The sequence below is a fragment of the Mesorhizobium sp. WSM4823 genome (genome assembly GCF_055811195.1).
In genome coordinates, this window is sequence record NZ_JBVVQL010000011.1 from 114406 (window position 1) to 171327 (window position 56922).

The following is a 56922-nucleotide window of genomic DNA, read 5'->3' on the forward strand; positions in this document are numbered from 1 at the left end:
TACCGATGATCCGCCGCCGCCGGTGGATGTCGTGGCGGTCGGCGACTTGTTTTACGGGCAAGACCTCGCGGACCGGGTCATCCCCTTCCTCGACCGCTGCCTGGCCGCCGGCATCGATGTGCTGATCGGCGACCCGGGCCGCGCCTACCTGCCCCGCTCGCGACTTCGCCTGTTGGCCGAATACCGCGTGCGGGATGTCGGCGAAGTCGGCGACGCCGGGATGAAGCTGAGCGGCGTCTTCTCGTTCGATCCGGCGCTGCCCGGAGACGAGCTTTAAGTCTTCGTTTTATGCATGTCGTTGCCCCAAAACCGCTGCGCACTTTTGGGCGACATGCATTAGATCGCCTCTCTGACCCTCGCCGAAAGAAAGGCGGGCAGATCGGCAACGGAATCCAGAATAACGTCGGCGACCGGCGAAAGCGATTGGCGCGTGCCGGTGCCGGAGAGCACGCCGATAGCCAGCCCGCAGCCGCCGACCCGCGCCATCTCCAGATCGTGACGGCTATCGCCGATCATCGCGATCGCGGACGGCTTCAGGCCGGTCAGGTCACAAAAGGCGAGAACCGTATCTGGCGCCGGTTTCGGATTGGCTACCGCGTCGTAGCCATAGGCGGCGTCGAACAGCTGCGCGACGCCTAGCGTCGACAATGTCTTTTCCGCGCCGCTGGTCGAATCGTTGGTGGCCACGCCAAGGCGGTAGGATTTCCTGTGAAGAACACCAAGCGTCTCGACGATGCCAGGCAGCGCCACCGCCATCGCCGACCCCTGAGCCGACGTGATCTCGTTGAACCGGGCGACGGCGAGCATCTGGTCTTCGTCGGACAGACGCGGAAACCAAAGCTCGACGACATCCATGTTGGAGCCGGAGGCAAAGATGGAATCAGGCTTGAAGCGCTTGGTGGCGAAATCGAAGCCCGCCGCGGCAAGCAGCCTGTCGGCCTTCCAGCGGTCGCCCTCCGACGCATCCATCGCCATGAAATCGGCAACACCAAGCCATGTTGCATTGAAGTCGACAAGCGTGCCGTCCTTGTCGAACAATATTCCCTTGATCTCGGCCAAGCCGGTTACTCCGATCCGCGCAGTCGGTGGATGTGTCCCACCAGTCCAGCGGTCGACGCATCCCGCGTTGCGGCATTCTCCTTGCCTTCCACGACAGGCAGCAGCCCGGTCGCCAGTTCCTTGCCAAGCTCGACGCCCCACTGGTCGAAGGAATTGATGTTGAAGAGCGTGCCCTCGACGAAGACGCGGTGCTCATAGAGCGCGATCAGCCGCCCGAATGTATGCGGGTCGAGTTGTCTGTAGAGGATCGTCACCGATGGCCGGTTGCCGGAGAAGACGCGGTGCGGCGCGATCCTGTCGACATCGGCTGATTTCATGCCTTTTGCCAGCATCTGCGCGCGCGCTTCCTCCAGCGTGCGACCCTTCATGAAGGCCTCCGACTGCGCCAGGCAGTTGGCGAGCAACAGATCGTGATGATGCTTGAGATCCGGCTCATGGCCGATTGCCGCGGCTAGGAATTCGACCGGGATGAAATCGGTGCCTTGATGCAGCAGCTGGAAGAAGGCGTGCTGGCCATTGGTGCCGGGCTCACCCCAGACCAGCGGGCCGGTCGGCGTGGTGACGGCGTCGCCGTCGAGGGTGACGCTCTTGCCGTTCGATTCCATGTCGAGCTGCTGCAGATAGGCCGGCAGCCTCGACAAGCGCTGGTCGTAGGGAATGACGGCGCGGGCAGGGTATTTGCAGATCACCCGATGCCACCAGCCGATCAGCCCCATCAGCGCCGGCAGGTTCCTGGCCAGAGGCGCCGTCTGGAAATGTTCGTCCATCGCATGCGCGCCATCAAGAAAGGCGCGAAAATTCTTCGGGCCGACGGCGATCATCACCGGCAGACCAATCGCGCCCCAGACGGAATAGCGTCCGCCCACCCAATCCCAGAAGCCGAAGACGCGGTCGGAAGCGATGCCGAATTTGGCCACCAGGTCCAGCGCCGTCGAGACGGCGGCGAAATGCTTGCCGACCGCTTCCTTGCCGAGCGCCTTCTGCACCCATTCGCGCGCCGTCTCGGCATTGGTCATCGTCTCGACCGTGGTGAAGGTCTTCGAAGCGATGATGAACAGCGTGGTTTCCGGGGAAAGGCCCTTCAGCGTGTCGTGGATGTGGGCGCCGTCGATGTTGGACACGTAATGCGTGCGCGGCCCGTCATGATAGGGCGCCAGCGCCAGCGTCGCCATCGCCGGGCCCAGGTCGGACCCGCCGATCCCGATATTGACGATGTCGGTGATCTTCTTGCCGGTCGCGCCAGCCGCCTTGCCGGAGCGCACGGCATCGGCGAAGGCGCCCATCGCGTCGAGCACCGCGACAACCTCCGCCTTCACATCCTGGCCGTCGAGCACGATACCGTTGCCGTTCAGGTTGCGCAGCGCGGTGTGCAGCACGGCGCGGCCTTCGGTGACGTTGATCTTCTTGCCCGAGAACATCGCGGCGCGCCGACCTTCGAGATCGGCGGCTTCCGCCAGCTTCTCCAGCAGATGCATCGTCTGCGCATCGACCGCGCATTTCGACCAGTCGAGCAGCAGGTCGCCGTCGGTGGCGGAGAATTTTTCGAAGCGCTGCGGATCAGCGGCGAAAGCCTCGCGCATGCTGCCCGATTTGGCCGCTTGGTGATCGCGCAGCGCGTCGAGCTGTTTTTGAAAGGACGATTGATCCACTGCCTCACTCCGAAGTCTCTGTTGCCACCATATCAGACCGGATGTTTCCGGCGCGTGTCGTCGCGGCAAACTATCTAGCCGAAATCCACTGGTTTCAATGCGCGGGGATGACGCACGGCGTCACGCCGCGATGACGCCTGCGTCACGCCAGGGACGACGCGCTGCGTCACCCGGGGATGCTGCAGTGCAGCGAAGGATCACTGGCATAAATCCCAACGATCAGAAAAATTGATTGGCGCAACACCTTGTGCCACCGATACATTCGACTGGTCCAGCCAAGTGAAAAAGGCTGGCCATCGAGGAAGATTTCCCATGCCACAGCGAAACGACACGGCCATATGGTCCGGCTTGTTCCGGATTTCGGCGGACTCCGGCCAGACACTGCAAGCGCAGATCCGTCAGGCCATCGTCGCCGCCATCCTCGACCGACAGATCGCCGCCTCGATGCCGCTTCCGTCCTGCCGCATCCTGGCCGAGAAACTCGGCGTGGCGCGCGGCACCGTGGTGCTGGCCTTCCAGCAGCTCGTCGACCAGGGTTTCCTGGTGGCGCGCGAACGGCGCGGCCATTTCGTCAATCCCGACGTGCTGGCGACCCCGGCGCGGCCTCATCAGAAGGCGCCCGATCAGGCCAACGAGATCGACTGGAAGGCGCGTCGGCAGATCGCGGCCAGCGACATGCCGCCGCCGGCCAAGCACGACAACTGGATCAAGTCGTCCTACCCCTTCGTCTATGGCCAGTTCGATCCGGCACTGTTCCCGACTGCCGAGTGGCGCGAGTGCAACCGCATGGCGCTCGCCGTGCTCGAGATCCGCAACTGGGCGTCCGACATGGTCGACCGCGACGATCCGCTCTTGATCGAGCAGATCCAGGCGCGGCTGTTGCCGCGGCGCGGCATCTTCGCCAATCCCGACGAGATCATCGTCACGCTCGGCGCGCAGAACGCGCTCTATATGCTGGCGACGCTGCTAATGACCAAGGGCTCCAAGGTGGCCATGGAAGACCCCGGCTATCCCGACGCACGCTCGATCTTCCGGCTGGCGGGCGCCGACGTCACACCGGTCCCGGTCGACCATTCCGGCATCGTAACCGCTTCCATTCCCAGCGATTCCGGCTTCGTCTTCGTGACGCCCAGCCACCATTGCCCGACCATGGTGCCGCTGTCTGCGGAGCGCCGGCAGGACCTTTTGGCGCGGGCCAATCGCCACAACCAGATCATCATCGAGGACGGCTATGACAGCCAGCTTTTGGACGAAGCGCCGCAGCAGGCGCTGAAGAGCCTCGATCGTTCCGGCCGCGTCGTCTATGTCGGCTCGATGTCGAAGACGTTGGCTCCGGGTCTGCGGCTCGGCTACATCGTTGCCTCGGCCGGGTTGATCTCCGAGCTTCGCGCGCTGCGCCGTTTCATGCTGCGCCATCCGCCGGCCAACAACCAGCGCGCGGTCGCGCTGTTCCTGTCGCTTGGCCACCACGAGGCGCTGGTGCGGCGGCTGTCGAGCGCTTTCGACGAACGGCGCAAGCGTCTGATCCATGCGATTACCGCCTTCCTGCCGGAGTGGCGCTCTACCGATTCGGCCGGCGGCGCGTCGCTCTGGCTCGAGGGGCCACGCGGCACCGATTCACGCGGCCTGGCAGAGGCCGCTGCCTCGCGCAGCGTCATCATCGAGCCCGGCGACCGCTTCTTCGACCGCACTGAAAAGCCGTCGCGCTTCATGCGGCTTGGCATCTCCTCGATCGCGCTGCAGCACATCGAACCCGGCATCCGCGAACTGGCAACGGCGGCCGGACGCAGACCGGCGGCGGCTTGAAGCCTCGTCCGAGCTGGGACCGGGAGCAGCCGCCGTTCTTTAGCGCTCTGGCATATGCGACGGGACCGTCTGGCTCATAGGCTGTGCCAATGCCGACGGCATAGTTCGAGGCATAAGGGGACGAAGCAGGCCGATGGTGGACCAATCGCCGCCGCCAGCTTCGCAGCTAAAGGTGGAGTGCCTCCATGTCAGTGGCTGTTGAGAAGCCGGATTTGCCCTCGGACCAACGTTCGCGGCGTTCCGGCGGGCGCGAAGCGCGCCGCGCCATGCGCGCAGCACCCCTTGCCGACGATATCAAGCCGGTGCGCGCCGGCCTCGAAGGCGGAAGCTACGGGCCGCTCAGCGAGAACGATCGGGAGCGCATCCACGAAGCGGTGCTGACGCTGCTTGAAACGGTCGGCTTCGCCAACGCCATCCCATCTTGCATCGAGGCGTTGACCAAGGCCGGCGCCACTCTCGGCGAGGACGGGCGAATTCGCTTTCCCCGCGCGCTTGTCCTCGACACCATCAAGAAGGCCGCGCGCCACTTCACCCTGCATGGCCAGGATCCCAAGCACGACATGCTGATCCAGGGCAAGCGCGTGCATTACGGCACAGCGGGTGCCGCCGTGCATCTGGTCGATGTCGAGAAGCGCGAATACCGCGAGTCGCTGCTGCAGGACATCTATGACGCCGCCCGGATCGTCGAGGGGCTCGATAACATCCACTTCTTCCAGCGGCCGATGGTGCCGCGCGACATTCCCGATCCGCTCGACATGGATTTCAACACGCTTTACGCCTGCGTGATGGGCACGTCGAAGCATGTCGGCACGTCCTTCACGGTGCGCGAGAACGTCAAGCCGGCGCTCGACATGCTCTATGCGATTGCCGGCGGCGAAGAGAATTTTCGCGCGCGGCCTTTCGTCTCCAATTCGAACTGTTTTGTCGTACCGCCGATGAAGTTTGCCGAGGACGCCTGCGGCGTGCTCGAGGCCTGCGTCGAAGGCGGCATTCCGATCCTGCTGCTGTCCGCCGGCCAGGCAGGCGCTACGGCGCCGGCGGCGATTGCCGGGGCGGTGGTGCAAGCGGTGGCCGAGGTGCTCGCCGGTCTCGTCTATGTCAACACCATCAAACCGGGGCATCCGGCGATCTTCGGCACCTGGCCGTTCGTCTCGGATCTCAGGACCGGCGCCATGTCCGGCGGCTCGGCCGAGCAAGCGGTGCTGACGGCTGCCTGCGCTCAGATGGCGCAATTCTACGACCTGCCGGGCGGTTCGGCCGCCGGCATGACGGATTCGAAATTGCCCGACATTCAGTCCGGTTACGAAAAGGGCATCACGGATGTGATGGCCGGCCTTGCCGGCCTCAACCTCGTCTACGAATCGGCCGGCATGCATGCCTCGCTGCTCGGCTTCTGCTTGGAAAGCCTGATCATCGACAACGACATGCTCGGTCATTGCCTGCGCTGCGTGCGCGGCATCGAGGTGACCGACGAGTCGCTGTCGATAGACACCATCGCCGACGTATGCCTGAAGGGGCCAGGTCACTATCTCGGCAACGAGCAGACGCTGCGGCTGATGCAGACCGAATATTTCTACCCGGCGGTCGGCGATCGCTTTTCGCCGAAGGAGTGGAACGAGAAAGGCAGGCCCGACATCTTGCAGCGGGCGATCATCGAAAAGAAACGCATCCTCGCCGAGCGCTTCCCGCGCCATGTGCCGAAGCCGGTCGACGACAAATTGCGCGCCCGCTTCGGCAATCTGATCCATCTGCCGCGCAGCGGCATGGGTGGCTGAAGACGTTTCCCGTCAAGAACTGTCAGTCGGCGCTCAAACCGTAGCGCTCGACGACTTCGCCACTGATCAGCTTGGCATGCAGCGCCATCAGAATGATTTGCGCATCGAAGCTGTCGCCAGCCTCAAGGGCTGTCTCGAGCCGGCGCTCCGCATCCAGCCGATGTTGAAGGCCGTTGGATCGCTCGAACGCTTCCGGCCCGGCAATACAATAGCCAAATAGCTGCGCCACCGACGGGTAGGCTTGCGGTGGCGGCTCGTCGGGCCAGTGATCCTTCATCAGATTGACGATGGTGAGCTTTGCTGCTTCCGGCACAAGGGCGGGATGAAGGTCGACACCGCGCAACGCGGCGTCGAGTTGCCTGAGGTCGCCTGAACGGCCGAACATGCCAAGGAAGCCTAGGGAAGAACGTCGTCTCGCCATGATAATTCCGCGCGCCTATCCGCTGACTGCCAGCAACAAAACACCGGCAAGGGCCGACCCCGCAAGCGTCGGCAGCATGCCGATCTTCAGCTTCAGAATGGCGACCATCGCCGCGGCGGACAGCAGCGCCGCACTCCAGTCGATCGATGAGAGCGCCGGCACGTCCATTCCAAGCCCGATGTTGCGCACCTCGCCGAAAATGACGTGCAAGCCGAACCACAGAGCGAGATTCATGATGACGCCGACGACGGCGGCGGTGATCGCGGTCAGCGCCGCCGACAGTGCCTTGTTGCCGCGCAGGGCTTCGATGTAGGGCGCACCGAGGAATATCCAGAAGAAGCAAGGCGTGAACGTCGCCCACAGGGTGAGCATCGCCCCTAGCGATCCGGCAAGCAGTGGGTTCAGTGATCCGGATTGGCGGAACGCGGCAAGAAAACCGACGAACTGCAGGACGAGAATGAGCGGGCCCGGCGTGGTTTCGGCGAGCCCAAGGCCATCCAGCATTTCACCGGGTGCGAGCCAGCCGAAGGACTCGACCGCTGCCTGCGCGACATAGGCGAGGACCGCGTAGGCGCCGCCGAAGGTGACGACCGCCATGACGCTGAAGAAGCCACCGATCTCAGTCCACACGCTGGCGGATCCGGTCAAAGCCCAGACCAGAAGCACAGGCCCGAGCCAGATCGGTACCCAGATCGCAATGGTGCGCGGCGCATGCCACCGCGTCGGCCTGGTATGGGCCAGTTCGCCGCGTTCGAACATCAGGTCGACCGCGCCCTTGATGTCTGGAACTGCGTCTTTGCCGTGCGCCGACCCGGAAAAAAGGGCCGGCGCAATATGGTTGCCGATCCAGCCCGTCAGTCCCGCAAGCACGATGATGAGCGGAAACGGCACGTTCAGTGCATAGATGGCGACGAAGGCGGCAAGCGCGATCGACACCATGACCCGATTTTTAAGGGCACGTCGTCCGATCCGGATCATCGCCTCGATCACGATGGCAAGGACAGCCGCTTTCACCCCGAAAAACAGCGCCTCGACGAGAGGAGCGTCGCCATACAGCGCATAGAGGATGCTCAAGGCGAGCATCACAAGCGCGCCCGGCGCAACGAAGAGGATGCCGGCGACCAGGCCGCCGATCGTCCGGTGCAGCAGCCAGCCGATATAGATGGCGAGTTGCTGGGCTTCAGGGCCGGGCAGCAGCATGCAGTAGTTCAACGCATGCAGGAAACGTTGCTCGCCGATCCAACGCCGCTCCTCGACCAGCTCCCTATGCATGAGCGCGATCTGCCCGGCCGGCCCGCCGAAGCTGAGCAGGCCGATTTTCGCCCAGAGCATTACGCCTTCGCGGAAGGTTGGCGCTGCCGGCGATTCGACGATCTCGCCCGTTTTCTCCGAAGCCCCCGTTTTGTCAGAGGCCCCCGTTTTGTCAGAAGGGGCGCTCATGATGGCTTGCTCGCGCTTGGCCAGTTGTGCATCTCCTCGGTGGCGTCGCGACACCATCGGTAAAACGCATCGTAGAGCAGCATGCCTGCCTCCAGCTGTTCCAGATCGTCGCGGAACATCCGCGACAGGCCGAGCGAGGCGGCCAGGAATCCGGCTGCCTGGGGAACCAGGTCCAGGCTTGCGGTATCGGCTGCGCGCACGATCATGGCGAGGCGGTCGAGCGCTTCGGATTCGAGCTCGAACTCTTCGATCATCGTGTCGAAGGTGCAGCGTTCGCGGCGGTGTGACCAGAACACATTGTCGATGTCGAAAGGCACGGCCTGAAAACGATCCGCAACGGCCGGCACTTCGGCCGCCTCGACAAAGAGGAAGACCGCGCTCGGATCGATGAAGCGCCGGATCAACCAGGGGCAGGCGATGCGATCGACCTTCGGGCGGGTCCGCGTCACCCATACGGTGCGGCCCTTTTCATCGCGGGGCGGCATCTTGTCGGCGTCAATCAGAAGCCCCTTGGCATCGCGCCAGGCCTCGAACCCGCCTTCAAGGGATTCGGCACTAACTCCCTCATAACGCAGCCATGCGGCCACGCCTTGCGAGAGCTTTTGTCCCCTCTGGCAGACGACCGCCACTCGGCTGCCGACGAATTCGGATGCCCAGGTCGAGACGGTCCTGAAATCACGCCGGGTTGAGGCCGGCAGCAGACGCGGATCGGCATTGTAATCATCTTCGATGCGAACATCGATGATGGTTGGCGCGCCGGGCAGACCAACCAGACGGGACAGTTGTGATACGGTGATAGCGGTTGTTGACGGCATGGCGTCCACCTCCTTGAAAGAGAAGCTTGGACGCGAACGTTGGGCTGACGCCTCACGGGGTCGTCGCGATGCACCCCTTGGCATGATCGTGGATTTGTAGTGCCCACTTGTCAAGCGTCATCCCTGGCGCAAAGGATGCTCTGGCTCCGACGGATGGTTTGGCGGGGCCAGAACATTTCTGGGAGGAAACCATGAAAAAGACCTATCACGGCAGTTGCCATTGCGGCGCCGTGCGTTTCGAAGCCGATATCGACCTCGCCGAAGGCATCCGCAAATGCAATTGCAGCTTCTGCTGGAAGCTCGGCTACCGGAAATCCTTCGCAGCCTATGAGGCCGTGCGGGTGACGGATGGCCGCGACCGGATGCGGGAGTACAAGGCGACGCCGTCGAACTGGCCGGAAGGCGACATCAATCACTATATGTGCCCGAACTGCGGCGCGAATTTTCTCTCCCGCGGCTATCTCGACTTCATGGGCGGGAATTTCTGGGCGGTGAACGTCGCCTGTCTCGACGACGCCACCGAAGAGGAACTCGCCGCAGCACCGATCGTCTATGAGGATGGCAAGCGCGACAGGCAGATGGAAGCGCCCGAGGTCACCAGCTATCTATAGGCGCTGCTTGGGCGGCTCTCCCTCTCCCACAAGGGATCCCTTGTGGGAGAGGGAAAGAAGAGGCGTTCAGTGATTGTCCCGCGGCACGCCGCGGGTATGCGCCACGTCCTGGTATTTCACCGCCGGCTTCAGCACCATTCCTTCGGAAAACTGGTCGACCATGCCGCGCTGGATCTCCTGCCATGGTGTCTGGTGCTTGGGGTAGTGATAGCCGCCATTGTTCTGCAGCTCGGCGCGACGGCGCGTGATCTCTTCGTCGGTGACGAGGATGTCGGCGGTGCCCTTGCGCAAATCGATGCGGACGCGGTCTCCGGTCTTCAACAGCGCCAGCCCGCCGCCTATGGCGGCTTCGGGCGAGGCGTTGAGGATCGAGGGCGAGCCCGACGTTCCCGACTGGCGGCCGTCGCCGATGCAGGCCAGCGCATGGATGCCCTTTTTGATGAGATGGGCCGGCGGCTGCATGTTGACGACTTCGGCGCCGCCGGGATAGCCGATCGGGCCGGCGCCGCGCATGAACAGGATGGTGTGTTCATCGATGCCTTGCGCCGGATCGTCGATGCGGGCGTGATAGTCCTCCGGTCCGTCGAAGACCATGGCGTTGCCCTCGAAGGCCTCGGGGTCCCTAGGATTCGACAGATAGCGTTCGCGGAATTCGGGCGAGATGCCGCTGGTCTTCATGATCGCCGAATCGAACAGATTGCCTTTGAGATTGATGAAACCGGCATTGACCTTCAGCGGCTCTGCGACGGTGCGGATGACATCGAGATTCTCGTTGACGGCCGCGCTGCAATTGTCGCCGATCGTCTTGCCGTTGACGGTCATGGCATTGGGATGGGGCAATAGCCCGGCCTTCATCAGTTCGGCCACCACCGCCGGCACGCCACCGGCATGGTGGTAATCCTCGCCGAGATATTCGCCCGACGGCTGCAGGTTGACGATGAGCGGTATGTTGAGGCCGACCTTCTGCCAATCGTCATTGTCGAGCGGCACGCCGAGATGGCGGGCAATCGCATTGAGATGAATCGGTGCATTGGTCGAGCCGCCGATGGCCGAATTGACGACGATGGCATTCTCGAAGGCCTGCCGGGTCATGATGTCGGACGGCTTCAGGTCCTCATGCACCATGTCGACGATACGCTTGCCCGTCTCATATGCGATCTGGCCGCGCTCGCGATAGGGCGCCGGAATCGCGGCTGAGCCCGGCAACTGCATGCCAAGCGCCTCGGCCAACGAATTCATGGTGGTGGCGGTGCCCATGGTGTTGCAATAGCCGGTGGACGGCGCCGAGGAGGCGACGATGTCCATGAACTCGTCATAGTCGATCTCGCCGGCCGACAGACGCTGGCGCGATTCCCAGACGATCGTACCCGAGCCGGTGCGCTTGCCCTTGTGCCAACCGTTGAGCATCGGGCCGACCGACAGCGCGATGGCCGGGATGTTGACGGTGGCCGCCGCCATCAGCAGGGCCGGCGTGGTTTTGTCGCAGCCGATGGTGAGCACGACGCCGTCGAGCGGATAACCGTAAAGCACCTCGACCAGGCCGAGATAGGCAAGGTTGCGGTCGAGTGCTGCGGTCGGGCGCTTGCCCGTCTCCTGGATCGGATGGCACGGGAACTCGAAAGGAATGCCGCCCATCGAGACGATGCCTTCGCGTACGCGCTTGGCCAGCTCGATATGATGGCGATTGCAGGGTGACAGATCCGAGCCGGTCTGGGCGATGCCGATCAGCGGCTTGCCCGACATCAGTTCGGCGCGCGTCAGCCCGTAGTTCAGGTAGCGCTCGAGGTAAAGCGCCGTCATCCCCGGATTGTCGGGATTGTCGAACCACTCCTGCGAGCGAAATTTCTTGTTCTGTTTTGGGGCGCCGGCCATCATGGTCTCCGTATTTGTATGACAAATCGATATGACAACGCGCGAGAGCAGGCAAGAGGCACGCGCCATCCGAATCCGGACTTTGGTGCGATAGACATACATCTGGCCCCACGCTAGACGGGATCGGAGTTTGTCGATCTGTTATCCGGGAGATTTTGATGGCTTTGGTGATCGAAGGCGAGGAACGCATCGCCGCACCCCTGCAAAAGGTGTGGGAAGCGCTGAACGACCCGGACGTTCTGAGGCAGACCATTCCGGGCTGCCAAAGCCTTGAAAAGACGTCGGACACCGAGATGGCGGCGACCGTCGTGCTCAAGATCGGGCCGATCAAGGCAACCTTCGACGGCGAGGTGACGCTGAAGAACCTTAACCCGCCGCATTCCTACACCATCCAGGGCGAAGGCAAAGGGGGCATCGCCGGCTTCGCTAAGGGCGGCGCCGACGTGACGCTGACATCAGACGGGCCGGAGACGACGATCCTGAAATATGCGGCCAAGGCCGATGTCGGCGGCAAGATCGCCCAGCTCGGCAGCCGGCTGATCGAATCGACGTCGAAGAAACTGGCGGGGCAGTTTTTTTCGAGTTTTGGCGAGAAGGTTGGCGGCTGAGCCCCTCCCCCTTGAGGAGAGGGTGCCGCGCGAAGCGCGGCGGGTGGGATCGCCGCAACTGCCTCAACCTATATTTGACCAAGAAAGGTAGAGCGCGTCGCCACCGACCCCACCCGGCCCTTCGGGCCACCCTCCCCTCAAGGGGGAGGGGTTATTCAAACACGATGCTCGGCACTGCCGCTTCGGCCGCACCGCGTTCTTCGTTGACCCTGCCCCAGACCTTCGCGGCGATGTCGCGGTAGATCTTCGCCTCGGCGCTATCGGGCTTCGAGACCACCACCGGCGTACCAGCATCCGAGCTTTCGCGGATGCCCATTTCGAGCGGCACTTCGCCGAGGAAGGTGACGCCGAGACGATCGGCCTCGCGCCGCGCGCCGCCATGGCCGAAAATGTCGTAGCGCTTGCCGGTGTCGGGGGCGAGGAAGTAGCTCATATTCTCGACGATGCCCAACAGCGGCACGTCGACCTTCTTGAACATGTTGAGGCCTTTTCGCGCATCGATCAGGGCCAAATCCTGCGGCGTCGAGACGATGACGGCGCCGGCCAGCGGCACCTGCTGGGCCATGGTCAGCTGCGCGTCGCCGGTGCCGGGCGGCATGTCGACGACGAGCACGTCGAGCGGACCCCATTCGACCTCGCGCAGCATCTGCGTCAGCGCCGACATCACCATCGGCCCGCGCCAGATCATCGGCGTCTCCTCGTCGACGAGGAAGCCCATCGACATGACCTTCAGGCCGTAATTCTCCATCGGCTTCAGCACCTTGCCGTCGACGGTCTGCGGCCGGCCATGGATGTTGAGCAGCCGCGGCATGGACGGGCCGTAGATGTCGGCGTCGAGCACGCCGACCCTCAGGCCGTTGGCGGCGAGGCCAAGCGCGATGTTGACGGCGGTGGTCGACTTGCCGACACCGCCCTTGCCGGAAGCGACCGCGATGATCGCCTCGATGCCGGGCACACCGCGCTTGCCCTGGCTGTGCGAGGCTGGAGCATGCGGAGCCCGGCGTGGCGCGGCAGCGGGTGCTGACGGCGGCGCGGGCCTCGGGGCTGGTCTTTGCGAAACCGGAGCTTCCATGCCGCCACCCTTCTTTTCCGCCGTCAGCGCAACCACGGCGCCGGCGACACCGGGGATCGCCTTGACGACCCGTTCGGCGGCGGCGCGCAACGGCTCCATCTCCTGAGCCCGGGCAGCCGGCACGGTGATCGAAAAGAACACCTTGGCATCGGCAATGAAAATCTCGGAAACCATGCCGAGGTCGACGATGTTGCCGGTGAAGTCTGGTCCGTTGACCGTCTTCAGGCGTTCGATGACGGTTTCCTTGGTGACGTTTTCCTGGACGGCGGGCATCAGCTTTTTCCTCTGCTTTTGCGCATGAGATAATGCAGTTCCCGGGCAGAACCAAGCGGCGGAACGACACGCCGGTGGCATGCGCCCAAAAACCTGCATTGACTTGTAGGGTTTTGCGAAAGCCGAACGTCCTTAGGAAAGATGCACGCCGATCGTGCAAGCAGCGGTCGCCTGAAGACGAAGCGGCCCTATTTCTTGCATGGCTTTCGATGTGCCCCCAGCAAGGAAAGGAGAACTGTCATGCTCGCAAACAGCAACGCAACAGCCAATCTCGCGGTGAAGGATCTGACGAAGGCCAAGGCTTTCTACGAGGGAACGCTCGGCCTGACTGAGGTCCACAACGAGGGCGACGAACTGATCGTCTATAAAAGCGGCGACACCAGCATCAATGTGTACCGTTCGGAATTCGCAGGCACGAACAAGGCGACGGCAGTGACCTGGATGGTCGGCGACGAGATCGACAATATCGTCAAGACGCTGAAATCGAAGGGTGTTGTTTTCGAGCACTATGAGATGCCAGGCCTGACGATGGAAGGCGATATCCATGTCGGCTACGGCATGAAGGTCGCATGGTTCAAGGACCCGGACGGCAACATCCTGAACCTAGTGGACAGGTAGTTCGGCGTTCGGCTGGCGATCGCTAACAGCGTCAACTTGCGAGGCTGACCGCCAGGTAGGTGAGTGCCGAAATCGCGGCGGTGGCAGGCAAAGTCACGATCCAGGCGATGACGATGTTGCCGGCGATGCCCCAGCGCACGGCCGAGACGCGGCGGGCGGCGCCGACACCGATGATGGCGCCGGTGATCGTATGCGTCGTCGACACCGGAATGCCGAGCCAGGTGGCGGCGAACAGGGTGATCGCGCCGCCGGTCTCGGCACAGAAGCCTTGCATCGGGTTCAGCCGGGTGATCTTCGAGCCCATCGTGTGGACGATGCGCCAGCCGCCGAACAGCGTGCCCAGCGCCAGCGCCGCCTGGCAAGTGATGACGATCCATAGCGGCACGTAGAAATTCTCTCCGAGAATGCCTTGCGAATAGAGCAGCACGGCAATGATACCCATGGTTTTCTGTGCGTCGTTGCCGCCATGGCCGAGCGAATAGAGCGAGGCGGAAACGAACTGCATGACGCGGAACGTGCTATCCACGGCGAACGGGGTCTGGCGCACGAACGCCCAGGAAACCGTAAGGATCAAGACAAGCGCCAGCAGGAATCCGGTCGCAGGCGACAGGACGATCGCCGCAATTGTCTTGCCAAGCCCGGCCCAGACGATGGCGCCGCCGCCTGCCTTTGCAACGCCGGCGCCGACCAATCCGCCGATCAGCGCATGCGAACTGCTGGAGGGAATGCCGGCGAGCCAGGTGACGATATTCCAGACAATGGCACCGACAAGAGCGGCGAAGATCACCGCAGGGGTGACGATGCTGGCGTCGATAATCCCCGTTCCCAGGGTCTCGGCAACATGAAGACCGAAGAACAGGAAGGCGATGAAATTGAAGAAGGCCGCCCATAGCACCGCATAGTGCGGCCTCAGCACACGCGTGGAGACGATGGTGGCGATGGAGTTGGCGGCATCGTGCAGGCCGTTGAGAAAATCGAAGAACAGCGCAACGGCAATGAGTCCGATCAACACGGGAAAGGCGATGGCGGCTTCCATTGGCTAAACGTTCTCGATGACGATGCCGCTGATCTCGTTGGCAACGTCCTCGAAACGGTCGACCACTTTTTCCAGCTCGCCATAGATCTCGCTGCCGATCAGGTAGGCCATCGCGTCGCTGCGGCCGTGCCTCTTGAACAGGTCCTTCAGGCCCTGCTCGTGCAGATCGTCGGCCCGGCCTTCCGCGCGCATGACCTCCTCGGCGATCGCATTGAGGCGTACGCTGTGGGCGCCGACCTTGCTGAGCAATGGGATGGCCTCGGCGACCAGCTTGGCTGCAATGACGATGATGCCGCCCATTTCCTGCATCAGCGGGTCGAATTCCTTCTTCTCGAACAGCTTCACCGTCTTGACGGTCTTGTGCATCATGTCGATGGCGTCATCCATCGACTGGATCAGATCCTTGATGTCCCCGCGATCGAAAGGCGTGATGAACGAGCGCCGCACGGAAAGCAGGACTTCCGCGGTGATGTGATCGGCCTGGTCTTCAAGATCGACGATCTTTTGGCACCAGCGATCGATGTCCTTGCCCTGGAGAAGCTGCTCGAGCGCCTCGGCACCATCGACCACGGTACGGGAGTGTTGCTCGAAGAGATCGAAGAAGCGATCTTCGCGCGGCAGCAGCTTGCGGAACCAGCTCAGCATGTTCGATCTCCGTGCCCCACGACCTCGCCTCATCCACATAGCGCCGCACACCGCTGCGGGAAATAGTAAGCCGGCTGAAAGATGTGGACGCTGCCGATTGCACATGCAGCTTGCGGCGGAATGCAATTTCCCCGACTTTGGCACTGGACCCACCGGACAGATGGCATGATCGACAAGCTGGAATTCTTCATCGCGCTGGCCAGGGAAGAGCATTTCGGCCGGGCGGCGGAGGTGTGCGGCGTCACCCAGCCGACGCTTTCGGCAGGGATCAAGCAGTTGGAGGGCCAGCTCGGCGTGATGCTGGTTCTGCGTGGATCGCGCTTTCAGGGGCTGACGCCGGAGGGCGAACAGGTGCTGGTGTGGGCGCGCCGCATCGTCGGCGATAGCAGGACCATGCGCGAGGAGATGCGGGCGGCGCGTCACGGACTTTCGGGACGCATCCGCATCGCCGCCATCCCAACGGCGCTGGCCATGGTAGCGCGGCTGACGACGCCCTTTCGGGCAAAACATCCCGGCGTCACCTTCTCGGTACTGTCGCGCACCTCGATCGAGGTGCTGTCGCTGCTCGGCAATTTCGACATCGACGCCGGCATCACCTATCTCGACAACGAGCCGCTGGGGCGGGTGACCAGCGTGCCGCTTTATGACGAGCGCTACCAACTGATCACCGCGGTCGGAAACCCCTATTCCGACCGCGACAAAGTGACATGGGCGGAGCTCAGCCAGCTGCCGCTCTGCCTGCTGACGCCGGACATGCAGAACCGCCGTATCATCGACCAGCATTTGGCCGAGGCTGGCACGCAGGTGCGGCCGACGCTCGAATCCAATTCGATGATCGTGCTGTTCTCCCATATCCGTACCGGCAAATGGTCGTCGATCATGCCGCTCAACCTCTCGGAAACGTTCGGCTTTTCCGAGCCCATCCGGGCCATTCCCATCGTCGAGCCGGATGCCAGCCACACCGTCGGGCTGGTGGCGACGCCGCGCGAGCCACACACGCCGTTGGTCTCGGCGTTGCTGGACGAGGCGATGGCGCTGGCAGACGATTTCCGCTCCCGCAATTGAGCTAGAGATTGCAGGCTGAACGACGTCGATAGAAAATTCCTATCGAGCAACGGATCAGCTTTATTGATCTGGCGGGTTTCCTCTGATTTCCTAAATACTTAGCGGAAGATCGCTACGACACCAGGGAGGGCGCTGCATGACGATGCAGCCTGCAAGTACCGAGATCGCGTCGCGCACGGCGGCGATCGTCCAGGAGTTGAAGGGCCTCGAAGGCCCGCTGCTGCCGATCCTCCATGGCATCCAGGAAGAGTTCGGCCACGTGCCGCAGGACGCGCTGCCGGTAATCGCCGAGGCGCTGAACATCACCAAGGCGGAGGTGCATGGCGTCGTCAGCTTCTATCATGACTACCGCAGCCACCCGGCTGGCCGGCACGTACTCAAAGTCTGCCAGGCGGAAGCCTGTCAGTCGATGGGCTCGGATTTGATCGCCGCCAAGCTCAAGCAATTGCTGGGCATCGGTTTTCACGAGACAACCCGCGACGGCTCGGTGACGCTGGAACCGGTCTATTGCCTCGGCCTTTGCGCCTGCGCGCCATCGGCGATGCTGGACGGCGAGGTGATCGGCCGGCTCAACGACGAAAAACTCGACGAGATCGTTGCCGAGGTGCGTTCATGATCCCGCGCATCTACATTCCCGGCGATTCCGGCGCACTGGCGCTCGGTGCGGAAAAGGTCGCGAAGGCGATTGAGAAGGAATTGGCCGATCGCGGCATCGAGGCCAAGATCGTGCGCAATGGTTCGCGCGGCGCCTATTTTCTCGAGCCGATGGTCGAAGTGGCAACAGCAGACAAGGGCCGCGTCGCCTATGGGCCGGTGAAGCCGTCCGACGTCAAAGGCCTGTTCGACAGCGGCTTTCTCACCGGCGGCCACCACAAGCGCTGGCTGGGCGCGCCCGACAAGATCCCGTTCCTGGCCAAACAGACGCGGCTGACCTTTGCGCGTTGCGGTGTCATCAACCCGCTGTCGCTCGATCACTACAAGGCGCATGGCGGGCTGAGGGGCTTGCAGAACGCCGTGGCACTAACGCCCGCCGACGTCGTCAAGCAGGTTACGGAATCGGGCCTACGCGGGCGCGGCGGCGCCGGTTTTCCGACCGGCATCAAATGGAAGACGGTGCTCGATACCACGGCCGACCGCAAATACATCGTCTGCAATGCCGACGAGGGCGATTCGGGCACGTTCGCCGACCGTATGATCATGGAAGGCGACCCGTTCGTGCTGATCGAAGGCATGACCATCGCCGGCATCGCAACGGGCGCCAGCAAGGGCTTCATCTATATACGCTCGGAATATCCACACGCAGTAGCGGTCATGCAGAAAGCCGTCGAGATCGCCCGCAAGGCCGGCGTGCTCGGCGTCAACGTGCTGGGCTCGCCCAACGCCTTCGACATGGAAGTCCGCGTCGGCGCCGGCGCTTATGTCTGCGGCGAGGAGACCTCGCTGCTCGACAGCCTCGAAGGCAAGCGCGGGCAAGTGCGGGCCAAGCCGCCGCTGCCGGCGCACAAGGGCCTGTTCGGCAAACCGACGGTGATCAACAACGTCATCTCGCTGGCTTCGGTGCCTGTCATCATGGATAGGGGTGCTGCCTTCTACAAGGATTTCGGCATGGGCCGTTCGCGCGGCACCATCCCGATCCAGATCGCCGGCAACGTCAGATATCCCGGTCTCTATGAGGCTGCGTTCGGCATGACGCTGGGCGAGATCGTCGACGAGATCGGCGGCGGCACCGCGACAGGACGTCCGGTCAAGGCCGTGCAGGTCGGCGGCCCCCTCGGCGCATATTTCCCGCGCACGCTATTCGATACACCGTTCGACTACGAGGCGTTTGCCGCCAAGGATGGCTTGATCGGCCATGCCGGTATCGTCGTTTTCGACGACAGCGCCGACATGCTGAAGCAGGCGCGCTTCGCCATGGAATTCTGCAGCATCGAAAGCTGCGGCAAGTGCACGCCCTGCCGCATCGGCTCGACGCGCGGCGTCGAGGTGCTGGACCGGCTCGCCCAGAACATCGAACCCGAGAAGCAGATTGCCCTGGTCACCGACCTCTGTAACACGATGAAGTTCGGCTCCCTTTGCGCTCTGGGCGGCTTCACCCCATATCCAGTAATGAGTGCACTCAACCATTTCCCCGACGACTTTCGGCCGACGCCGGTCGCCGAAGCAGCGGAATAGGAGCGGACAGCCATGAACGCGGCATTCGACATCAAATCGCTGGTCCAGGAAATCGACTACGGAACGCCCGCTTCGGAAGCGGAACAGCAGGTGACGCTGACGGTCGACGGTAAGTCCGTGACCGTTCCGGCAGGTACCTCTATCATGCGCGCTTCGATGGAAGCAGGGGTCGAAATCCCGAAACTCTGCGCAACCGACATGCTGGACTCGTTCGGCTCCTGCCGGATCTGCCTGGTCGAGATCGATGGACGCGGCGGCACGCCAGCCTCCTGCACGACACCTGTCGGCGAAGGCATGGTCGTGCACACGCAGACCGACCGCCTCAACGCCATCCGCCGCGGCGTGATGGAACTCTATGTCTCCGACCACCCGATCGGCTGGAACGAGAAGGCCGGCACAGGCGCCAGCGAGTTCGACAAGGTCGCCAACACGGTCGGGCTGACCGAGAACCGCTATGGCGTGGACGGCCGCAACCACGTCAAGCAGGAGAATGGGGTCGCGCCCGGCCATGGTTCGCTGGCTGTCGATTACATCGCCCGCGATGAATCCAATCCCTATTTCACCTATGATCCCGCGCAATGCATCGTCTGCTCGCGTTGCGTGCGGGCTTGCGAGGAGGTGCAAGGCACCTTCGCGTTGACCATCGAGGGCCGCGGTTTCGAATCGCGCATGGTCGCCGGCATGCACGAGGAATTCATCGCCTCCGAATGCGTATCCTGCGGCGCCTGCGTGCAGGCCTGTCCGACCGATGCGCTGCGCGAGAAATCGGTACTTGCCAAGGGCCTGCCAGAGCGTTCGGCTGTCACCACCTGCGCTTATTGCGGCGTCGGTTGCTCGTTCAAGGCCGAGGTCAAGGGCGACGAGGTCATTCGCATGCTGCCCTACAAGGAGGGCAAGGCGAACCACGGCCACTCCTGCGTCAAAGGCCGTTTCGCCTATGGCTACGCCACCCACAAGGACCGCATCCTGTCGCCAATGATCCGGGAAAAGATCACCGATCCCTGGCGCGAGGTGAGCTGGGAAGAGGCGATTGCCCATACGGCCAAGGAGTTCCGCCGGATCCAATATCAGTATGGACGCACCGCGATCGGCGGCATCACTTCCTCGCGCTGCACGAACGAGGAGACCTATCTCGTCCAGAAGCTGGTGCGGCAAGGCTTCCGCAACAACAATGTCGACACTTGTGCGCGCGTCTGCCATTCGCCGACCGGCTACGGGCTCGGTCAGACCTATGGCACCTCGGCCGGCACGCAGGATTTCGACTCCGTCGAATTCACCGATGTCGCCGTGGTCATTGGCGCCAATCCGGTTTCGGCCCATCCGGTGTTCGCCTCGCGGCTGAAGAAGCGGCTGCGGCAGGGTGCCAAGCTGATCGTGCTCGATCCGCGTCGCACCGAGATGGTCAAGTCGGCGCATGTCGAAGCGGCCTATCACCTGCCGCTGAAGCCCGGCACCAATGTGGCGGTGCTGACGGCGCTGGCGCATGTCGTCGTCACCGAAGGTCTTTTCGACGAAGCCTTCATCCGCGAACGTTGCGACTGGGCGGAGTTCCAGGACTGGGCTTCTTTCGTCGTCTTGCCGGAAAACAGCCCCGAAACCGTCGGCAAACTGTGCGGCGTCGATCCCGAACTGATCCGGGGTGCTGCGCGTCTCTACGCCACCGGCGGCAACGGCGCGATCTACTACGGCCTCGGCGTCACGGAACACAGCCAGGGTTCAACCACTGTCATGGCGATCGCCAACCTCGCCATGGCCACCGGCAATATCGGCCGGCCGGGCGTCGGCGTGAACCCGCTGCGCGGGCAGAACAATGTGCAGGGCTCGTGCGACATGGGCTCTTTCCCACACGAGCTGCCCGGTTATCGCCATATCTCCGGCGAAGCCGTGCGCGACATCTATGAAAGCCTGTGGGGCGTGAAGCTGGACGACGAACCAGGCCTGCGCATTCCCAACATGCTGGATGCCGCCGTCGACGGTAGCTTCAAGGGCATCTACATCCAGGGCGAGGACATCCTGCAGTCCGATCCCGACACCAAGCATGTCGCCGCCGGCCTCGCCGCGATGGAATGCGTCGTCGTGCACGACCTTTTCCTCAACGAGACCGCGAACTACGCGCATGTTTTCCTGCCGGGCTCGACCTTCCTCGAGAAGGACGGCACTTTCACCAATGCCGAGCGCCGCATCAACATGGTGCGCAAGGTGCTGGAGCCGAAGGCGCGCTTCGCCGATTGGGAGGCGACGCAGGAGCTTGCCCGTGCGGTCGGGCTGGACTGGAACTATCAGCATCCCTCCGAGATCATGGACGAAATCGCCAAGACGACGCCGAGCTTCGCCGGTGTCTCCTTCGAGCTGCTCGACCGTGTCGGATCCGTACAATGGCCATGCAACGAGACGGCGCCGCTTGGCACCCCGATCATGCATATCGATGGTTTCGTGCGCGGCAAGGGCAAGTTCATCCGCACCGAATATGTGGCGACGGACGAAAGGACCGGGCCGCGCTTCCCGCTGCTGCTCACCACCGGCCGGATTCTGTCGCAGTACAATGTCGGGGCGCAGACCAGGCGTACCGAAAATGTGATGTGGCATGCCGAAGACCGGTTGGAAATCCATCCGCACGATGCCGAGAACCGCGGCATACGCGACGGCGACTGGGTGCGGATGGCGAGCCGTTCCGGCGAGACGACGCTACGCGCGCTGATCACCGACCGGGTGTCGCCGGGCGTCGTCTACACGACCTTCCACCACCCCGACACGCAGGCCAACGTGATCACCACCGACTTCTCGGACTGGGCGACCAATTGTCCGGAATACAAAGTCACCGCCGTGCAGGTGGCGCCGTCCAACGGCCCGACCGAGTGGCAGAGGGATTATAACGAGCAGGCTCGCCAGAGCCGGCGCATCGCCCCGCTGGAAGCGGCGGAGTAGTCTTGGCCGCGCGCCGCAAAGCGACGACGCAGATATCGCGGCTAGCGCATCGCGCCAGCGGCACCACGGCGGCGAACCGCATGGTGCCGGAGGAGACCCCGGTGGCGTTCTCCTTCGCCGGAACCACCCATGCGGTGATGATGGCGAGCCCCGCCGATTTCGAGGACTTCGCACTCGGCTTCTCGCTGACCGAAGGCATCATTGCCGCACCCGAGGAGATCGAGGCCATCGAAGTCGAAAATCTCGGCGCGGGTATCGACATACAGATCCGGCTGAGGGACCAGGCCAATACCCGCTTCCAGGCGCGGCGGCGCAGACTTGCCGGTCCGGTCGGCTGCGGGCTGTGTGGCATCGAGTCGATCGAGGAAGCGATGCGGTCGGTGGATGCGGTTGGTTCGTCGAAGCTCACACTTGATGCCGACGACATCGTCCGCTCGGTCAAGCTCTTGTCGAAGGTGCAACCGCTGCACGCCGAGACCGGGGCGGTTCATGCCGCGGGTTTTTATGTGCCGGGCAAGGGCATCGTCATGGCGCGCGAGGATGTCGGCCGCCACAATGCGCTGGACAAGCTGGCCGGCGCGCTGGCCAAGGCCGGTATAAACGGCGCCGCCGGCGCTGTCGTGGTGACGTCGCGCGTTTCGGTCGAGATGGTGCAGAAGACGGCGGCGATCGGCGCGGCGTTCATCATCGCCGTCTCGGCGCCGACCGCGCTAGCCATCCGCACAGCGGAAGCCGCCGGGATGACGCTGGTGGCGCTGGTTCGCGGCGACGATTTTGATATTTTCACCCACCCTGACCGGGTGGCTGCTGGAGTTGCCAAGCATGTCGCATGACGAAGAACACATCATGAGCACCGGGGAAAAGCTGGTGCGTATGGCCAACCAGATCGCCGATTTTTTCCATTCCAAGCCGCGCGACGAAGGTATTGCCGGCGTTGCCGAGCACATCAACAAGTTCTGGGAGCCGAGGATGCGGCGGCAGCTGTTCGAGATGCTAGACGGCGGCGGTGGGGGCTTCAACGAACTCGTCGTGGCTGCCTCCGCCAAGATCAAGCGGCCCAAGACGCCAGAACAGTCCGATATGAGCATCGGTTACACCGGGCGTGGAGCTGCGGAGGCCGAGAGCGCCGCTCCGCAGAAATAGCCCGACAACCGCCTCCCCAGAGGTAAGAAGCGCTAGCCGTGTGCCACCATCACATGCCGCACGGCGGTATAATCCTCCAGGGCATAGAGCGACATGTCCTTGCCGTAGCCGGACTGTTTCAGCCCGCCATGCGGCATCTCGTTGGTCAGCATGAAATGGGTGTTGATCCAGGTGCAGCCATATTGCAACCGAGCGGCTGTCGCCATGGCGCGCGAGACATCCTTGGTCCACACAGAGGACGCGAGGCCATAGTCGCTGTCATTGGCCCAGTTCACCGCCTCGTCCACCTCGGAAAAGCGAGTGACCGAGACGACCGGCCCGAACACTTCGCGGCGCACGATCTCGTCTTCCTGCAAGGCGCCGGCGACAACCGTCGGCTGATAGAAGAAGCCGGAGCCCTCGCCTGGCTTGCCACCGGTGGTGATCTCGATGTGCTTCAGCTCCGAGGCGCGTTCGACGAAGCTCGAAACGCGGTCGCGCTGGCGGCGTGAGATGAGCGGCCCGATCTCGTTTTCCGTGTCGTCGGGGCGGTCGTATTTGATGGTCGAGACGGCCGAGGAAAGGTCGGCGACAAGCTTGTCGTAGATCTTCCTGCCGGCATAGATGCGACAGGCGGCTGTGCAATCCTGGCCGGCATTGTAGTAGCCGAAGGCGCGCAGGCCGTTGATCACCGCGCCGAGGTCGGCATCGTCGAAGACGATGACCGGCGCCTTGCCGCCGAGTTCGAGATGCGTGCGCTTGACCGACTTGGCGGCCGCCTGCAGCACCTTCTTGCCGGTGGCGACGTCGCCGGTGATTGAGATCATATTGATTTTCGGGTGGTTGATCAGCGTGTTGCCAACGCTGTCGCCGCGGCCGAGCACGACATTGACGACGCCTTCCGGCAGGATCTCGGCAAGGATCTTCGCCAGTTTCAACGCGGTCAGCGGCGTCTGCTCCGACGGCTTGAAGACCACCGTGTTGCCGCCGGCAATCGCCGGGGCCAGCTTCCAGGCCATCATCATCAGCGGATAGTTCCACGGCGCAATCGAGGCGACGACGCCGATGGCATCGCGCCGGACCATCGAAGTGTGACCAGGAATATATTCGCCGGCGACCTGACCGGGCATTGACCGAACAGCACCGGCGAAGAAGCGGTAGCAATCGACGATCGCCGGGATTTCGTCGTTGAGCACGGCATTGATCGGCTTGCCGCAATTGAGCGCCTCGAGGTCGGCGAAATCCTTCGCATCGGCTTCGATGCGGTCGGCGATCTTCAAGAGATAGCTCGCGCGCTGCGCCGGCGTGGTGCGCGACCACGTGATGAAGGCCTTTTCGGCCGCAAGCACCGCCGCCTCGATCTGCGCCTGGCTGGCTTCAGGCAGGTTGAGAATGGTCGCCCCGGTCTTCGGATTGAGGATCGGCTCCTCGGTTTCGGTGCCCTTCTCGAATTTCGAGCCGATCAGCATCTTTGTGTCCATGGAAGTCTCTCCCTTATGGATTCTTGACGTCATTTGCCCGAACCGGCGATCTGGTCGCCGTCGCGGGTCAGGTAGTAGGCGGCGAGGATGGGCAGCAGCGTCACCAGCACGACGACCATGGCCACGACATTGGTGACCGGGCGCTGGCGCGGACGGATCAGTTCCTCCAGCATCCAGATCGGCAGCGTCTGCTGTTGGCCGGCGGTGAAGGTGGTTACGATGACCTCGTCGAACGACAGCGCGAAAGCCAGCATGCCGCCGGCGAGCAAGGCGGTGGCGATGTTGGGCAGCACGACATGGCGAAACGTCTGGAAGCCGTCAGCACCAAGGTCCATCGATGCCTCGATCATCGAGCCGGGGGTGCGGCGGAAGCGGGCGACGGCGTTGTTGTAAACGACGACGACGCAGAAAGTGGCGTGGCCGAGCACGATCGTCCAGAACGAGAACGGAATCTCGGCCAGCGAAAAAGCCGAACGCAGCGCGATGCCGGTGATGATGCCGGGCAGCGCTATCGGCAGGATGACCAGCAGCGAGATGGTTTCGCGGCCAAAGAACCGTGTTCGCGACACGGCCGCGGCGCACAGTGTGCCGAGGACCAGCGCGACGACGGTCGAGATGGCAGCGACCCGGACCGACAGCGACAGCGCTTGCCAAACGTCCGGGCGGTTCCAGGTGACGGCGAACCACTGCGTCGTCACCCCCGGCGGCGGCCAGACGAAGCTCTTTTCCTCGGTCGTGAAGGCATAGATAAAGATCAGGAAGATCGGCAGATGCAGGAACAGCAGACCGCAGGCGGCGGCGATCTTCAGGCCGAGAGGCGCGGGCTGTGAGCCATCAGAGCGCATCGAAAGCTCCCATGCGCTTGGCGCCCCAGAGGTAGAAGCCCATGATAACGATGGGCACCACGGTGAAGGCGGCGGCAAGCGGGATGTTGCCGGCGGTGCCTTGCTGCGAGTAGACGGCCTGCCCAATGAACAGCCGCGAGGTGCCGATGATCTGCGGGATGATGTAATCGCCCAATGTCAGCGAGAAGGTGAAGATCGAGCCGGCGACGATGCCCGGCAGCGCCAGCGGGAACAGCACGTTGCGGAAGGTCTGGCCTGGCGAGGCGCCAAGATCGGACGAGGCTTCGACCAGATTGCCCGGCACGCGTTCGAGTGCCGCCTGCACCGGCAGGATCATGAAGGGCAGCCAGACGTAAACGAAGACGATGAAGGTGCCGGTGGATGACACCGACAGAGAATTGCCACCGACGATCGGCAGCGACAGCCAGCCATCAACAAGCCATAGAAGATGCAGCTTGGCGAGCAGCCAGGTCAGGATGCCTTCCTTGGCGAGGATGAGCTTCCAGGCATAGATCTTGACCAGATAGCTCGACCACAGCGGCAGCATGACGCCGAGATAGAACAGCGCCTTCCAGCGGCCGCGCGCATAGCGCGCCGCGTAATAAGCGATGGGGAAGGCGATCACCGCGGAGGCGAGCGTGACCAGGGCTGCCATCGTCACCGTGCGCAGGATGATGTCGAGATTTGCGGCCTGCAACAGGTCGCCATAGGTCTTCAGCGTGAATTCACGGTTGATGAGGCCGGAAAACTCGTCGATCGAGAAAAAGCTCTGCAAGAGGAGCGCGAACAGCGAACCGATATAGACGATGCCGAGCCACAGCACCGGCGGCAGCAGCATCAAGAGCAGCAGGAGCTTCGGCTTGTGCCAGAAGACATCCGACAGCGCGCCGCGCAAGCCGCCGCCGCGGGGGAGGACGGCTGGGGCGGCATTGGAGTTGAGCGCGGCGGTCATCATGACGCCGCCCTGTCTTGACCGAGGTTGTATGAGAGGCCGTGATCCTTCGCGCCCCCCTCTGTCCTGCCGGACATCTCCCCCTCATGGGGGGAGATCAGCCGTCCCTTCCGGTTTCGCCAATCTCCAATGTGGCAGAATTGCCGAGGCCGAGAAGCTGCCAATCTCCCCCCTTGAGGGGGAGATGTCCGGCAGGACAGAGGGGGGTGCCGCGCGCAAACCATCCTCATGCCGGCTCGTCCATCAAATGCAAATGCTCGCGGTTGAAGGTGAGCATGACCGCCTCGCCTTCCCTGGGCAATTTCGCACCCGCCGGCACGATAGCGTGCAGCCTCAGCCCGTCGGCATCGAGCGCCAGTCTTGTCGTGGCGCCGAGATAGTTGGTCGAAACGAGGCGTGCGGCAACGCCGTCGCCCTTGGCGGCTCGACCGATGCGAATGGATTCAGGACGCAGGCTGCCCCAGCGATGCTGGCCGGAATAACGCTGGACGAAATCAGGCGGCAGAACATTGGACGAGCCGACGAAATCGGCGACGAAGCGGGTCTTCGGGCGCTGGTAGATATCCTCCGGTGTGCCGATCTGCATGACCTTGCCGTCGTTGAAGACGGCGACGCGGTCCGCCATCGAAAGGGCCTCGCCCTGGTCGTGGGTGACGAAGACGAAGGTGATGCCGAGCGCCTTCTGCAGCGACTTCAGCTCCTCCTGCATGTTCTCGCGCAGCTTGAGGTCGAGCGCGCCAAGCGGCTCGTCGAGCAGAAGCACCTTGGGCTGGTTGACCAGGGCGCGGGCAAGCGCAACGCGCTGGCGCTGGCCGCCGGAAAGCTGGCCGGGGCGACGGGCGCCGTAGCCCGGAAGACGCACCAACGACAGCGCCTCTTCCGCCGCCTTCTGTCGCTCCGGCTTGCCGACGCCCTTGACCATCAGCCCATAGGCGACATTGTCGAGCACGTTGAGATGCGGGAACAGCGCGTAATCCTGAAACACGGTGTTGACGTTGCGGCGATAGGGCGGAACGCCTTCGGCACGTTCGCCGAAGATGGAGATCGAGCCCGATGTCGGCTGCTCAAAGCCGGCGATCAGGCGCAGGCAGGTCGTCTTGCCGGAGCCGGAAGGTCCAAGCATGGCAAAGAACTCGCCCGGCACGATATCGAGATCAACCATATCGACGGCGCGCACGCTGCCGAAATGGCGAGAGACTTTGGCGAACGAAACGGCGGAGGTCATGGGCTGTCCCAGGCTGATCAAATTCAGACGACGGCGCTGCCCCTCATCGGCCTGCCGGCGCCTTCTCCCCGTATAGTGACAGGGAGAAGGGGCTTACCGAAACGCCGCGTCCTCCCGCTCCCGTCGGGGAGAGGGCAGTGATACGCTCTCAGAACGAGTGAGACGAACTCACCGCCCGCCGATGACGCCGATATAGTCCGACACCCAGCGATAGTAAGGCACGCACTGGTCGTTCTGGGTGGCGCATTTCGACACCGGCGTCTTCCAGAACTTGATCTTTTCGAAATTGTCGTAGCCGTTGGTCTTGCAGCCTTCCTCGCCGAGCAGTTCGTTGCCCTTGCAGGCAGCCGGCACCACTGGCAGCGAACCGAACCAGGCGGAAATGTCGCCCTGCACTTTCGGTGACAGCGAATGCTCCAGCCACATATAGGCGCAGTTCGGGTGGGCCGCGTCGGCCTCTATCATGGTGGTGTCGGCCCAGCCGGTGACGCCTTCCTCGGGAACGGTCGAAGCAACCGGCTTCTTGGCGGCAACCAGCGTGTTGACCTGATAGGGCCATGAACCGGAGGCGACGACGCCTTCGTTCTGGAAGTCGTCGACCTGAATGGCGGCGTCATGCCAGTAGCGGCCGACCAGCGTGCGCTGGACGCGCAGGAGATCGAGCGCGGCCTTGTACTGATCCTCGGTCAGCTCGTAGGGATCCTTGATGCCTAGCTCCGGCTTGTGGGCCATCAGATAGTTGGCGGCGTCGGCGACGTGGATCGGCCCGTCATAGGCCTGAACGCGGCCCTTGTTCGACTTGCCGTCGGGCAAGGTCATCTCCTCGAAGACGACGTTCCAGCTCTTCGGCGCTTCCTTGAACACCTCGGTGTTGTACATCAGCACATTCGGTCCCCACTGGTAGGGGACGCCATAGTGGACGCCGCCAACCGTGAACCACGGCGCATCCTTGAGCCGGTCGTCGACCGTTTTCCAGCTCGGGACGAGATCGGTGTTGATCGGCTGGACGCGCTTGCCCGCGACGAGGCGCAGCGAAGCGTCGCCCGAGGCGGTGACGAGATCGAAGCCGCCCTCATTCATCAGCGCGACCATCTCGTCGGAGGTGTTGGCGGTCTTGATGTTGACCTTGCAGCCTGTGTCCTTCTCGAAGGACGTTACCCAGTCGTAGCCCTTGTCGGTTTCGCCGCGCTCGATGTAGCCGGGCCAGGCGACAATATTTACCTGGCCTTCGCCCTTACCGAGTTCCTTGACCTGAGCGATCGCCTGGCCGGAGAAGGTCAGCGCGACCGTCAATGCAGTGCATGACTTCAAGAATGAATTCATCGTCGATCTCCCATTTGGCGCATGACCCCGAAAACCGTTTCGGTTTCGGAAAAGATCATGGGCAACTCAAACGTTAGAGCGTCGTTGCGTATCCCCGACGCACGGCGTTCTAAGGGGCCGCACTGTCGCGGCGGCTTGGTCCCGATCATGAAGGTGCTGCGAAACTTTCGGTTTCGCAAATTCATTTATCAGAAGGCCGGTATCGGTTCTTCCGATAGATCAGCGGCCAATCTTCTCCGGCCTCTGACGGACCATGCGCTGCGATTGGGCAAGCCCGATGAAGTCCCGTGCGGCCTGCGGTAGGCCGGAGCCGCGCCGCCATACCATGCCGACCTGTACCACCGGCAAGGAGCCCGAAATGTCGCGCGATTCGATGCGGTCGCCTTCGAGCGACCATGGCCGGTAGACGAGGTCGGGCAACAACGCCACACCCGCGCCGGTTGCGACGAGGCTGCGCACTGCCTCGACAGAGCGGGTGCGGAAGGCGACATGCGGCTTGGCGCCGATCGCCGCCAGCAATTTTCCGGTATTCTCCTCGATCTCGTCTACGGTCAGCATGATCAGCGGCTCCGAGGCGATGTCGCCAATGCCGATGATGTCGGCGCCGACCAGCGGGTGGCCGAGCGGCAGCCATAGCCGATAGGCCGAGACTTCGAGGATTTCGGACTGCAGCGCGGTGCGGTCGCGCAGGTTCGAGGTGACCATGACGGCGATGTCGAGCTTGCCGCCGATCAGCAGATGTTCGAGGTAATCGCCATTGTCCTCGATGGCCGAGACCTCGACGCCCGGATAAGCGCGGCGGTAGCGGGCAAGGAGATCCGACAGCACATAACCGGCGACCAGCGAGGTGACACCGAGCTGCAGCCGGCCGCCCGCCGCCGCTTGCTCGCCGAAGAAGGCGCGGCGCGCGTCGGAAACGTCGGCAAGAATCTTTGTCGCGTGGCGCAGGAACTGATGGCCCTTGTGGGTGATGTTCAGACCGCGCGGATGACGCTCGAACAGCTCGACGCCGAGATCGTGTTCCAGTTCCTTGATCGCTTCCGTGACCGACGATTGCGAGATGGACAAGTTTTGGGCAGCGCCCGAAACGGTGCCTTGTTCGGCGACGGCGATGAAGAACTGCAACTGGCGGATGGTAAAGGCCATGGCCGGACTAAACACGGCGGAGGCTGCGCTGGGAAGTGGGCGCTTGACGATCGCGAGATTCGTAACTAATTAAGTTACATGAAACGAAACAGCAGACTTTCCTCGACCCTGCACATTCTCGTTCACATGGCCGAGACGCAGGAGCACGCATTGACCTCCGAGCAGCTCGCCACGTTCATCCACACGAATCCGGTCGTCGTCCGCCGAACCATTGCCGGCTTGCGCGACGCCGGCATCGTCACCTCCTCGCGCGGACATGGCGGCGGCTGGCAGCTTGCCCGCGCGCCCGAGAAAATTTCGCTGGCCGAGATCAGCGCCGCGCTCGGAGAAACGCTGCTGCCGTTCAGCACCGAGCCGGAAAGCCCCGGCTGCCTTGTCGAACAAGCGGTGTTAGCGGCGCTCGATGATTTTCGCGTCGAAGCCGAGAGGCTGCTGGCGGAGAAACTCAGCCGCATCACGCTTGCCGACCTCGCCGCCGATTTCCACCGTCGTTACGAGTTGATTGGAGTGACCAGCCATGCAGTATGATCTGCCATCTACGCAGTATGGTCTGCCAGCTACGCAGTACGATCTGATTGTCGTCGGCGGCAGCTTTGCCGGTCTGTCCGCCGGCATTCAGGCGGCACGAGCCCGGCGCAACGTCCTGGTGATCGACGCAGGCCAGCCACGCAATCGCTTTGCCGAGCATTCGCACGGTTTCCTGGGACAGGACGGGCGCACGCCCGGCGCGATCCTGGACGATGCAAGACGGCAGCTTCTGGCCTATCCGACAGCCAAGTTCGTTGCCGGATTGGCGGACAAGGGCACTGCCGCCGGTTCCGGCTTCGAGATCACGACGGATCGCGGCGAGACAGTCGGCGCGGCGCGGCTGGTGCTTGCCACCGGCGTGCGCGATATCCTGCCGGATGTCCCCGGGCTCGCCGAGCATTGGGGAAAGAGCGTGCTGCATTGTCCTTATTGCCACGGCTACGAGGTGGCTGGCGGCCCGCTTGGTGTGCTGGCAACCGGCCCGATGGCGGTGCACCAGGCGCAATTGATCGCCGATTGGGGCGACGTGACGCTGTTCGCAAATGGCGTGTTCGAGCCTGACGCGGAACAAATGCTTGCGTTGGAAAGGCGAAACGTGCGGTTCGAGCCGACCGGGGTGGTGAACTTGGAGAAGGATGGTTCGGGCGGGCTGATCGCCAACCTCAAAGACGGTCGCAAAGCTGGCATCAAGGCGCTGTTCACCGCACCGCGCAACACGATGGCCAGTCCCCTGGCCGAGCAGCTTGGCTGTAGCTTCACGGAAGGCTTGCTCGGCCCAGTGATCATCGTCGACGACCGACAGCAGACGACCGTGCCCGGTGCCTATGCCGCCGGAGACGCGGCACGATCGATGCACAACATCGCCTTCGCCGTATCAACCGGCGCCTTCGCGGGCGTATGCGCTCACCAATCGCTGGTTTTCGACTAATGCATGTCGCGCGAAAGTGCACAGCGGTTTTGCGATAACGACATGCATAAAAACAAGAAGCTAAGGCGCGTCGCACGAATCCGTTCAAATGCGACGCGCTTTAGATCCCGGCCTCGTCATCCGCAATGCTGAGCCGTGCGCCCGCCTGGGCAAGGGCGGCGGCGATGTCGCGCGGTGGCGATCGGTCGGTGGCGAGTTCGGAAAAACCCTCGAATCCGCAGACCTGGACCAGGCCCTGACGTCCGAACTTGGTGTGGTCGGTGATGACGAGCGAGCGCTGGCCGCGCGACAGCACCATGCGGGCGAATTCAGCCTCTTCCAGATCATAGTCCATGACGCCCGTGACGGCATCGACCGCGCCGATGGAGATCACCGCATGGTTGACGGAAAACCGGCTGACGAATTCGATGGCCGAGACGCCTAAGGCCGCGCCCGAATCGCTGCGCAATTCGCCCCCGGCCATATAGACCTTATTGCCGTTGACGGTGGCCAGCGTGCGGGCGATGTCGGAGGAGTTGGTGACGACCGTCAGCCTGCGGTGGCCGAGCAGTTCGCGGGCCAGGAAAGACGTTGTCGTGCCGGTGTCAAGCATGATCGATTCGCCGTCGCGAATGGTCGCGGCAACCATGCGGGCGATGGCGCGTTTGGCGTCGGCATTCTCGCGCATGCGCCGCTCGAACGGCGCCTCGCCGGCCATCGCCGGCAGGCCGACGGCGCCGTGCATCTTCAGGATCGAACCGCCACGGGTCAGCGGCTTGACGTCGCGGCGCACGGTCTCCAGAGAGACGCCCAGCCGGTCGGCCAGGCTGGCGATGGTGACCGTGCCTTCCTCTTTCAAGAGACGGAGTATTTCGCCGTGCCGCTTCGAATAGACCATCGAGTTTCGCCAATCGGATGTTGCGCCGCTGACCGGTTCTAAGGCAAATCGGCCACAGTTTACAAGAATTCCTTACGATTCCGGTCAAAAGCGCAGAAAAAGCCACAAGTTTTCGTTGACAAGCCCGATTACAAGGCGTGACATTGGGTTTGGCGACAGGCTCTGAGCTGCCACAGGAGAACGATGGCTGAGCCGCACCAAAATTCGTCTGCCCGAACGTCTGCGAAGATCGTCTGGGGCAAGGGAAAGGACTTTTTGGAATCCGCGGGGGCGGATGCCGGCGTCGAAGAACCCGGCAAAGGGGCTCGTCGGTGCGGTGCGGGATACCGATCCTGGCATCCCGCACCGACGAGATCTTCGCATCGCTCCCACCTGCCGGCCGCCATCTTTATGACACCTGTGGCGCCTTGAACCCTGCCCAAGGAGCGACGAGCCTGTGACCGTCGAGGACCGTATCCGCGCCCTGCCCTGCTGGACCGGCAACATCGAGATCGCGCCGCTGCCCGGCGGCCTGAGCAACGCCAACTATCTGGTCAAAGACGCGGCCGGACGGCATGTGGTGCGCTTCGGTCAGGACTTTCCGTTCCACCACGTCTTTCGCGAGCGCGAGGTGATGACCACCCGTGCGGCGCACGCCGCCGGCTTCGCGCCGACGGTTCTTTATTCCGAGCCTGGCATCCTGGTGACGGAATTTCTCGGCGCCAAGACCTATGTCGCTGAAGACGTACGCGCCAATATCGGCCGCGTCGCCACCCTGATGCGCGGCTTCCATCGGGAAATGCCCAATCATGTCTCCGGCGCCGGCTTCATGTTCTGGGTGTTCCATGTCATCCGCGACTATGCGCGCACGCTTGAGGAAGGCGGCAGCCGCATGCGAAGCGAGTTGCCGCGGCTCCTGACGCTTGCCGACGAGCTCGAACGGGCGCAGAAGCTGTTGCCGATTGTCTTTGGCCATAATGATCTTTTGCCGGCTAATATTCTCGATGACGGCCATAGGCTATGGCTCATCGACTTCGAATATGCCGGCTTCAATACGGCGATGTTCGACCTTGCCGGCGTCGCCTCGAATGCCGGCATGAGCGACGAGGAGTCCTTTGCCTTCCTGACCGCCTATTTCATGAAGGAGCCTGACGAGGCGATCCGCCGCTCGCATGCCGCCATGCAATGCGCATCGCTGCTGCGCGAGGCGATGTGGAGCATGGTTTCCGAACTTTATCTCGACGCGCCGGGCATCGACTACGTCGCCTACACCGACGAAAACCTGACGCGGCTGGAAGCCGCGCTGGAAAACTACAGAACAAAATACGGACAAAAGTCATGACAGTGCCCGCCCATGCCGAGATCGTCGTCATCGGCGGCGGCATCATCGGCTGTTCGACGGCCTATCATCTGGCGCGTGACCACAAGGCCGATGTCGTGCTTTTGGAACAGGGCAAGCTGACTTCAGGCTCCACTTGGCATGCGGCGGGGCTGGTCGGACAGTTGCGGTCGTCGGCTTCCATCACCCGCGTGCTCAAATATTCGGTCGATCTGTACAAGGGACTGGAAGCCGAAACCGGGCTGGCCACTGGCTGGAAGATGACCGGGTGCCTCAGGCTCGCCACCAATGCCGACCGCTGGATCGAGTATAAAAGGCTGGCGACGACGGCGAAAAGCTTCGGCATGGATATGCAGTTGCTGTCGCCGGCCGAGGTCAAGACAATCTGGCCGCTGCTGGACACCGGCGATCTCGTCGGCGCCAGCTGGCTGCCGACCGACGGCCAGGCAAGCCCCTCCGACATCACCCAGTCGCTGGCCAAAGGCGCGCGCATGCACGGCGCCAGGCTGTTCGAGGATGTCCGCGTCACCGGCTTCGACATGAGGGATGGCCGCATCACCGCGGTAAAGACCAACACCGGCGATATCGCCTGCGACAAGGTGGTGAACTGCGCCGGGCAATGGGCGCGGCAGGTGGGCTCCCTTGCCGGCATCAACGTGCCGCTGCAGCCGGTGAAGCACCAGTACATCATCACCGAAAAGATCGACGGCTTAGCGACCGATGCGCCAACGATCCGCGACCCCGACCGCCGCACCTATTTCAAGGAGGAGGTCGGTGGGCTGGTGATGGGCGGCTATGAGCCGAACCCGCAGCCCTGGACGACCGGCCTGCCCGGCGGCGACGTGCCTGACGACTGGGAATTCCGGCTGTTCGACGACGATTACGATCATTTCGAGCAGCATATGAACCAGGCGATCGCGCGTGTTCCGGCACTCGAATCCGTCGGCGTCAAGCAGATGATCAACGGGCCGGAGAGTTTCACGCCGGACGGCAATTTCATTCTCGGCCTAGCGCCCGAATGCCCCAACATGTTCGTCGGTGCCGGCTTCAACGCCTTCGGCATCGCATCGGGCGGCGGCGCCGGCTGGGTGCTGGCACAATGGGTGGTCGACGGCGAGGCGCCGCTTGACCTGTGGGTGGTCGACATCAGGCGTTTTTCCGACCTGCACCGCGACCGGCAATGGGTCCGCGACCGCACGCTGGAAGCCTATGGCAAGCACTACACGATCGGCTTCCCGCACGAGGAATATCTTTCCGGCCGGCCGCGCATCGTCTCGCCGCTCTATGAGCGGCTGCAAAAGCACCGCGCTGTGTTCGGCTCGAAACTCGGCTGGGAGCGGCCGAACTGGTTCGCACCCGAAGGTATCGAGCCGAAGGACATCTATTCGATGGGCCGGCAGAACTGGTTTTCGCCAGTCGGCGACGAACACCGGCATGTGCGCGAAAACGTCGGCATCTTCGACCAGTCGTCCTTTGCCAAATATGAAATCACCGGTGCGGATGCGTTGAAGGCGCTCGACTGGATCTGCGCCAACGATATCAACAAGCCGGTCGGCCGGCTGACCTACACGCAGCTTCTCAACACCCGCGGCGGCATCGAGGCGGACCTCACCGTGGCGCGGCTCGGCGAAGAACGATTCTACGTCGTCACCGGCACCGGTTTCAGGACACATGATTTCTCGTGGATCGGCGACCATATCGGCAGGGAACTCGATGTAACGCTCACCGACGTCACCGAGCGTTTCGGCACGCTGTCGCTGATGGGGCCGCGCGCCCGCGACGTGCTGGCTGCGCTGACCGATGCGGATGTGTCGAACACCGCTTTCCCGTTCGGCCATGTGCGGGAAATCTCCATCGCCGACCACACAATCCGGGCGCTGCGCGTCACCTATGTCGGCGAGCTCGGCTGGGAGTTGCATGTGCCGATCGCGGCCACGGGCGAGATCTTCGACGCGTTGATGGCGGCGGGCGAGAAGCACGGCATTCGCCCGGTCGGCTACCGCGCGCTGGAATCGTTGCGGCTGGAAAAAGGCTACCGCGCCTGGGGTTCCGACATCACACCCAACGACACCCCGCAGGAGGCCGGCCTCGGCTGGGCGGTGAAGCTCCGAAGAAACACGGATTTTGTCGGCAGGCGAGCGCTGGAAAAGATCGATGGCGCAGTACTGAAAAAACGCTTCGCCGGCTTCACGGTCGACGATCGGGAGGTCGTGCTGCTCGGGCGCGAGACGATCCTGCGCAACAACGAGCCAGTCGGCTACCTGACCAGCGGCGGCTACGGCTACACGGTCGGCAAGAACATCGGCTATGGTTACGTCCGCAACGCCGACGGGGTCGGCGACGATTTCCTCGCCTCCGGCGATTACGAGCTGGTGGTGGCGATGGAGCGGACGCCGGCAAAGATCCATCTTGAGCCGCTTTACGACCCGGCGGGAGAAAGAGTGAAAGCTTAGAACTTGCTAGATCGAGCGCACCAGAACCTGGAGCCTAGTTGACGCCTTTCGGCACGTTTTCGGGCGGCACTGTGTCGACCACCTTCTGGCGATGGAAGATGAACAGCCCGGCCAGCACGATGATGCCCGAGCCGATCAGGATGCGCGGGCCGGGCATGTCGCCGAAGAAGGCCAGCCCGAAAATGACGGCCCACAGCAGCAGGCTGTAATGCAGCGGCGCCAGTGTCGAAGCCGGCGCCAGCTTCAGGGCCCTGGTGATCATCAGATGGGCGCCGCAGGAGACGATACCGAGAAGCAGCATGGCGCCGAAATCGAGCGCAGAAGGCGTTCGCCAGTTGCCGATGGTCAGCACCGCGCCGACCACGAGCGTGCCGATGGTTTGCCAGGTAACGAGCGAGGTGTCGCTGGTGCCACGCAGCCGCCGGTTGAGGATGATGGCGAAGGCAAAGGTAACGCTACCGACCAGCGCGAAGGTCGACGACAGCGAAAATGCGGCCGAGGACGGTTTGAGCATGATCAGCACACCGCAGAAGCCGACCAGGATCGCCATCCAGCGGCGCCAGCCGACCTTTTCACCAAGCAGCAGGTGGGACAATGCCGCCACATAGATCGGCCCCGCCATGTAGAAACTCATGACGTCGGCGAGCGGCAGGTAGACGACGGCGGCATAAAACAGCGCCGTGTCGAGCGTCGTCATGACGACGCGCAAGAGCTGCAACTCAGGTCGTTCCATGCGGAACAGCTTGGCCGGACCTTGACGCGCGATCATCGGACCGAGCACGAAAAAGGCGCCGATCGAACGGACCAGCACGACCTGGCCGACGGAAAAGCTGGCGACCAGCCATTTGCCCATCGCATCGTTCAACGCAAACAGGAAATCGCCGGCCAGCATCAGCAGGATGCCAGCCAAAAGCACGTTCCTGGTCGTCGAATTCTGGGCTGGTGGCTGTGCCATGCCGATGTCGCTTCCTCCCGCATGAAAGCTCGGTGAGCAGCGTCGTAAACGCAAGCAGCCGCTTTTACGAGCGGAAATCGGGACCCGGCCAGACCAGAGCCGGAAATCGGCTGGGCCTATACTGGAGCGGCGGTTTTCAAATCGAATCGTACCGCCGCTCAGTCTTTATTGTTTAAGCATCGGACCCAAAATCGGTACGCACTTTTGGGACCGATGCTCTAGATCGCCGCTTGAGCGGCCTACTTCGGCCGTGGCCTAATGATGACCGGACGATAGATCACCGGCCGATCCCAAGGATCGAAAGCCGACGCACTTCTCAGTTCCGCGCGGCGCGCGAGATCGATGCGCTGCAGGCATTCGGCGAAAGCATCGTTCTTTCTGGCGAAGCCGTAGGACCGGCATTTTGCCTCGTCCGCGGCACGACGGTCTTCTGCCGTCATGCAGCCTGCACAGATCGCCGCCAAGGCGACCACCATCGCCGTTTTGTGCCACATGGTGTCCTCCTCAAACTAAAAGTGGAGACTGACTGTAGACTTATGATCAGGACCGATCAATCTGATCGAAGCGCCAGGCTTGATGCAGGTCCAACGTCCTATTGGGCCTGCCATCAATGGTCACGAAATGGGCGGCCGATGCCTGCGGTTCACCGTCCTCGGCCGTCCCGTGATCGAAAGCCGGGTTTCCTGCCTCGCCCGCTCGGCCACCACCTTGCCCCTGGCGATGACGCAGAGGCGCTCGGGGCGTAGACGCAAGGCCTCGACCGGATCGCCAGCATCGAGGACGACGAGGCTGGCGCGCTTGCCGACCGCCAGGCCGAGATGGTCGAGGCCCATGATGGCGGCGTTGACATTGGTGACCATGTCGAAGCAGCGCGCCATATCGGCCGGGCTCGACATCTGGGCGACGTGAAGGCCCATGAAGGCGACATCCAGCATGTCGGCGGTGCCCAGCGAATACCAGGGGTCGAGCACGCAATCCTGGCCCCAGCCAACGCGGATGCCGTGGGCAAGCATCTCCTTGACCCGCGTCAGGCCGCGGCGTTTGGGAAAGGTGTCGTGGCGGCCCTGCAGCATGATGTTGATCAGCGGATTGGGGATCGCCGAGACGCCTGCCTCTGATATCAGCGGCAACAGTTTCGAGACATAGTAATTGTCCATCGAGTGCATCGAAGTGAGATGCGAGCCGGCGACCCTGCCCTGGAGGCCGAGGCGTTGCGTCTCATAGGCTAGTTGTTCGATATGACGCGACAGCGGATCATCGGTCTCGTCGCAATGCAGATCGACCATGAGGCCGCGTTCTGCTGCGATTTCGCACAATTCCGTCACCGAGCGCGTGCCGTCGGCCATGGTGCGCTCGAAATGCGGAATGCCGCCGACGACGTCGACACCCATGTCGAGGGCGCGGATGGTGTTGTCGCGCGCCGTCGGCGAGCGATAAAACCCATCCTGCGGGAAGGCGACCAGTTGCAGGTCGATATAGGGCGCGACCGTCTTCTTGACATCGAGCAGGGCTTCGACCGCCAGCAGCCTGATATCGCAAACATCGACATGGGTGCGGATGGCGAGCAGGCCCATCGAGACCGCCCAGTCGCAATAGGCGAGCGCGCGCTCGCGCACCGCTTCGTGGGTCAACAACGGCTTCAGCTCGCCCCACAGCGAAATGCCTTCCAGCAGCGTGCCCGACGCGTTGATGCGCGGGACGCCCAGGGAGAGTGTGGCGTCCATGTGGAAATGCGGATCGACGAAAGGCGGCGAGATCAGATTGCCATGGGCATCGATCGCCGTGCCCGCGGTGACGTTCAGCTCGGGCTCGATGGCGGCGATCGTCTCGCCGATGATGCCGATATCGGCGATCGTGCCGTCGGGCAGCGTGCCGCCGCGCACGATAAGGTCGAAATCCATCTGTCGTCATCCCCTTGCAGAATCACAAAGCCACCGTGGCGCAAGGCAACAGCCATTCCTTTCAGCGCGGCGTGCTGCCGTAGGGTGGAACCTTCAGGCGCGACTCTCCCCCTTCTTGTGGGAGAAGGAAAAGCGAACCTACTCCGGCACATACCTCACAGCACCCTTTGCAGCGCTGGTCGCCATCGCGGCATAGGCCCGCAAGGCCGTCGTCACCTTGCGCTTGCGTTTTTCCTCGGGCTTCCAGGCGGCAGCTCCCTTCGCCTCCATCGCGGCGCGGCGGGCGGCCAATTCAGCCTCGCTGACAGCGAGATGGATCGTGCGGTTCGGGATATCGATCTCGATCGTGTCGCCCTCCTGCACCAGCCCGATCAGCCCGCCTTCCGCCGCCTCCGGGGACGCATGGCCGATCGACAGGCCGGAGGTGCCGCCGGAAAACCGGCCGTCGGTGACCAGCGCGCAGGCTTTGCCGAGGCCCTTCGACTTGAGGTAGCTGGTCGGGTAGAGCATTTCCTGCATGCCGGGGCCGCCGCGCGGCCCTTCGTAGCGGATGACGACAACATCGCCGGCCTTGATCTCGTTGGACAGGATCGCCTTGACGCTGGCGTCCTGGCTTTCGAACACCCTGGCCGGGCCGGTGAATTTCAGGATCGATTCATCGACGCCGGCGGTCTTCACGATGCAGCCGTCCAGCGCAAGGTTGCCTTTCAGCACGGCAAGACCGCCGTCCCTCGAAAAGGGGTGTTCGGCCGAGCGTATGACGCCTTTCTCACGATCAAGATCGAGCTCGTCCCAGCGGCGGTCCTGGCTGAACGCGACCTGCGTCGGCACGCCGCCCGGTGCCGCGAGGAAGAAATCGCGGACATTCTGGCTGGAGGTGCGGGAAATATCCCAATGGTCGAGCGCTTCGCCGAGACTTGCCGTATGCACCGTCGGCAGGTCGCGGTTGAGCAGCCCGGTGCCATCGAGCTGGCCGAGGATCGCCATGATGCCGCCTGCGCGATGGACATCCTCCATATGGACGTCGGCCTTGGCCGGCGCCACCTTGCACAGCACCGGAACCCGCCGCGACAGCCGCTCGATGTCCTCCATGGTGAAGTCGACCTCGCCCTCATGCGCGGCGGCGAGAATGTGCAGCACCGTGTTGGTCGAGCCGCCCATGGCGATGTCGAGTGTCATGGCGTTTTCGAAAGCGCCTTTCGAGGCGATGCTGCGCGGCAGCGCGGTGTCGTCATCCTGCTCATAGTAGCGCTGGGCGAGATTGACGATCAGATGGCCGGCCTCGACGAACAGCCGTTTGCGGTCGGCATGCGTGGCCAGCGTCGAGCCGTTGCCGGGCAAGGAAAGGCCGAGCGCCTCGGTCAGGCAATTCATCGAATTGGCGGTGAACATGCCAGAGCAGGAGCCGCAGGTCGGGCAGGCCGAGCGCTCGATGGTCTTCACGTCCTCGTCGGAGATCTTGTCATCGGCGGCCGCAACCATGGCATCGACCAGATCGAGCGCCTGCGTCTTGCCGGCGAGCACCACCTTGCCGGCTTCCATCGGCCCGCCGGAGACGAAGACGGTCGGGATATTGAGGCGCAGCGACGCCATCAGCATGCCCGGCGTGATCTTGTCGCAATTGGAAATGCAGACCATGGCGTCGGCGCAGTGAGCGTTGACCATGTATTCGACCGAGTCGGCGATCAGCTCGCGCGACGGCAGCGAATAGAGCATGCCGTCGTGACCCATGGCGATGCCGTCATCGACGGCGATTGTGTTGAACTCTTTCGCAACGCCGCCGGCCTTCTCGATCTCGCGGGCGACCAGCTGGCCGAGATCCTTGAGGTGGACATGACCCGGCACGAACTGGGTGAAAGAATTGACGACGGCGATGATCGGCTTGCCGAAATCGGAATCCTTCATGCCGGTCGCACGCCAAAGGCCACGGGCGCCGGCCATGTTGCGGCCATGGGTGGTGGTGCGGGAGCGATAGGCAGGCATGAATTTTCCTTGGCTGGCTAGCTGCGCTCGATGGAAGCGCGGCGGCGCTGAATTCGGACCGCAGGCGTTATAGACGCCGAAGCACGGTCTGGCCACAATTTTGCAGTGCGCCAGATTTTCCCAAGAAAATTCCCAGATCCTCAAAAAAATCGATGGCACTGTCGGATTGCGCGCCGTGCGGGCGTCCTTGGGCAAACGGCGGGGCAAAACACCACGCCAAGCCAGGCCGTTTCACTGCGATAGCCAACTGCAACAGCCGAGGAGCAAGCAAATGCAAAAGATCACCCCCTGCCTGTGGTTCGACGACCAGGCCGAGGAGGCCATGAACCACTACATGTCCATCTTCAAGAATTCGAAGGTGCTGAGCGTGATGCGCTGGCCCAAGGGCAGCGGCGACAATGAGGGCAAGGTTCTGGTGACGAATTTCGAGCTCGACGGCGTTCAGTTCCAGGCGCTCAACGGCGGGCCGCAATTCAAGTTCAGCGAGGCAGTCTCGCTCTCCATCGACTGCAAGACGCAGGAGGAGGTCGACTATTTCTGGGACAGACTCATCGAGGGCGGTGGCGAGCCCAGCCAGTGCAGCTGGCTGAAGGACAAATTCGGCGTCTCCTGGCAGGTCGTGCCGGAGCAATTGCCGAGGCTGCTGCAGGACCCCGACACGGAAAAGGCCGGCCGCGTCATGCAGGCGATGATGCAGATGACCAAGATCGACATCGCCAAGATCGAAGCGGCAGCCAGGGGCTGAGCGATCTTCCCTTCTCCCCTTGTTGCGGGAGAAGGGAAGTAACGCCGTTTAGGCCGCCTTGTCGCGGACCTGGTAATCCTTGACCGCGGCGAAGCGGATCGCCTTCCAGCGTTCCGCCTCGTAGTTGAGCGAAAAGGCGTGCTGGGCCAGGAACACCGGATCGTTGTCGAGGTCGCGGGCGATGTCGCCGCGATGCGCCTCGATGAAGCGATGCACCTCGGCCTTGTCGTCGGCCGATATCCAGCGACAGACGGAAAAGCGCGACATCTCGAAATCGACGGGCAGCGTGTATTCGAAGTTCAGCCGCTCCTTCAGCACGTCGAGTTGCAGCGCGCCGACGACGCCGACGATGGCCGGCGAACCATCCTCAGGCGAGAACAGTTGCACGACGCCTTCCTCGGCCATCTGGTGCAGCGCTTCCTTCAGCTTCTTAGCCTTCATCGCGTCGCCGAGGCGGACGCGGCGCAGGATTTCCGGCGCGAAATTCGGCACGCCACGGAACAGTATCTCCTCGCCCTCGGTCAGCGTATCCCCGATGCGCAGCGTGCCGTGGTTGGGGATGCCGACGACGTCGCCAGCAAACGCCTCGTCGGCGGTGACGCGGGTGCGGGCGAAAAAGAACTGCGGCGCCGACAGGCTCATCGGTTTTCCCGTGCGCACCAGCTTGGCCTTCATGCCGCGCTCAAGCTTACCCGAGCAGACACGGACGAAAGCGATGCGATCGCGGTGGTTGGGATCCATGTTAGCCTGGATCTTGAAGACGAAGGAGGTCATCTTGTCCTCGGTTGCCTCGACCTTACGGGTGTCGGCTTCCTGCGCGCGCGGCGGCGGCCCGTAGGCGCCAAGCGCTTCGATCAGGTCGCGCACGCCGTAATTGCGCAGCGCCGAACCGAAATAGACCGGCGTCAGATGACCCTCGCGGAAGGAGTCGATGTCGAGCGGACGGCAGGCTTCGCGCGCCAGTTCCAGCTCCTCGATGAAGGCTTCGCGCTCGTTCTCCGGCAACAGGCCGGCGACGCGGTTGGAATCGGGACCATTGACCGGCGTGCGTTCCTTCTCCGCGTCGCCCTTGCGCACCGCGTTCAGCGCCAGATGGTAGGTGCCGGAAAAGGTCTTGCCGCGGCCGATCGGCCAGGTGATCGGCGCGGTATCGAGTGCCAGCTTCTGCTCGATCTCGTCGAGGATCTCGAACGGGTCGCGGCTTTCGCGGTCCATCTTGTTGACGAAGGTGATGATCGGGATGTCGCGCAGCCGGCACACCTCGAACAGTTTCAGCGTGCGCGGCTCGATGCCCTTGGCGGCGTCGATGACCATGACCGCCGCGTCGACCGCCGACAGCGTGCGATAGGTGTCGTCGGCGAAATCCTCGTGGCCGGGCGTGTCGAGCAGGTTGAAGACGTTGTCCTCATATTCGAAGGTCATCACCGAGGTGACGACCGAGATGCCGCGCTCGCGCTCGATCTTCATCCAGTCCGACCTGGTCTGGATGCGATCCTTCTTGGCCTTGACCTCGCCGGCAAGCTGGATGGCGCCGCCGAACAAAAGCAGCTTTTCGGTCAGCGTCGTCTTGCCGGCGTCCGGATGCGCGATGATCGCGAAAGTGCGGCGGCGCGCCACCGCGTTCGTGATGTCTTCAGCCAATTTATGGAATCCCGTGTGGTGCGCGGGCTTTTAGCAGCGCTTTTGTAGCCTGTCGAACAGTTTTGGGCGAACGCCTTCATCCGGTCTTGAGATAGGATCGCCGCAACAACATCAGAAGATCCGATTCGATAAAGGACCATCCATGAGCGCAGCCAAACAAGTCATCGTCATCGGGGCCGGCATTATCGGCGCGTCCATCGCCTGGCATCTGGCGAAGGCCGGCGCGAAGGTGATGGTCGTTGCCGACAGCGGCGCCGGCGGCGTCGCCACGCCGAATTCCTTTGCCTGGATCAATGCCAGTTGGGGGAATCCTGAACCGTATTTCCGGCTCCGCACCCGTTCGATGGCCGAATGGACGCGGCTGGCGCAGGACCTTCCCGGCATTCCGCTCGCCTGGTGCGGCGGCCTGTGCTGGGACCTGCCGCCGTCCGAGTTGGAAGCCTATGCCGCCGAGCATTCCGGCTGGGGTTACGGCATCGAGCGCGTCGACCGTGCGGAAGCCGCACGCATCGAGCCCAATCTTGCCGAGCTTCCCGATTTCGCCCTGCATGTGCCCGGGGAAGGCGTCGCCGAACCGGTCGCCGCCACGCAGGCATTACTGGCCGACGCCGAACTGCGCGGCGCGCGGGTGATGACCGGCACGACCGTCAGCGCGCTGATACAGACCAATGGCAGGATTACCGGCGTCGATACATCCACGGGACCGATTGCCGCCGACGAGGTGGTGATTGCGGCTGGCGGCGGCTCTCCGGCAATCGCGGCGACGGCTGGGATAAAACTGCCGATCGAGACGCCGCCCGGCCTGATCGTCCACTCACGCCCCTACGAAAAGCTGCTCAACGGGCTGGTGATCGGGGACCGGCTGCACATGCGCCAGACGGCGGAAGGCCGTATCATCGCCGGCTCGGATTTCGGCGGTGCCGATCCGGGCATGGATGCCGCAGCCACCGCCCGCGAGTTGTTTGCAGCGATGAAGAGCATGCTGCGCGGCGCCGACGGGCTGGAACTGGATTTTCATACGGTCGGCTACCGGCCGACGCCGATCGACGGCTTTCCGATCATCGGACGTGCTCGAGGCGTGAGCGGACTCTACGTCGCAGTCATGCATTCGGGTATCACGCTGGCGCCTGCCGTCGGCCTGTTCGCCTCACGGGAAATCCTCGACGGCGCGCGCGATCCGCTGCTTGAGCCTTATGGGCTGGCGCGCTTCGCTCAATAGCCTGACGGCCGTCGAAAACTGCCGGTCAGCGGCGCCATCGCCCTGGCGATGCCGAGCAGCCGCGATTCGGACCAGCGTCTGCCGACCAGCTGCAGACCAATGGGCAGGCCGTCACGATCCTGCGCGTACGGCAGCGAAAGTGCGGGTTGGCCACTATAGTTGAACACCGCGCCATAGGCCGGCAGCATCCAGTAGCTCTGCTCCTTGTCATCGACCTTGATCGGTGTTCCCGGCTCGCAATGCGGAAAGGCCGTGGTCATAGCAACGGGGCACAGCAACGCATCCCATTCTTGGAAAAACCGTTCCCAGGCAAGGATTGACCGATCGCGGCGGCCGAGCGCCTCGAACCAGCGCGAGACCGGTGTCGGTTCTTTTGGCGGTTCAGGCTGCGTTGCCTCCAGCATCATGCCGATCAGCGCGCCGCCCTCAGCCAGGTCGTCGTGCCAGTCGAGCTTCGGTAGCTTTGCTTCCTCGACGGTCGCGCCCGCTGACTTGAGTTGCTCGGCCAGACTTTCGACCGCGGCGCAGATTTCGTTGGCCACCGGCAAACCAGGAAAGGACGAAGCAAAGGCGATGCGCAATGTCTTGAGATCTAGCTTCGGCATACCCTCGACCGGCACCGGCGCAAGGTCGGTGTCGCCGCCATCCGGTCCTGCAATGATCCCCAGGATCAGCGCCAGATCTTCGACGTTGCGCGCCAGCGGTCCAAGGCAGGACATCAGCCGCACGCCGCGCGGTACGCCACCGGGATCGGGAAAGGCGCCGGCTAAGGAGACGCGATGCTCTGTCGGCTTGAGGCCGTAGACGCCGCAGAAGGCGGCCGGCAGCCGGATCGAATCCTGCATGTCGGTGCCGACCTCGAACGGCGTCATCCCGGCGCAGAGCGCTGCGGCAGCGCCACCGCTGGAACCGCCTGATGTACGCGAGAGGTCCCAGGGATTATTGGTGCGACCGAACAGCGGATTGTCCGACTGCCAGTCGCCCAGCATCGTTGCGACATTTGTCTTGGCCGTCAGCACGCCGCCGGCCGCCTTCAACCTGAGAACGACCGGGCTGTCTTCTCTCGCCACATAGTCGGCAAAGGGCGGAAAGCCGACCGTGGTCTTCATCCCCGATGTTTCATGCGTGTCCTTCAGCGTGAACGGTACGCCGTGCAACGGCCCGAGAACATCACCCCGCGCCTGCGCCTCGTCGGCCTTCTCAGCGCGAGCGCGAGCCGTTTCCCTGTCGAGCGTGACGACCGCATTGACCGCCTCGTTGTGTCTGTCAATCTGGGCCAGATACGCGTCCAGCGCTTCCACAGCGGAAATCTTGCGGTCGCGAATGGCGGCAGCCAGTTCTGTGGTAGAGGAAAAGACGAGGTCCATGACCAATGCTCCCGGCTAGCTGGCAGCGCTCGTCTCACCAAATGGCAGATTGCGGCGCGGCTTCAAGCCAAGTTCAGCATTCGGTGGCCGGCATCGCTTGATCGGGATTGCGCAGAGCTTAGCCGACCAGCGCCAGCTTCACCGCGACCCCCTGTTGTGCGTCCGCTCGTAAAGTTCGCGAACTATACGGCTTGCCGTGGAATCGCACAGAAACGGCAGGAAAGCGTGAATGAGCGCGGCGAATGCCGCCATGAACAGTCGCGACGAGAACCACGCGGCGAAAGCCATATGGCCGAAATAGGTTTCGCCCACCGAAGCCGGATGAGAGGTGAAAAGTCTTGCGAGCCGTGCGGTCATGCTGGTCCCCTTTCAGCGCGTGAAGTCCCGAATTTGAATATCTTGACACGCCTCACCGCTTCATTGGTCCCAAAATATCCTTGTCCTTGGCCGATTATTGGGACAAACGTCCCACATGGCGCTGGAAATCGATGAAATCGACCGAAGACTGCTGGGCGAACTGCAACGCGACGGCACACTGTCGGTCGACCAACTGTCGGAAAGGGTGTCGCTGTCGCGCAACGCCTGCTGGCGTCGGGTCAAGCGCCTGGAAGAAGACGGCGTCATCACCGGCCGGGTGGCGCTGGTCGATGCGGACAAGCTCGGTCTCGGCCTCTCGGTGTTCATCCTGGTCCGGACCTCCAATCACGATCCGGACTGGCTGCAAAAATTCCGGTCGGCAGTGACCGGTTTTCCCGAGATCACCGGCGTCTACCGCATGTCCGGCGATCTCGATTATGTGCTGCGAGCCCGCGTCGCGGACGTAAAGGCTTACGATCGGCTGTATCAGCGGCTGATCGCCAAGGTGGCGCTGTCGGACGTTTCGGCCTCCTTCGTCATGGAGGAGATCAAGGAGACGACGGTCGTCCCGGTAGAACTGCGCTGACGTGGAACTGCGCTGAAAGAAAGCCGTTGATAGCATTGCTGCCGAGTTGACCGAATCGGCGTTGGCAGCGATAGGATCAGCCCTATGCGCGCAGCAATCTACACTTCCTCCGTCATCGGTCCGGCCGTCGGCTTTGTCAGGCTGCCGCATGGCGAAGGCCTGCCGCTTCCTGCCTATGAAAGCCCGGGCGCCGCCGGCATGGATCTGCGCGCCGCGGTGCCGGACGACCGGCCACTGCTGATCCTGCCGGGAAAACGCGCACTGGTGCCGACCGGGCTGATCCTGGAGATTCCGGAAGGCATGGAAGGCCAGGTCCGGCCGCGCTCGGGCCTTGCCTACAAGCATGGGCTCACCTGCCTCAACACGCCGGGCACTATCGACAGCGACTATCGCGGCGAGGTCAAGGTGCTGCTGATCAACCTCGGCGACGAGGATTTCGCGGTGACGCGCGGCATGCGGATCGCCCAGATCGTCTTCGCCCCGGTGACGCAGGCGACGGTCGAAGAGCGCACCTTGGCCGGCGGCACGGCGCGCGGCTCGGGTGGGTTCGGATCGACCGGCACGGCCTGATGAGCATCGTGATCAGATGAGCATCGTGAAATGAGAATGCCCAAGCTCGTCATCTTCGATTGCGACGGGGTTCTGGTCGACACCGAGAACCTGGCCAATCGGCGCCTCGCGGAATGGCTAAGCGCCGCCGGCTACCCGGCCACCTTCGAATCTTGCCGCAAGAATTTCTCCGGCCGCTCCATGGTCTCGGTGCAAAAAGAAGTCGAGGCGACCGGCGTCAGCCTCGGCGCGGATTTCGTCGAGCGTTGGAACGCCGGCCTGCCGGACCTGTTCGCGCACGGCGTCGAAGCCGTCCCCTATGTCAGGGAGTTCATCGAAGTCGTGCATGCGGCCGGCATCGCAACTTGCGTCGCTTCATCGGCGCGGGTTTCGAAAATGCACATCACGCTCGGCCAAACAGGTCTGCTGCCGCTGTTCGCGCATGCGTTGTTCAGCTCGACCATGGTCTCGCGCGGAAAGCCGTTCCCCGACCTCTTCCTGCATGCCGCACATACGATGGGCTTTGCGCCGGCAGACTGCATCGTCATCGAGGACAGTGTCGCCGGAACGATGGCCGGCATTGCCGCCGGCATGCGGGTATTTTCCTATCACGGCGACCCGCATACCGATCGCGACGGCCTGACCGAGGCCGGCGGCATATTGTTCGACGATATGCGCGCGCTGGCCGGACTGGTGCCGATCCACTAACCTGATATTCAGGCTTCTTATCCGGCTGTACGCCTCAGTTGTCCGTGCTAGCTTGCGAACGCTCGACAGTGGGAGGCGCCCAGCGCATGAGTTCCATCCTGCTTCGCTTCATCTTCGCCTGTTTGCTGCTGCCGTATCTGTGGACTGCGGCCGGTGCGCAAGGCGTCAGCTTCCCAGACCTCGGCAGCGCCGTCCCCGGCCACGAGGACAAGACCTATCTCGACCTCGCCAGGATGATCATTCCCGATCTGGCGGCGGACAAGAACGGCTTCTACCGGGGTTCCATGCCGGTCGAGATGCGCCATATCGAGGGTTCGGATAGCGGTGGCCCGCCGCCCGAAATGCCGGGCCTCTCCAACGCCGCCGTGCTCGACATCAAGGCCGGCGGCAAGGATCGGCTGGCCATGCTGTTCGACCTCGGCAGCTCCTCCGACAGCGCCGAGGGGTTCGCGGTGCTGGCGCTTTACGATCTTGCCGGCAAGCCGAAACTGCTAGACGTCGTCAATGTCGCCGTCGACCGGAGCACCTCTTTCAGCGAGCCGGGCAAGCTGCCGATTGGGCCCAGCGATGACGCCATCATCACCCTGAGCACGCATTTCAATTCGAGCCAGGGCTATGTGAGCACGCCGCTGATCCTGGTCCGCGACGACAGGTTCGAACTGATCGACATGATCTACACGTTCAACGAGAACCTCTGCGCCTATAAGCGCACGCAGGAGTTGGCCTTTCAGACCGTTGCGGACGGCCAGCCCTATGCGGCCATCAAGGCCACGGTGACCGATGCCACGGTGCCGAATGGTGAAAGCTGCGACGATCCGGCGCCCAAGGCTTCCTCGCGCGATATTTCCGTCACCTACCATTGGGACAGGGCCGCATACGTCAAGGATTCCGACGCACTGGACAAATTGGCAGCAGAGAACGCCAATCGCTTCTGAACCAATCGCATTCGTTTGCCCGCCGCAAATCGGCGCGATAGCATCCGGCCTCACACCCCGCAGATGAAGGAATGCATCCATGGACAAGGGCAAAACCTTTCGCGACCTGCATAACTCGATCTTCGTCATGCCCAACCCGTGGGACGTCGGCACGACGAAACTTTTGGCCTCTTTCGGTTTCAAGGCGCTGGCAACGACCAGCGCCGGCTTTGCCTTTTCGCGCGGTCTGCCCGACGGCGCGGTGACTTTCGAGGCGATGATCCACCATTGCCGCGAGGTGACGGCGGCGACCGACCTACCGGTTTCGGCCGATCTCGAGAAGGGCAAGGGCGACAGCGCGACAAGTGCCGCCGAAACTGTCTTCGCGGCCGAAGCGGCCGGCCTCGCCGGCTGCTCGATCGAGGATCACACCGGCGAACCCGACAAGCCGATCTACGATTTTTCGCATGCAGTCGAGCGCGTCGCCGCCGCAGCGGAGGCGGCACGGGCGCTGAAGCATGATTTCGTCTTCACCGCGCGCGCCGAGAATTTTCTGTGGGATAAGCCTGACGTCGACGACACGATCAAACGGCTGCAAGCCTTCGAGAAGGCCGGCGCCGATGTGCTCTATGCGCCTGGTATCAGCGACATCGAGACGGTGCGAACCATCTGCTCGGCGCTGACCAAGCCGGTCAATGTCCTGGCGAGCCCGGGCTTCACCGTCGCCGACCTTGCGATGGCGGGAGTCAAACGCATCTCGCTCGGGTCGGGACTGACCAATTTCGCTTTCGGCATGCTGGAAACGGCGGCGCGCGAGATCCAGCAGGATGGAACCTTCGGCTTCAGCCGCGCCGCCATGCCGTTCGGCAAGCTGCAGGCGTTGTTTGCCAAATCTTCGGCTTAGACAGGCACCGAAGCATGACGCTCACCGTCGTCGACATGCACACCGGCGGCGAGCCGCTCAGGATCGTCACCGGCGGTTATCCGCAAATTCCAAAAGGCACGATCCTGGAAAAACGCGCCTATGTGCGCGACCACTTCGATCACCTCAGGAAGATCCTGATGTTCGAGCCGCGCGGCCATTACGACATGTATGGCGCGCTGCTGGTCGAGCCTGATCTGCCCGGCGCCGACCTCGCCGTGCTGTTCATGCACAATGAGGGCTATTCGACGATGTGCGGCCACGCCATCGTCGCGCTCGGCCGCTATGCCGTCGACGAGGGGCTGGTGGCGCGACAGGAGCCGCTGACGACGGTTAACATCGAAGCACCGTGCGGGCTGGTCGTCGCCTCGGTTGAGGTGCAAGACGGCAGGGCAGGTGCTGTGTCGTTCGAAAGCGTGCCGGCCTTTCTGTTTGCCCGCGACCAGGAGGTGGAATTGCCGGGATTCGGTGCGATCGGCTTCGACATCGCCTATGGCGGCGCCTTCTACGCGCTGGCCGATTGCCGCCAGTTCGAGCTGGAATTCGGCAGGAGCCGCGTGCGTGATTTTGTCGATGCGGCGACGGCGCTGACCGACAAACTGAAGGCCGAGTTCCCCTTGTCGCATCCCGACCATGCGGACCTCGCCTTTCTCTACGGCACGATCCTGACCGACGGAAGGGATGCGTTTTCCAGCGAGGCGACAAAAAACATCTGCGTCTTCGCCGAGGCCCAGGTCGACCGCTCGCCGACCGGCTCGGGCGTCACCGCACGGCTGGCGGCCATGCATGCCAAGGGCGGGATCGCGACCGGGCAGGTGCGGACCTTCGAGAGCATCGCCGGCTCGCGTTTTTCCGGTAGTGTGATGAGGACCGCGAGAGCCGGACCGCATGACGCCATCATTGCCCGTGTCGGCGGCCGCGCCTATTACTCAGGGCGCGCCGAATTCATCGTCGAGCCCGACGACGAGTTGGGCAAGGGTTTTCTGCTGCGCTAGGATTTTGAGGACCGGGCCGCTTCTCGCGCACTGATCGCCTTGTGCAAATGCACCATCATGGCGGCGGCAAACAGCGGCGTCAGAAGGTTGAGCAGCGGCACGGCAAGAAAGGCAGCAATGAGCAGCCCGGCGAGAAACACCGCGCCGGCATATTTCCTGCGCAATGCCCGTGCCTCGGCCTCCGGGCGAAAGCGCATGGCGGCGAATTCGAAGAATTCGCGTCCGAGCAGATAGCCGTTGACGATGAAGAAAGCAGCTATGTTGATGCCCGGCACCAGCAAAAGCAGCAAGGCGACGATGTTACCGAGGACGACGACGCCGAAGAATTTTATCGCCAGCACCAGCGAGCGCAGTGCCGGCACGGCGCGGCCGGGCAGATCGCCGGGATAGTCGGTGCGCTCGACCACTTCGGCGACATCGTCGAGAAACAGGCCGGCAATGATCGCCGTCACCGGCGCGATAAGCAGCGCCATCCCGAAGGCAAGAGCGATGGCGGCGATGATGCCGCCCAGCCAGCCGGCCCAGGACGGCAGGCCGGGCATCAGGGACTCCAACCATGGCAAGGCCAGCCACTCGACAAGGCTCGTCAACCCGAACCACAAGGCCAGCAGCGCCAGCAAGGTGAGCCCCAGCGTCTTGATGAAAACCGAACGAAACTCGGGCGAGAACAGCCGGCTCAGGGCGGCGCGGGCGGCGTCGAGTATCATGGCGTTTCAAACCTATATGCAACGCGCCCGTTTGGGCAGGACGCCCTCGAGATAGGAAAGGCAAATCATCAGCGCAACTGCCGCTGATAACGCAACCTACCGCGCAAGCACCGGCTTGCGGACAGGAATGGTCATCGCCGCCACGCCGGCGACAACAAGGGCCATTCCCCACCACGCCGTCGGCCCAAGGCTTTCGCCGAGGAACACGGCCCCGATACCGACGCCGATCGGCACGCGCAGATAGGCCTGCGAGGTGGTGCCGACGGAGCCCAGCGTATGGATCAGGCGGAAATAAATGCAGAAGGCCAGTGCGGTTGAAAAAACCGAAAGTCCGAGCAGGGCAAGGATCGAGGCCGTTGACGGCGCCAACGCCCAGGGCCGATCGAACACAAGGCTGAGGGGGACGAGTATTGCGGCACCGCAAAGCATCGAACCGGCGGCCGGGATCATCGGATCGAGGCCCTTGAAGCCGCGACCGAAAATGGCAGCACCTGCGTAGCAGACCGTCGCCGCGACGACCGCAAGCTGCGCCCACAATTGGTGACCAAGACCGCCAAGCGCCTGGGTGCCGACGATGAGGCATATTCCGGCTATTCCCGCACCGACGCCGAACAGTTTGCGCATGGTCACCGGCTCGTGGCGCGTGATGAGCGCGGTCAGCAGGAAGGTGAAGATCGGCGAGGTCGCATTCAGGATCGTGGCCAGGCCGGCGTCCAGCGAGCGCTCGGCCGAGGCTATCAACGTGAACGGCACAACGCTGTTGAGGCATGCCTGGAACGCGAACCGACGCCAGCTGGCGGCATCGCGCGGCAGCGTCAGGCCACGCCAGCGGAGGAGGGCGAGAAGAATTCCACCCGCAATCAAGGTTCGGGCGGCGATCAGCGTTACCGGCGGGATCGTCTCGACGCCGATCTTGATGAAGGTGTAGGAAGCACCCCACAGCACCGCGAGCGCAACGAGGAGCGCCAGCTCGGTCTTCATGTCGGTTTTTGCAGGCATGGCGGGTTCGCAACCTTTGGGGACATTGATCGACTACGCCACCCTGGTAAGCAAGACACGGAAGAAATGCTTCGATGATTGTCCAACAGTGATTGTTGGCTAGGCAAAGCCGCATCAAATCGCTGGACCCGCCCGCGGCCGGCGTGGCAGAAGGCCAGTGGTTTTTCGCGGAGACATCATTGATGCCGAACTATGACGTGCTTTGTATCGGTAATGCGATCGTCGACATCATCGCCCAGTGCGACGAGGCGTTCCTGGAGACCAACGGCATCATCAAGGGCGCGATGAACCTGATCGACACCAGGCGCGCCGAACTGCTCTACAGCCGCATGGGCCCGGCCATCGAAGCCTCAGGCGGCAGCGCCGGCAACACGGCGGCGGGCGTCGCCTCCTTCGGCGGGCGCGCCGCCTTCTTCGGCAAGGTCTCGAACGACCCGCTCGGCGAGATCTACGCCCATGACATCCATGCGCAGGGCGTCGCCTTCGATACCAAACCGCTCAACGGCGAGCCGCCGACGGCGCGCTCGATGATCTTCGTCACGCCCGATGGGGAGCGCTCGATGAACACCTATCTCGGCGCCTGCATCGAACTCGGGCCGGAGGACGTCGAGGCCGACAAGGCTTCCGGTGCGGCGGTCACCTATTTCGAGGGCTATCTGTGGGACCCGCCGCGGGCCAAGGAAGCGATCCGGCAGACGGCGAAGCTCGCGCACGCCGCCGGCCGCGAAGTGTCGATGACGCTGTCGGATTCGTTCTGCGTCGACCGCTACCGCGACGAGTTTCTGGACCTGATGCGCTCGGGCACCGTCGACATCGTCTTTGCCAACAGCCACGAGATCAAGTCGCTCTACCAGACCGCCTCCTTCGACGAGGCGCTGGCGCAGATCCGCAAGGACTGCAAGATAGCCGCGGTCACCCGCTCGGAAATGGGCTCGGTCATCGTGCGCGGCGACGAGACCGTCACCGTCGAGGCGACTAAAATCCGAGAGTTGGTCGACACCACAGGCGCCGGCGACCTCTATGCCGCGGGCTTCCTCTATGGCTACACGCAAGGGCGCAGCCTGAAGGATTGCGGCAATCTCGGCTCACTGGCGGCCGGGCTGGTGATCCAGCAGCTCGGCCCAAGGCCGAGGCAGAATTTGCGCAAAGAGGCTGAGCAGGCAGGGTTGCTGTAGAACCCCTTCTTTCCTTCTCCTCTTGTAGGAGAAGGGAATGGGCGCGACGCCGAGTGCACTGCCAACGGGCGCACTGCACGGGTCAACAATTGAAACACTTCAGTCGGATTTCGGCATTCGTCCGAAACATCCGGGGGCGAAAAGCCGCGCTATGGAGCGAACCCGTCGGGACGGCTCCGCGGTCGAGGCCGCCAACCAACTGAAGGATCAGGAAGATGTCTACTCCCGTAACAGTCGTCGCTTTCAGCGGCGTCGATCCTGGCGCGTTGACGCTGACGCAGTACGAGAAACTCTACACCGGCGCGGTGGCACACGCGCGCCAGGATAGATCGACCGCGCCGGCCAAAGGCATGGCGCGCCTGACATCGATGTTCAGGATCGAACATCGTTTCGCCGGCATCGTTTTGCTGCTGGCCACGATCATCGGGGCCATGGCCGTCACCAACGGCGCCCAGGCCGAAGAAAACAAGTTCAAGATGAAACACGGCGTTTCACAGGCGGTGAAGCAGAATTCGGCGATGCCGCATACGCGCCTCGCCCGTCGCATCCAAACCTTCAGGCCAACAGGCAAACTGCCGTCCTTTGGCGATAAGATCCGCCCCAGGATAAATGCGAAAATCGACTGCGCGGTAATTAGCTGCAAAGCCAAGCCACCGATCCTGAAGCATAAGCGCAAGGATCTGCCTTGCAAGGTGTTCGGATGCAAACCCGGCAAGGACCACGACGGCCACCACGGCAATCACCATGGTCACCACAAGCACGGCTCCTGGTTTTGGGGCGGCGTGACGATCGCCGCTTCCGACCATGGCGGCTGCGGCTATGAATTCTGGAAGTGGAAGACGACCGGCTGGCGCTATTGGCGACATGCCTATCAGAGCTGCCGCGGCTGGAATTGAACTGCCCTACCCGATGCTAAGGGTCGACACCTGCGGTGGGTACAAGCGGCAATCCCTGACTACATTCAATCTTGTGCGCTTGTGCCCGCCGAACCGCGCTTGTGAAGGCGGGCGAAATAGATGCGCCGGCCCGATGTGGACCCGAACAGTTCTTTGCCGATCAGCGTACCGGTTTGGTTGCTGAGCTCGTAGTCTGTTTGCCGCAAGAGCTCTACGACTGCCGGGTCAGGCTGGCCTTCGTCCAGCCACATCAACACCGCAGGCTCCTGGAGCAGCTCTTTCAGCTCCGGAACCTCGGGATTGAGCAGCACGAGGTCGCCCTCGGCGAGGCGGAAGTTCCCGACCCACGAGGCACTGCCGAGTATCGTGCGCACCGGCCCGGTGGCCCGCAGATCGGAATAGAGCTCTTTGAAGTCCAGTCTTGCGGTGCGAGATTTGCCTCCCCCGCCCATCAGTTGCGCATACCAAGTGAACGGTGTCACAAGCAGAGCTATAACGACAGCCAAGGCGATTACGAAGCGCTGAACCTGCCGGCCGAACTCGCCCAGCCTTTCCATGCGTGCGGCAAGATAGAGCGGCAGCAGGAAAAGAACCGGCAGCAGCCAGCGGTTGCGCAACGACGTGCTGCCGCTTGCCAGCACCAGCAGCAGCACAGCAAGAAGCCCCATCAGCAATGAACGCTCAAGCAACTTGTCCCGCGGTGCATTGAAAGCGTCCTGGCGTCGGGGGAAACTCCGTTTCCAGGCGAAGCCGAGGACGTAGACGAATAGAGTCATGATGCTGAATGAGGCGGTAGCGAATATGATTTTGAACACCCCCTCGCCGCGGACGCCGATCATCCCGTCGTCATCATCGGCTATGCCAAACTTCGATACACGGGCGAAAATTGCGTCCGAATGGTAGTAGCTCCAAACTGTCGTCGGGGTCAGAACAAGCACGAAGACCGCCATGCTGAGCAGTATCCATGGCGAAACCAGCGCTGGTCGATAGCGCACAGTCATCGCCGCCGAGAGCAACGCTACCAGCATGAGGACATCATTGAACTTGGCGAGCGTGGCCAGTGCGGCCGCCAGGCCGAAGCCCGCATAGGCCAGCGGCGTCCTGATATCGACGAGATAAGCAAAAGCGAGCAGTGTGACCGCGCAAAAGGCGAAGGCGGCCACCGAATGCGTCAAGCTGTGTTGCGCTTCCCAAAACAGCAGCGGCACCGTCATCAGTCCGAACATGGCGGCGGCGGCAGTGACCTGCTTATAGCCAAGCTTGCGCATTGCAGCGTGGGTGGCGGCAAAGCCGACGAAAAGCAGGACATATCTAACGAGTTTAAGGCTGAAGATGCTCGTCCCGAACCCTTGGCTTACTGTCCAGGCAATCCAGTTGTAGAGCGGTGGCTGCGAACCACCATAGCCGGCAGCGAGATGCGGCAGATAAATCAGTTGCTCGGCATCGTCGATGTTCACGCCGTTGCCTGCCCAAAGGCTAAGGAGCGGCAGTGTCGCAGTTTGGAAGGCAAAATAAAGAGCGACGAAGAGCACCGCGGCGTAAAGCCGGCCGATCTTGCCGTCGGCAAACCAATCAATCAGTTCTTCTATCTTCTGCAAAATGTGGTCACCCGTTTGTGCCAGCGGCACGGCGTTACACGACTGTGGAGCAGAGAACAATCGGTGGCCGGATTTTACCCCCAAGCGTCGGAACGGTATTCCCGGCCGGCGGGTTTTTGCGTGGTGGGAAGCTCAGAGATCTTGGGATCTCGATGCCGCAATCGCCACGGATTAGGCCGTGAGCCCATTAGTCGGCGATTCCCGAGATGACGTGGTCTGCGGATCGTCAGCATCAAGATCAGAAACGCCTTGAAGCCACCGTTGCTCTCCGGTTATGTTCGCAACGTATCCCAGAAACGCAGTGTCGTCGCGACAATCGCTTCCGGCGCATCCTCTTGCAACAGGTGTTTCGCCTCCGGAACGGACGCGAACGGCGCGTTGGCTATCCGCCTTGCCAGTTCCCGGCCATCGGCGATCGGTATCCACTCGTCATCTTCGCCCCATAGGATTGTCACGGGGCAGCGTATCTCGCCATACCGCCGCTCAACCTGCTGGCTGTACTTGTCATCCATCTGGGCAATCTGCCGCCAAAACGCCTTCTGACCAATATCTCCCAGCCACGGGTCGAGGTAAAGCTGCATCTCGTCTTCGCGTAATTCGTTGGCCACTGCGGTGCCGATATAGGCCCTAAGCATAGCTTCGTGG

Annotated in this window: 53 protein-coding genes (2 of these 53 cut by a window edge); 26 read left to right on the top strand and 27 right to left on the bottom strand. The window is 62.9% G+C overall.

Annotation, left to right across the window (positions count from 1 at the left end; all coding sequences use genetic code 11):
• On the top strand, positions 1-277 hold the 3' end of the coding sequence (locus AC0L26_RS23885) for a class I SAM-dependent methyltransferase (protein WP_473634790.1). The gene continues 479 nt to the left of window position 1, outside the view; 277 of the gene's 756 nt are visible here — the last part of the coding sequence; the start codon falls outside the window, past its left edge; it ends in the stop codon at positions 275-277.
• A gap of 59 nt (positions 278-336) precedes the next feature.
• Here the strand turns inward: AC0L26_RS23885 and AC0L26_RS23890 are convergent, their stop codons facing one another.
• Positions 337-1059, bottom strand: a complete 723-nt coding sequence (locus tag AC0L26_RS23890) for an HAD family hydrolase (protein WP_473634791.1) — start codon at positions 1057-1059, stop codon at positions 337-339.
• 5 nt (positions 1060-1064) lie between these two features.
• Positions 1065-2708 (bottom strand): glucose-6-phosphate isomerase, encoded by a 1644-nt coding sequence (gene pgi, locus AC0L26_RS23895; RefSeq protein WP_473634792.1) that lies wholly within the window; start codon positions 2706-2708, stop codon positions 1065-1067.
• A gap of 312 nt (positions 2709-3020) precedes the next feature.
• On the opposite strand from pgi, the gene pdxR reads away from it, so the two are divergent.
• Both pdxR and AC0L26_RS23905 read left to right on the top strand, forming a co-directional pair.
• Positions 3021-4514 (top strand): MocR-like pyridoxine biosynthesis transcription factor PdxR, encoded by a 1494-nt coding sequence (pdxR, locus tag AC0L26_RS23900; RefSeq protein WP_473634794.1) that lies wholly within the window; start codon positions 3021-3023, stop codon positions 4512-4514.
• Between the two features lie 185 nt (positions 4515-4699).
• Entirely contained in the window at positions 4700-6289 is a 1590-nt protein-coding gene (locus AC0L26_RS23905) for a trimethylamine methyltransferase family protein (protein ID WP_473634795.1), read from the top strand.
• Positions 6290-6311: 22 nt separating this feature from the next.
• Here AC0L26_RS23905 and AC0L26_RS23910 read toward each other — a convergent pair whose 3' ends face one another.
• The 3 genes from AC0L26_RS23910 to AC0L26_RS23920 all read right to left on the bottom strand — a co-directional run bounded on the left by AC0L26_RS23910 (position 6312) and on the right by AC0L26_RS23920 (position 8965).
• Positions 6312-6710, bottom strand: a complete 399-nt coding sequence (locus tag AC0L26_RS23910) for a hypothetical protein (protein WP_473634796.1) — start codon at positions 6708-6710, stop codon at positions 6312-6314.
• Between the two features lie 15 nt (positions 6711-6725).
• On the bottom strand, positions 6726-8042 hold the full coding sequence (gene chrA / locus AC0L26_RS23915) for a chromate efflux transporter (RefSeq protein WP_473634797.1): 1317 nt from the start codon (positions 8040-8042) through the stop codon (positions 6726-6728).
• A gap of 104 nt (positions 8043-8146) precedes the next feature.
• Positions 8147-8965: a chromate resistance protein ChrB domain-containing protein gene (locus tag AC0L26_RS23920; protein WP_473634798.1), complete on the bottom strand. Its 819-nt coding sequence runs from the start codon at positions 8963-8965 to the stop codon at positions 8147-8149.
• A 191-nt stretch (positions 8966-9156) separates the two neighbouring features.
• On the opposite strand from AC0L26_RS23920, the gene AC0L26_RS23925 reads away from it, so the two are divergent.
• On the top strand, positions 9157-9576 hold the full coding sequence (locus AC0L26_RS23925) for a GFA family protein (protein WP_473634800.1): 420 nt from the start codon (positions 9157-9159) through the stop codon (positions 9574-9576).
• 66 nt (positions 9577-9642) lie between these two features.
• Here AC0L26_RS23925 and AC0L26_RS23930 read toward each other — a convergent pair whose 3' ends face one another.
• Positions 9643-11448 (bottom strand): IlvD/Edd family dehydratase, encoded by a 1806-nt coding sequence (locus AC0L26_RS23930; protein WP_473634801.1) that lies wholly within the window; start codon positions 11446-11448, stop codon positions 9643-9645.
• Between the two features lie 158 nt (positions 11449-11606).
• Between AC0L26_RS23930 and AC0L26_RS23935 the strand changes: the two genes are divergently transcribed.
• Positions 11607-12056 carry an SRPBCC family protein gene (locus AC0L26_RS23935; protein ID WP_473634802.1) on the top strand — a complete coding sequence of 150 codons (450 nt, stop codon included), beginning with the start codon at positions 11607-11609 and terminating at the stop codon, positions 12054-12056.
• Positions 12057-12207: 151 nt separating this feature from the next.
• On the opposite strand, the gene AC0L26_RS23940 is transcribed toward AC0L26_RS23935, so the two are convergent.
• A complete protein-coding gene (locus tag AC0L26_RS23940) occupies positions 12208-13401 on the bottom strand; it encodes an Mrp/NBP35 family ATP-binding protein (RefSeq protein WP_473634803.1) in 1194 nt (397 codons plus the stop codon).
• Positions 13402-13641: 240 nt separating this feature from the next.
• Between AC0L26_RS23940 and AC0L26_RS23945 the strand changes: the two genes are divergently transcribed.
• On the top strand, positions 13642-14019 hold the full coding sequence (locus AC0L26_RS23945) for a VOC family protein (protein ID WP_473634804.1): 378 nt from the start codon (positions 13642-13644) through the stop codon (positions 14017-14019).
• 31 nt (positions 14020-14050) lie between these two features.
• On the opposite strand, the gene AC0L26_RS23950 is transcribed toward AC0L26_RS23945, so the two are convergent.
• Both AC0L26_RS23950 and AC0L26_RS23955 read right to left on the bottom strand, forming a co-directional pair.
• The gene (locus AC0L26_RS23950) at positions 14051-15055 is read right to left on the bottom strand and encodes an anion permease (RefSeq protein WP_473634805.1); all 1005 of its coding nucleotides are present in this window, start codon (positions 15053-15055) and stop codon (positions 14051-14053) included.
• Positions 15056-15058: 3 nt separating this feature from the next.
• The gene (locus AC0L26_RS23955) at positions 15059-15700 is read right to left on the bottom strand and encodes a DUF47 family protein (protein ID WP_473634806.1); all 642 of its coding nucleotides are present in this window, start codon (positions 15698-15700) and stop codon (positions 15059-15061) included.
• A gap of 165 nt (positions 15701-15865) precedes the next feature.
• Here AC0L26_RS23955 and AC0L26_RS23960 point away from each other — a divergent pair, with 165 nt between their 5' ends.
• The 6 genes from AC0L26_RS23960 (at position 15866) to AC0L26_RS23985 (ending at position 23005) form a co-directional block, all read left to right on the top strand.
• Positions 15866-16765 carry a LysR family transcriptional regulator gene (locus AC0L26_RS23960; RefSeq protein WP_352934297.1) on the top strand — a complete coding sequence of 300 codons (900 nt, stop codon included), beginning with the start codon at positions 15866-15868 and terminating at the stop codon, positions 16763-16765.
• Positions 16766-16901: 136 nt separating this feature from the next.
• Entirely contained in the window at positions 16902-17381 is a 480-nt protein-coding gene (locus AC0L26_RS23965) for a formate dehydrogenase subunit gamma (protein WP_352934300.1), read from the top strand.
• Positions 17378-18937 (top strand): formate dehydrogenase beta subunit, encoded by a 1560-nt coding sequence (locus tag AC0L26_RS23970; RefSeq protein WP_473634807.1) that lies wholly within the window; start codon positions 17378-17380, stop codon positions 18935-18937. The genes AC0L26_RS23965 and AC0L26_RS23970 overlap by 4 nt, the downstream gene beginning before the upstream one ends.
• A 12-nt stretch (positions 18938-18949) precedes the next feature.
• Positions 18950-21862, top strand: coding sequence for a formate dehydrogenase subunit alpha (gene fdhF / locus AC0L26_RS23975; RefSeq protein ID WP_473634808.1), 2913 nt, complete (start codon positions 18950-18952; stop codon positions 21860-21862).
• A gap of 2 nt (positions 21863-21864) precedes the next feature.
• On the top strand, positions 21865-22695 hold the full coding sequence (gene fdhD / locus AC0L26_RS23980; protein ID WP_473634809.1) for a formate dehydrogenase accessory sulfurtransferase FdhD: 831 nt from the start codon (positions 21865-21867) through the stop codon (positions 22693-22695).
• Complete coding sequence (locus AC0L26_RS23985; protein ID WP_473634810.1) at positions 22685-23005, top strand: formate dehydrogenase subunit delta; 321 nt, start codon at positions 22685-22687, stop codon at positions 23003-23005. The genes fdhD and AC0L26_RS23985 overlap by 11 nt, the downstream gene beginning before the upstream one ends.
• A gap of 32 nt (positions 23006-23037) precedes the next feature.
• Here AC0L26_RS23985 and AC0L26_RS23990 read toward each other — a convergent pair whose 3' ends face one another.
• The 6 genes from AC0L26_RS23990 to AC0L26_RS24015 all read right to left on the bottom strand — a co-directional run bounded on the left by AC0L26_RS23990 (position 23038) and on the right by AC0L26_RS24015 (position 29956).
• Entirely contained in the window at positions 23038-24465 is a 1428-nt protein-coding gene (locus AC0L26_RS23990; protein ID WP_473634811.1) for a gamma-aminobutyraldehyde dehydrogenase, read from the bottom strand.
• A 29-nt stretch (positions 24466-24494) separates the two neighbouring features.
• On the bottom strand, positions 24495-25310 hold the full coding sequence (locus AC0L26_RS23995) for an ABC transporter permease (RefSeq protein WP_473634812.1): 816 nt from the start codon (positions 25308-25310) through the stop codon (positions 24495-24497).
• On the bottom strand, positions 25300-26265 hold the full coding sequence (locus AC0L26_RS24000; protein WP_473634813.1) for an ABC transporter permease: 966 nt from the start codon (positions 26263-26265) through the stop codon (positions 25300-25302). The genes AC0L26_RS23995 and AC0L26_RS24000 overlap by 11 nt, the downstream gene beginning before the upstream one ends.
• 223 nt (positions 26266-26488) lie before the next feature.
• Complete coding sequence (locus AC0L26_RS24005; RefSeq protein ID WP_473634814.1) at positions 26489-27487, bottom strand: ABC transporter ATP-binding protein; 999 nt, start codon at positions 27485-27487, stop codon at positions 26489-26491.
• 168 nt (positions 27488-27655) lie between these two features.
• Positions 27656-28810: an ABC transporter substrate-binding protein gene (locus tag AC0L26_RS24010; protein WP_473634815.1), complete on the bottom strand. Its 1155-nt coding sequence runs from the start codon at positions 28808-28810 to the stop codon at positions 27656-27658.
• Between the two features lie 219 nt (positions 28811-29029).
• On the bottom strand, positions 29030-29956 hold the full coding sequence (locus AC0L26_RS24015) for a LysR family transcriptional regulator (protein ID WP_473634862.1): 927 nt from the start codon (positions 29954-29956) through the stop codon (positions 29030-29032).
• Between the two features lie 78 nt (positions 29957-30034).
• On the opposite strand from AC0L26_RS24015, the gene AC0L26_RS24020 reads away from it, so the two are divergent.
• Both AC0L26_RS24020 and AC0L26_RS24025 read left to right on the top strand, forming a co-directional pair.
• Entirely contained in the window at positions 30035-30484 is a 450-nt protein-coding gene (locus AC0L26_RS24020; protein WP_473634816.1) for an RrF2 family transcriptional regulator, read from the top strand.
• Positions 30474-31412, top strand: coding sequence for an NAD(P)/FAD-dependent oxidoreductase (locus AC0L26_RS24025; RefSeq protein WP_473634817.1), 939 nt, complete (start codon positions 30474-30476; stop codon positions 31410-31412). Before AC0L26_RS24020 ends, AC0L26_RS24025 begins: the two co-directional genes overlap by 11 nt.
• Before the next feature lie 100 nt (positions 31413-31512).
• On the opposite strand, the gene AC0L26_RS24030 is transcribed toward AC0L26_RS24025, so the two are convergent.
• On the bottom strand, positions 31513-32289 hold the full coding sequence (locus tag AC0L26_RS24030; RefSeq protein WP_473634818.1) for a DeoR/GlpR family DNA-binding transcription regulator: 777 nt from the start codon (positions 32287-32289) through the stop codon (positions 31513-31515).
• 436 nt (positions 32290-32725) lie between these two features.
• On the opposite strand from AC0L26_RS24030, the gene AC0L26_RS24035 reads away from it, so the two are divergent.
• On the top strand, positions 32726-33610 hold the full coding sequence (locus tag AC0L26_RS24035) for a phosphotransferase (protein ID WP_473634819.1): 885 nt from the start codon (positions 32726-32728) through the stop codon (positions 33608-33610).
• Entirely contained in the window at positions 33607-36060 is a 2454-nt protein-coding gene (locus AC0L26_RS24040; RefSeq protein ID WP_473634820.1) for a GcvT family protein, read from the top strand. The genes AC0L26_RS24035 and AC0L26_RS24040 overlap by 4 nt, the downstream gene beginning before the upstream one ends.
• A gap of 34 nt (positions 36061-36094) precedes the next feature.
• On the opposite strand, the gene AC0L26_RS24045 is transcribed toward AC0L26_RS24040, so the two are convergent.
• The 4 genes from AC0L26_RS24045 to ilvD form a co-directional block, all read right to left on the bottom strand.
• Entirely contained in the window at positions 36095-37015 is a 921-nt protein-coding gene (locus AC0L26_RS24045; protein WP_473634821.1) for a DMT family transporter, read from the bottom strand.
• Positions 37016-37254: 239 nt separating this feature from the next.
• Positions 37255-37509 carry a hypothetical protein gene (locus tag AC0L26_RS24050; protein ID WP_352934487.1) on the bottom strand — a complete coding sequence of 85 codons (255 nt, stop codon included), beginning with the start codon at positions 37507-37509 and terminating at the stop codon, positions 37255-37257.
• Positions 37510-37629: 120 nt separating this feature from the next.
• The gene (locus AC0L26_RS24055) at positions 37630-38916 is read right to left on the bottom strand and encodes an amidohydrolase family protein (RefSeq protein WP_473634822.1); all 1287 of its coding nucleotides are present in this window, start codon (positions 38914-38916) and stop codon (positions 37630-37632) included.
• 138 nt (positions 38917-39054) lie between these two features.
• Positions 39055-40899 (bottom strand): dihydroxy-acid dehydratase, encoded by a 1845-nt coding sequence (gene ilvD / locus AC0L26_RS24060; RefSeq protein WP_473634823.1) that lies wholly within the window; start codon positions 40897-40899, stop codon positions 39055-39057.
• Between the two features lie 271 nt (positions 40900-41170).
• Here ilvD and AC0L26_RS24065 point away from each other — a divergent pair, with 271 nt between their 5' ends.
• Positions 41171-41644 (top strand): VOC family protein, encoded by a 474-nt coding sequence (locus tag AC0L26_RS24065; protein ID WP_473634824.1) that lies wholly within the window; start codon positions 41171-41173, stop codon positions 41642-41644.
• Between the two features lie 48 nt (positions 41645-41692).
• Here AC0L26_RS24065 and AC0L26_RS24070 read toward each other — a convergent pair whose 3' ends face one another.
• Entirely contained in the window at positions 41693-43285 is a 1593-nt protein-coding gene (locus AC0L26_RS24070) for a peptide chain release factor 3 (RefSeq protein WP_164897950.1), read from the bottom strand.
• A 142-nt stretch (positions 43286-43427) separates the two neighbouring features.
• Here AC0L26_RS24070 and AC0L26_RS24075 point away from each other — a divergent pair, with 142 nt between their 5' ends.
• Positions 43428-44504 (top strand): NAD(P)/FAD-dependent oxidoreductase, encoded by a 1077-nt coding sequence (locus tag AC0L26_RS24075; RefSeq protein ID WP_473634825.1) that lies wholly within the window; start codon positions 43428-43430, stop codon positions 44502-44504.
• Here the strand turns inward: AC0L26_RS24075 and AC0L26_RS24080 are convergent.
• Together AC0L26_RS24080 and AC0L26_RS24085 are read right to left on the bottom strand one after the other, a co-directional pair.
• Positions 44498-45871, bottom strand: a complete 1374-nt coding sequence (locus AC0L26_RS24080; protein ID WP_473634826.1) for an amidase — start codon at positions 45869-45871, stop codon at positions 44498-44500. The two genes, AC0L26_RS24075 and AC0L26_RS24080, sit on opposite strands and share 7 nt — an antisense overlap.
• A 138-nt stretch (positions 45872-46009) precedes the next feature.
• The gene (locus AC0L26_RS24085) at positions 46010-46228 is read right to left on the bottom strand and encodes a DUF6356 family protein (protein WP_352934365.1); all 219 of its coding nucleotides are present in this window, start codon (positions 46226-46228) and stop codon (positions 46010-46012) included.
• 115 nt (positions 46229-46343) lie between these two features.
• Between AC0L26_RS24085 and AC0L26_RS24090 the strand changes: the two genes are divergently transcribed.
• The 6 genes from AC0L26_RS24090 (at position 46344) to AC0L26_RS24115 (ending at position 50902) form a co-directional block, all read left to right on the top strand.
• Entirely contained in the window at positions 46344-46814 is a 471-nt protein-coding gene (locus AC0L26_RS24090; protein WP_352934368.1) for an Lrp/AsnC family transcriptional regulator, read from the top strand.
• 84 nt (positions 46815-46898) lie between these two features.
• Positions 46899-47384 carry a dUTP diphosphatase gene (dut, locus tag AC0L26_RS24095; RefSeq protein ID WP_352934371.1) on the top strand — a complete coding sequence of 162 codons (486 nt, stop codon included), beginning with the start codon at positions 46899-46901 and terminating at the stop codon, positions 47382-47384.
• 30 nt (positions 47385-47414) lie between these two features.
• Entirely contained in the window at positions 47415-48071 is a 657-nt protein-coding gene (locus tag AC0L26_RS24100) for an HAD family hydrolase (protein WP_473634827.1), read from the top strand.
• A gap of 86 nt (positions 48072-48157) precedes the next feature.
• Positions 48158-49006 carry a hypothetical protein gene (locus AC0L26_RS24105; RefSeq protein ID WP_473634828.1) on the top strand — a complete coding sequence of 283 codons (849 nt, stop codon included), beginning with the start codon at positions 48158-48160 and terminating at the stop codon, positions 49004-49006.
• A gap of 79 nt (positions 49007-49085) precedes the next feature.
• Positions 49086-49889 carry an isocitrate lyase/PEP mutase family protein gene (locus AC0L26_RS24110; RefSeq protein WP_473634829.1) on the top strand — a complete coding sequence of 268 codons (804 nt, stop codon included), beginning with the start codon at positions 49086-49088 and terminating at the stop codon, positions 49887-49889.
• A 14-nt stretch (positions 49890-49903) separates the two neighbouring features.
• Positions 49904-50902 (top strand): proline racemase family protein, encoded by a 999-nt coding sequence (locus AC0L26_RS24115; RefSeq protein WP_473634830.1) that lies wholly within the window; start codon positions 49904-49906, stop codon positions 50900-50902.
• On the opposite strand, the gene AC0L26_RS24120 is transcribed toward AC0L26_RS24115, so the two are convergent.
• Positions 50899-51609, bottom strand: coding sequence for a sulfate transporter family protein (locus AC0L26_RS24120; RefSeq protein WP_473634831.1), 711 nt, complete (start codon positions 51607-51609; stop codon positions 50899-50901). The genes AC0L26_RS24115 and AC0L26_RS24120 overlap by 4 nt on opposite strands.
• 96 nt (positions 51610-51705) lie before the next feature.
• The gene (locus tag AC0L26_RS24125; protein WP_473634832.1) at positions 51706-52608 is read right to left on the bottom strand and encodes a DMT family transporter; all 903 of its coding nucleotides are present in this window, start codon (positions 52606-52608) and stop codon (positions 51706-51708) included.
• A gap of 182 nt (positions 52609-52790) precedes the next feature.
• Here AC0L26_RS24125 and AC0L26_RS24130 point away from each other — a divergent pair, with 182 nt between their 5' ends.
• Both AC0L26_RS24130 and AC0L26_RS24135 read left to right on the top strand, forming a co-directional pair.
• A complete protein-coding gene (locus AC0L26_RS24130) occupies positions 52791-53783 on the top strand; it encodes an adenosine kinase (protein ID WP_473634833.1) in 993 nt (330 codons plus the stop codon).
• Between the two features lie 215 nt (positions 53784-53998).
• On the top strand, positions 53999-54679 hold the full coding sequence (locus tag AC0L26_RS24135; protein ID WP_473634834.1) for a hypothetical protein: 681 nt from the start codon (positions 53999-54001) through the stop codon (positions 54677-54679).
• A 65-nt stretch (positions 54680-54744) separates the two neighbouring features.
• Here AC0L26_RS24135 and AC0L26_RS24140 read toward each other — a convergent pair whose 3' ends face one another.
• A complete protein-coding gene (locus tag AC0L26_RS24140) occupies positions 54745-56277 on the bottom strand; it encodes a glycosyltransferase family 39 protein (RefSeq protein ID WP_473634835.1) in 1533 nt (510 codons plus the stop codon).
• Between the two features lie 272 nt (positions 56278-56549).
• Positions 56550-56922: the 3' portion of an alpha/beta fold hydrolase gene (locus tag AC0L26_RS24145; RefSeq protein ID WP_473634836.1), read on the bottom strand. It continues 458 nt past the right edge of the window; the window shows 373 of its 831 coding nt (coding positions 459-831); its start codon lies beyond the right edge, outside the window; the stop codon is at positions 56550-56552.

Coding starts and splice junctions, on each gene's coding strand:
- pdxR (WP_473634794.1), top strand. CDS start 3,021: ATGCCACAGCGAAACGACACGGCCATATGGTCCGGCTTGTTCCGGATT.
- AC0L26_RS23905 (WP_473634795.1), top strand. CDS start 4,700: ATGTCAGTGGCTGTTGAGAAGCCGGATTTGCCCTCGGACCAACGTTCG.
- AC0L26_RS23910 (WP_473634796.1), bottom strand. CDS start 6,710: ATGGCGAGACGACGTTCTTCCCTAGGCTTCCTTGGCATGTTCGGCCGT.
- chrA (WP_473634797.1), bottom strand. CDS start 8,042: ATGCTCTGGGCGAAAATCGGCCTGCTCAGCTTCGGCGGGCCGGCCGGG.
- AC0L26_RS23920 (WP_473634798.1), bottom strand. CDS start 8,965: ATGCCGTCAACAACCGCTATCACCGTATCACAACTGTCCCGTCTGGTT.
- AC0L26_RS23925 (WP_473634800.1), top strand. CDS start 9,157: ATGAAAAAGACCTATCACGGCAGTTGCCATTGCGGCGCCGTGCGTTTC.
- AC0L26_RS23930 (WP_473634801.1), bottom strand. CDS start 11,448: ATGGCCGGCGCCCCAAAACAGAACAAGAAATTTCGCTCGCAGGAGTGG.
- AC0L26_RS23935 (WP_473634802.1), top strand. CDS start 11,607: ATGGCTTTGGTGATCGAAGGCGAGGAACGCATCGCCGCACCCCTGCAA.
- AC0L26_RS23940 (WP_473634803.1), bottom strand. CDS start 13,401: ATGCCCGCCGTCCAGGAAAACGTCACCAAGGAAACCGTCATCGAACGC.
- AC0L26_RS23945 (WP_473634804.1), top strand. CDS start 13,642: ATGCTCGCAAACAGCAACGCAACAGCCAATCTCGCGGTGAAGGATCTG.
- AC0L26_RS23950 (WP_473634805.1), bottom strand. CDS start 15,055: ATGGAAGCCGCCATCGCCTTTCCCGTGTTGATCGGACTCATTGCCGTT.
- AC0L26_RS23955 (WP_473634806.1), bottom strand. CDS start 15,700: ATGCTGAGCTGGTTCCGCAAGCTGCTGCCGCGCGAAGATCGCTTCTTC.
- AC0L26_RS23960 (WP_352934297.1), top strand. CDS start 15,866: ATGATCGACAAGCTGGAATTCTTCATCGCGCTGGCCAGGGAAGAGCAT.
- AC0L26_RS23965 (WP_352934300.1), top strand. CDS start 16,902: ATGACGATGCAGCCTGCAAGTACCGAGATCGCGTCGCGCACGGCGGCG.
- AC0L26_RS23970 (WP_473634807.1), top strand. CDS start 17,378: ATGATCCCGCGCATCTACATTCCCGGCGATTCCGGCGCACTGGCGCTC.
- fdhF (WP_473634808.1), top strand. CDS start 18,950: ATGAACGCGGCATTCGACATCAAATCGCTGGTCCAGGAAATCGACTAC.
- AC0L26_RS23985 (WP_473634810.1), top strand. CDS start 22,685: ATGTCGCATGACGAAGAACACATCATGAGCACCGGGGAAAAGCTGGTG.
- AC0L26_RS23990 (WP_473634811.1), bottom strand. CDS start 24,465: ATGGACACAAAGATGCTGATCGGCTCGAAATTCGAGAAGGGCACCGAA.
- AC0L26_RS23995 (WP_473634812.1), bottom strand. CDS start 25,310: ATGCGCTCTGATGGCTCACAGCCCGCGCCTCTCGGCCTGAAGATCGCC.
- AC0L26_RS24000 (WP_473634813.1), bottom strand. CDS start 26,265: ATGATGACCGCCGCGCTCAACTCCAATGCCGCCCCAGCCGTCCTCCCC.
- AC0L26_RS24005 (WP_473634814.1), bottom strand. CDS start 27,487: ATGACCTCCGCCGTTTCGTTCGCCAAAGTCTCTCGCCATTTCGGCAGC.
- AC0L26_RS24010 (WP_473634815.1), bottom strand. CDS start 28,810: ATGAATTCATTCTTGAAGTCATGCACTGCATTGACGGTCGCGCTGACC.
- AC0L26_RS24015 (WP_473634862.1), bottom strand. CDS start 29,956: ATGGCCTTTACCATCCGCCAGTTGCAGTTCTTCATCGCCGTCGCCGAA.
- AC0L26_RS24020 (WP_473634816.1), top strand. CDS start 30,035: ATGAAACGAAACAGCAGACTTTCCTCGACCCTGCACATTCTCGTTCAC.
- AC0L26_RS24025 (WP_473634817.1), top strand. CDS start 30,474: ATGCAGTATGATCTGCCATCTACGCAGTATGGTCTGCCAGCTACGCAG.
- AC0L26_RS24030 (WP_473634818.1), bottom strand. CDS start 32,289: ATGGTCTATTCGAAGCGGCACGGCGAAATACTCCGTCTCTTGAAAGAG.
- AC0L26_RS24040 (WP_473634820.1), top strand. CDS start 33,607: ATGACAGTGCCCGCCCATGCCGAGATCGTCGTCATCGGCGGCGGCATC.
- AC0L26_RS24045 (WP_473634821.1), bottom strand. CDS start 37,015: ATGGCACAGCCACCAGCCCAGAATTCGACGACCAGGAACGTGCTTTTG.
- AC0L26_RS24050 (WP_352934487.1), bottom strand. CDS start 37,509: ATGTGGCACAAAACGGCGATGGTGGTCGCCTTGGCGGCGATCTGTGCA.
- AC0L26_RS24055 (WP_473634822.1), bottom strand. CDS start 38,916: ATGGATTTCGACCTTATCGTGCGCGGCGGCACGCTGCCCGACGGCACG.
- ilvD (WP_473634823.1), bottom strand. CDS start 40,899: ATGCCTGCCTATCGCTCCCGCACCACCACCCATGGCCGCAACATGGCC.
- AC0L26_RS24065 (WP_473634824.1), top strand. CDS start 41,171: ATGCAAAAGATCACCCCCTGCCTGTGGTTCGACGACCAGGCCGAGGAG.
- AC0L26_RS24075 (WP_473634825.1), top strand. CDS start 43,428: ATGAGCGCAGCCAAACAAGTCATCGTCATCGGGGCCGGCATTATCGGC.
- AC0L26_RS24080 (WP_473634826.1), bottom strand. CDS start 45,871: ATGGACCTCGTCTTTTCCTCTACCACAGAACTGGCTGCCGCCATTCGC.
- AC0L26_RS24085 (WP_352934365.1), bottom strand. CDS start 46,228: ATGACCGCACGGCTCGCAAGACTTTTCACCTCTCATCCGGCTTCGGTG.
- AC0L26_RS24090 (WP_352934368.1), top strand. CDS start 46,344: ATGGCGCTGGAAATCGATGAAATCGACCGAAGACTGCTGGGCGAACTG.
- dut (WP_352934371.1), top strand. CDS start 46,899: ATGCGCGCAGCAATCTACACTTCCTCCGTCATCGGTCCGGCCGTCGGC.
- AC0L26_RS24100 (WP_473634827.1), top strand. CDS start 47,415: ATGAGAATGCCCAAGCTCGTCATCTTCGATTGCGACGGGGTTCTGGTC.
- AC0L26_RS24105 (WP_473634828.1), top strand. CDS start 48,158: ATGAGTTCCATCCTGCTTCGCTTCATCTTCGCCTGTTTGCTGCTGCCG.
- AC0L26_RS24110 (WP_473634829.1), top strand. CDS start 49,086: ATGGACAAGGGCAAAACCTTTCGCGACCTGCATAACTCGATCTTCGTC.
- AC0L26_RS24115 (WP_473634830.1), top strand. CDS start 49,904: ATGACGCTCACCGTCGTCGACATGCACACCGGCGGCGAGCCGCTCAGG.
- AC0L26_RS24120 (WP_473634831.1), bottom strand. CDS start 51,609: ATGATACTCGACGCCGCCCGCGCCGCCCTGAGCCGGCTGTTCTCGCCC.
- AC0L26_RS24125 (WP_473634832.1), bottom strand. CDS start 52,608: ATGCCTGCAAAAACCGACATGAAGACCGAGCTGGCGCTCCTCGTTGCG.
- AC0L26_RS24130 (WP_473634833.1), top strand. CDS start 52,791: ATGCCGAACTATGACGTGCTTTGTATCGGTAATGCGATCGTCGACATC.
- AC0L26_RS24135 (WP_473634834.1), top strand. CDS start 53,999: ATGTCTACTCCCGTAACAGTCGTCGCTTTCAGCGGCGTCGATCCTGGC.